The following is a 41,642-nucleotide window of genomic DNA, read 5'->3' as shown; positions in this document are numbered from 1 at the left end:
GGCGGGTGGTCTTGTCCCTTTTCGCGCGTGGCCCCCGCCGCCGCGGTCTCGAAGGCCAGCGCCGAGGAGTCGCGCTCGTGATGGCTGCCGTCGAGCAGCACCGCCCTGAAGTCCACCAGCGGATGGCCGGCCACCACGCCCTGCGCGGCGGCGCGGCGGATGCCGGCTTCCACCGCGGGCACGTACTCGCGCGGCACCGCGCCGCCGGCGATGCGGCTCTCGAAGCGGATGCCCTCGCCGCGCGGCAGCGGCTCCACGCGCAGCAGCACCTCGGCGTACTGGCCGGGGCCGCCGCTTTGCTTGCGGTGCAGGTAGCGCGCTTCGGCCGCGCGCGTCAGCGTTTCGCGATAAGCCACCTGCGGCCGGCCTACCGTCACCTCCACGTTGAAGCGCGCGCGCAGCTTTTCCAGCGTGACTTCGAGCTGCAGCTCGCCCATGCCGGACAGCAGCGTCTGCCCGCTTTCCGGGTCCTGCCGCAGGCGCAGGCTGGGGTCTTCCTGCACCAGCGCCTGCAGGCCGCGCGACAGGCCGGCCTGGTCGGCGTGGGTGCGCGGCTCGATGGCGACGTCGATCACGGGCTCGGGCGCGTCGATGCTTTCCAGCACCACGGGATGCGCCGGATCGGTCAGCGTGTCGCCGGTCACGGTGGCCTTGAGGCCGGCGATGGCCACGATGTCGCCGGCCACGGCCGCGCCGCGCTCCTGCTTGCTGTCGGCATGCATCTCGTACAGGCGCGCCACGCGCTCGCGCTTGCCGCTGCCGGCGTTGAGCACGGTGTCGCCGGCGGCCACGCGGCCGCGGTAGATGCGCACGAACGTAAGCGTGCCGTGCGCGTCGTGCACGACCTTGAAGGCGAGCGCCGCCAGCGGCTGGGCCGGGTCCGCGTCCAGTTCGGGGCGCGCCACGTCGGCCGGCGCCGGCAGGTAGCCGGTGACGGCGTCGAGCAGCGGCTCCACGCCCTTGTTCTTGAACGCGGAGCCGGCCAGCACCGGCACCGCGGCGCCGGCCACGGTCACGCGGCGGATGGCCGCGCGCAGCGCCGCCGCATCCGGCTCGCGGCCAGCGAGGTAGCCTTCCAGCATGGCGTCGTCGTGCTCGGCCAGCGTCTCCAGCAGGCGCTGGCGCCAGGCCGCGGCCTGCTCCGCCATCGCGTGCGGCACGGGCTGCGTGGCGTAGGCCTGCCTGCCGGCGCCGTCCGGCCACAGCAGCGCCCGCATGGCGACGAGATCGACCACGCCGGCGAAAGCGGCTTCGCTACCGATCGGCAGTTGCAGCACCAGCGGCACCGCGCCCAGGCGCTGCTCGATCATGCCCACCACGCGCAGGAAATCCGCGCCGGTGCGGTCAAGCTTGTTGACGAAGGCGATGCGCGGCACGCGGTAGCGGTCGGCCAGGCGCCAGTTGGTCTCGGTCTGCGGCTCCACGCCGGCCACGCCGTCGAACACCACCACGGCGCCGTCGAGCACGCGCAGCGAGCGGTTCACCTCGATGTTGAAATCGATGTGGCCGGGCGTGTCGATCAGGTTGATGCGGTGGCCGCGCCAGGCCACGGTGGTGGCGGCGCTGTTGATGGTGATGCCGCGCGCCTGCTCCTGCGGGTCGAAGTCCAGGGCGGCGGCGCCGTCGTGCACTTCGCCGAGCCGGTGGCTGGCGCCGGTGTAGAACAGGATGCGTTCGGAGGTGGTGGTCTTGCCCGCGTCCACGTGGGCGATGATGCCGATGTTCCTGACGACGCCGTTGTCGTTGTCGTTGTTGTTGAGTGCCTTGCGTTCCATGATGGGCTGCCTTTGCGAAAACACCCTGGCGGGTGCGTGCCGGCCAGGGTGTTGTCGGTGTCCCCGGCGGGCGGTCTGTGCGATGCCCCGGGACTGCGGATGGCAGCCAGGGGGCTATGGAATCGCTTGCGGGGCGGCGCCGGCATGCCGCATGCGGCACGCAGTGACATCGATGGCGGCGACAGCCGATGCCGTTACCACGCCAAGGGACGAGCGCAAGCTCCCGTTCCCTTGGCCGGTTTGAATCGTGGCGATCAGCTTGTCGTAGGTACGCATGGCGTGTGAGATGGTGGCGAAGTGCAAAAACAAAACCCCGGCGGGCCTGCGGGGCCGTCCGGGGTTTGTGCATGCTTCGCGTTCCCCGGAGCGGCCTGCCAGCCTTCCGGGCGCGAGGCTCGGAAGACTAGACGTGAATGGCCAGCAGCACGCGATCACCGTGCGGTGCCGCGGCAAACGCGGCAAACCCTGCGAAGGGCGCGGCGGTGCGTCGGGCTGCTTGTTTCATGTTGTCCGGACTCCAGAGATTGGCGCGCAGTCTAGCACCGTTGCATGAAACGTGCAGGGCGCGTGGCATGCGTGCAGCGCCCGGCAAAGTGCACTAGGCTGGAAGCCGAGGACACCCCGCAGGAGATCCCCATGCCAAGCCATCCCGTCCTGGAACGGGTCACCGCCCGCATCGTCGCGCGCAGCGCCGCCACCCGCCAGGCCTACCTGGCGCGCACGCGCGCGCTGGCCGGACAGAAGGTGGAACGCGCGCACCTGTCCTGTACCAACCTCGCGCACGGCGTGGCGGCCATGCCCGAGCAGGCCAGGATCCGGCTCAAGGCGCAGGAGCGGCCCAACCTCGCCATCGTCTCGTCCTACAACGACATGCTGTCCGCGCACCAGCCGCTGGCGGCATATCCGCAATGGCTCAAGGAGGCCGCGCTCGAAGCGGGCGGCACCGCGCAGTTCGCCGGCGGCACGCCGGCCATGTGCGATGGCGTGACGCAGGGGCAGGACGGCATGGACCTGTCGCTGTTCTCGCGCGACGTGATCGCGCTGTCGGCGGCGGTGGCGCTGTCGCACCAAATGTTCGACGGCGCGCTGTACCTGGGCGTGTGCGACAAGATCGTGCCGGGGCTGGTGATGGGCGCGCTGTCGTTCGGGCACCTGCCCGCGGTGTTCGTGCCGGCCGGGCCCATGACCACCGGCATCGGCAACGAGGAAAAGGCGCGCATCCGCCAGCAATACGCCGAGGGCAAGATCGGCCGCGCGGAGCTGCTCGAGGCCGAGAGCAAGTCGTATCACGGCCCCGGCACCTGCACCTTCTACGGCACCGCGAACTCCAACCAGATGCTGATGGAGATGATGGGCCTGCATCTGCCCGGCACCGCCTTCGTCAATCCCGGCACGCCGCTGCGCGAGGCGCTCACGCGCGAAGCCGCGCGCCAGGCGCTGCGCCTCGTGCACGGCGGCGAGCGCTACACGCCGGTGGCCGACGTGCTCGACGAGCGCGCCTTCGTCAACGGCATCGTGGGGCTGCTGGCCACCGGCGGCTCCACCAACCACACGCTGCACCTGGTGGCGATGGCGCGCGTGGCGGGCATCGTGCTGGGCTGGGACGATTTCGCCGAGCTCTCGGAAGTGGTGCCGCTGCTGGCGCGCGTGTACCCGAACGGCAGCGCCGACGTGAACCAGTTCCAGGCCGCCGGCGGCCTGCCGGTGGTGATCCGCGGGCTGCTGTCGCTGGGCCTGCTGCACGACGACGTGACCACGGTGGCGGGCAAGGGGCTGGCCGACTACACGCGCGAGCCGGTCCTGCGCGACGGCAGACTGGTGTGGATCGACGGGCCCGCCGCGCCGCTGGACGACAGCATCGTGCGCGCCGCCGCGCGGCCGTTCGCGCCCGAAGGCGGCATCAAGCTGCTCGACGGCAATATCGGCCGCGCCGTGCTCAAGATCTCCGCGGTCAAGCCCGAGCACCACGTGGTGGAGGCGCCGGCGCTGGTGTTCCACACGCAGGACGCGCTGATCGATGCGTTCAAGCGCGGCGAGCTGGAGCGCGATTTCGTCGCGGTGCTGCCGTGGCAGGGGCCGGCCGCCTGCGGCATGCCCGAGCTGCACAAGCTCACGCCCACGCTGACCGTGCTGCAGGGGCGCGGCTTTCGCGTGGCGCTGGTGACGGACGGCCGCATGTCGGGCGCCTCGGGCAAGGTGCCGGCGGCCATCCACGTCTGCCCCGAGGCGCTGAACGGCGGCGGCATCGCGCGCGTGCGCGACGGCGACCCGATGCGCGTGGACGCGCACGCGGGCGTGCTGGCGGTGATGGTGCCGCAGGCCGAATGGGACGCGCGCGACATCACGCCGCCGGACCTGTCGGCCAACCGGCACGGCGTGGGGCGCGACCTGTTCGGCGGCTTCCGCAAGCACGTCGGCTCGGCGGAAGAAGGCGCGTGCGCGCTGTTTGCCGACGAGGGCTGACGGCGGCGGGCGTGGCGCGCCGCGTTGCCGTGTGGCGGAGCCTGCGTCAGCTCAGGCGCTGGGCCGCGGGCTCGGGCCGGGCGCCGTCCGGCACGCGCACTTCCTGCACCGGCACGGCGAGCGGGCAGCCGGCCGCTTCGAGCGCCGGCTTGATGCGCTGGTAGAAGGCGAAGCGCACGTTCCAGTAGTCGCCGGCAGCGGTCCAGCAGCGCACGTTGAGCGTGACGCCCTGCGCGGCATAGTTGACCACCATGACTTCGGCCGCGGGTTCGGGCAGCACGCGCTTGTCCGCCGCGAGCATGGCGCGCAGCGCGTCGAGCGCGGCCTGGATGTCGGCGCCGAAGGTGACGGTGACTTCGATGTCGAGCCGGCGCGTGGGGTTCTCGCTGTAGTTGGTGATGGCGCTGCCCCAGATCTTGCCGTTGGGCACGCGCAGGCAGACGCCGTCGAAGGTGGTCAGCTCGGTCATGAACAGGCCGGTCTCGCGCACGGTGCCGGCCACGCCCTGCGCGTCGATGTACTGGCCCACGCGGAACGGCCGCAGCAGCACCAGCATGATGCCGGCGGCGATGTTCTGCAGCGTGCCCTGCAGCGCCAGCCCGATGGCCAGGCCGGCCGCGCCGAGCATGGCGACGATGCTCGCGGTCTGCACGCCGAACTGCGACAGCACCAGCACCACGGTCAGCACGCGCACGATCCATTGCGTGACGCTGGCCAGCATCGGGCGCAGCGTGGCGTCCACGCTCGGCCGGTCGAAGGCGTGCAGGATGGCCGCGCGGGCGCGCCCGGAGATCCACCAGCCCAGGATCAGGATGACGATGGCGGCGATGCAGTTCAGGCCCTGCTGCACGGCGAGCTGCGCGAGGTAGGTGCCGGCAGCTTCCAGCTTCTGCGGGTCGATGAAGTTGAGGTTCATGGCGATCGGCTCCGGCGGAGAAAACAAGGACAAGGACAAAGATCGGGACAAGGCGAAGCGCGATGGGAACGCGCCGGGCGTACCCGTTTCTGCGTACCCCGACAGCGCGCAAACCCGGCGCCACGGCGCGCCGGTTTCGCGCGGCGCGGCACCGGGACCTGCCCGCGATAGCCCGACCGGATGTCGGACGATCACCGGCAATGGCTCGATATTGCGGATGTATTCAGGACAGAAGCGCGGCAGTGAGGTTCCCGCGCGCGGCCGCGCGAGGCGCGCGCGAAATAGCGCCAGCTAGCGCCAGCCCTTGTCGCGCAAGGGCTGGCGCCGCGTCGAAAAATTTCGCCGGAGGTCAGGCCGATGGCGTGCGGGCCGGATGCCCGCGGGCATTCGCGGCAGCGCCGCCGCATGGGACCGGCGGCACGCAGAAACGGGTACGCTTTCGCGTCTGGAAGGGATTCGGAGGGGATTCGAAAGGGATGCGCGGCACGGCGCGCGGCGCCGTGCCGGGAGCCCGCGGCGGCCGGCTCAGGCGGCCACGGGATGGTCGTGCAGGCGGTCGCGCTCGGCGAGTGAGGGGAACAGGCGCATCCATACCGCCACCACCACCAGCGTGCCCAGGCCGCCCAGCAGCACCGCGCCGACCGGCCCGAGCAGCGCCGCCGTGACGCCCGACTCGAACTCGCCCAGCTGGTTGGATGCGCCGATGAAGACCGAGTTGACCGCGCCCACGCGCCCGCGCATGTCGTCGGGCGTGTCGAGCTGGACCAGCGTGGAACGCACCACCACGCTGATCATGTCGGACGCGCCGAGCATGACCAGCGCCACCATCGACAGCGGCAGCCAGCGCGAGACGCCGAACACCATCGTGGCGACGCCGAACACCGCCACCGCGCCGAACATGATGCGGCCCACGCGCCGGTTCATCGGATGGTGCGCCAGCCACAGCGCCGTGGTCAGCGCGCCGATGGCCGGCGACGAGCGCAGCAGGCCGAGGCCCCACGGGCCGGTGTGCAGGATGTCGCGCGCGTAGATCGGCAGCAGCGCGGTGGCGCCCCCCAGCAGCACGGCGAACAGGTCCAGCGAGATGGCGCCGAGCAGCACCGGCCGGCTGCGGATGTAGGCGATGCCCGCGAACAGCGTGGCAACGCTGACCGGCGTGTTGTTGCGCTGCACGAGCTGGCGCAGCTTGAGCGCGCTCACCAGGCAGGCGGCGATGGCGAACAGCGTGGCGCTGATGGCGTAGACCACGCCGGGGCCGGCCACGTAGGCGAAGCCGCCCAGGGCCGGGCCGATGATGATGGCGGTCTGCACGGCCGAGCTCGACATGGCCACCGCGCGCGGCAACTGGCGCGCCGTGACCACGCTGGGCAGCAGCGCCTGCAGCGTGGGCGTCTCGAAGGCGCGGGTGGCGCCGATCAGGGCCACGAAGACGAAGATGTGCTCGCGCGTGATCCAGCCCTTGAGGCTGGCCACCGCCATCGAGACCGCGATCAGCGCTTCCAGCGTCTGGCACGAGCGCACGATCACGCGCCGGTCGAAGCGGTCGGCCACGTGGCCGGACATCAGCAGCAGGACCACCGAGGGCAGGAACTGCACCAGCCCCACCATGCCGAGCATGAAGGGATCGCGGGTGAGGTCGTAGATCTGCCAGCCCACCGCCACCGTGAAGATCTGGTAGCCGATCGTGGTGCACAGGCGGGCAAACCAGAACAGCCGGAACGAAGGGTCGCGAAAAACGGAATCCGGCTCGGCGGCCGGAACGGTGGCAGGGGTCGACATGGATGGCGGCAAGGACGGGAAAGTCGGCGGGGCACGCAGCAAGGCCCCACGCGGCGGAACGTAAGAAAGCGCCTGAAGCTGCCCTTTTCCCTGGAACGAGCCTGGGAGCGGGCCTCCTGTCTGGCCTGATGCTTGATTCCGCAAGCTTTGGATTCTATCCGAGCGGGCCGCCGCATGCAGCCGCATGCGGCAAGTTCTATGTATCGAATCTGACACAATAGCGCCGCAGTGACGGTATCGGCACCTGCGACGTGCCCTGCTGCGGCGACCGGACCGCCCCAGACCCGCTTCCGCCAGCGCAAGCCGCGACACCGCGGCAGCCTGCGCGCGCCGAACGTCAGACGATCTCGCGCGTCTCGCGGAACTCCACCTTCGGGAAGCGCTCCTGCGTCAGGCGCAGGTTGACCATGCTCGGCGCGAGGTAGACGTGGTCGCCGGCGCCGTCGAGCGCGACGTTGTGGCCGGCCTTCTCGATCAGCTTCTCGATCTCGGCCGGGTCGCCCTTGAGCCAGCGCGCGGTGGCGCATTCGTGCGATTCGAAGATCGCGTCGACGCCGTATTCATGCTCGAGCCGGTGCGCCACCACGTCGAACTGCAGGATGCCCACGGCGCCCAGCACGAGGTCGTTGGAGGCGATCGGGCGGAACATCTGCGTGGCGCCTTCCTCGGCCAGCTGCTGCAGGCCCTTCTGCAGCTGCTTGACCTTGAGCGGGTTGTTCAGGCGCGCGCGGCGGAAGAACTCGGGCGCGAACGAGGGGATGCCGGTGAACTTGAGCGGCTCGCCCTCGGTGAACACGTCGCCCAGGCGGATGGTGCCGTGGTTGGGCACGCCGATGATGTCGCCCGAATACGCTTCCTCGGTGGTGTTGCGGTCCTGCGCCATGAAGGTGATGGCGTTGTTGATGGCGACCGTCTTGCCGGTGGACACGTGCAGCAGCTTCATGCCGCGCTCGAAGCGGCCCGAGCACACGCGCACGAAGGCGATGCGGTCGCGGTGGCGCGGGTCCATGTTGGCCTGGATCTTGAACACGAAGCCGGTGAACCTGGGCTCGTCCGGCTCCACCACGCGGGTCTCGGTGTTGCGCGCCTGCGGCGGCGGGGCGAGCTCGCACAGCGCGTCGAGCAGCGACTGCACGCCGAAGTTGTTGATGGCCGAGCCGAAGTAGACCGGGGTCTGCTTGCCGGCGAGGAACGCGTCCTTGTCGAACGCATGCGAGGCGCCGCGCACCAGTTCGATCTCGATGCGCAGCTCCTCGGCCTGGCTGCCCAGCATGCGGTCGAGCTCGGGGTTGTCGAGCCCGTCGACCATCGCGGAGGTGCCCTTCTCGCCGTGCGGGTCGAACAGTTGCACGCGGTCGTCGATCAGGTGGTACACGCCGCGGAAGGACTTGCCCATGCCGATCGGCCACGTCATCGGCGCGCACTGCATCTGCAGCACGTCTTCGATTTCGTCGAGCAGCTCGATCGGCGAGCGGCCTTCGCGGTCGAGCTTGTTGATGAAGGTGAGGATGGGCGTGTCGCGCAGGCGGCAGACGTTGAGCAGCTTGATGGTCTGCGCTTCCACGCCGTTGACCGAGTCGATCACCATCACCGCGGAGTCCACCGCGGTCAGCGTGCGGTAGGTGTCCTCGGAGAAGTCCTCGTGGCCCGGGGTGTCGAGCAGGTTGACGATGTTCTCGCGGTACGGGAACTGCATCACCGACGAAGTCACCGAGATGCCGCGCTGCTTTTCCAGCTCCATCCAGTCGGAGGTGGCGTGGCGGTCGGCCTTGCGCGCGCGCACTTCGCCGGCGACCTGGATGGCGCCGCCGAACCACAGCAGTTTTTCGGTCAGGGTCGTCTTACCCGCGTCAGGGTGCGAAATGATGGCAAAGGTGCGACGACGCGCAATTTCGGATACGAGCGAGCTCACGGCGGTGGATTCTGCAAACGGAAGATGGAAAGGCCCGGGGCGCAGCGGGCCGGCGCCAGGGGCCGGCGGGACCATCAGCTCGAGGTCGGGGCGCCGGGCACTGCGGGCATGCACGAAGGGAATCGGGCGGTATTTTACCGGTTCGCGGGCGCGGCGGCGCGCGGCGCGGCCTGCGCGCCCGCGCCCTGGCCGCGCAGGCTGCCGAATTGCAGCGCGTACTGGCGCGTCAGCTCGGCCCCGAAGAAGAAGATTTGCGCCGAGTAATACACCCACAGCATCAGCGCGACGACCGAGCCGGCCGCGCCGTAGGAAGACGCCACCGCGCTGTTGCCGAGGTACAGGCCGATCAGCCGCTTGCCGGCGGCGAACAGCAGCGCGGTGATGACGGCGCCCATGATGACGTCGCGCCACGCGATGCGCGCATTGGGCAGCATCTTGAAGATCACCGCGAACAGCAGCGTGACCACGCCGAACGAAAACGCGGTGGAGAGCACGTCGGCCACCGGCGCGAACCAGGACTGCGTCCACATCTGGCCCCAGAAGCGGTCCACCACGGCCAGCGCGGCGTTGACGATCAGCGACACCAGTAGCATGAAGGCCAGCACCAGCACCAGGCTGAACGACAGCAGCCGCGCGCGCAGCAATTGCTGCCAGCCCGCGCCCTGCGGCGCCGGCGCGGCCCAGATCTCGTCCAGGCTGCCCTTGAGCTCGGCGAAGGCGCTGGTGGCGCCGACGAACAGGATGCCGGTGGCGATGGCGGCGGCCAGCCCGCCGCCGCCGGCGCGGTGGGTGGCGGCCAGGATCTCCTGGATGGCGGCCGCGCCCTGCGCGCCGACCAGGCCGTCGATCTGGGCGAAGATCTCGCCGCGCGCGGCCTCGGCGCCGAAGAAGATGCCGGCGATGGAGATCACCAGCACCAGGATCGGCGCGAGCGAGAACAGCATGTAGAACGACAGCGCCGCGCCCTTGCTGGCGGCGCGGTGGGCCACCCAGGCGCGAACCGAGGCCCCCACCACGCTGGCGGTGCGCGCGGCGGTGTGGCGGTCGGGCAGCCAGCGGCCCGGGCGCGGCCGGGGCGCATCGGCGTCCAGGGGGCGGCGGGGCGCATCGGCGGGATTCACGCGCGGGTCCGGCGGGGAGGTGGCCATGAGGACGGCACGGGCTACGCCGGCATGGTTAGCGCTCCTTGCGCAGGCCCCAGACGAGCGACACCGCGAACAGCACAAGGAAGACGATGAAGAGCAGCTTGGCTACCTGGGCCGCCCCGGCGGAAAGGCCGCCGAAGCCGAACAGCGCGGCAATCACGGCGACCACGAAGAAAAGCACGGCATAGCGCAACATGATGAGACTCCGGCAAGGCTTCTCCCGTTTTTGCATGTGGCCGAAAGTCCATGATACAGCCGCCCGCGCGCTTTGCCCAAGCGCGCGCGCAGCGCGCCAGCGGCTAGACTGGAACCGGAAGGCAGGCGGGCGGCGGCCATGCCGGGCGCCGTCCTTCCGGCCGTCTTTCCCGAACCCAGTCAGAAGGAGGCACCATGAACCGGACCACCGCGCACTGCCTCGGCATTGCCGTCTTCCTGGCGCTCGGCGTGCTTGCCGCCACCGGCTGCGAGCGCAGCCAGCCGGGCCCGAAGCCGATCTCCGGCGGCATGGCCGAGCAGGCCAGCGCCGCGCCGGCACGCTAGGCGCGCCGCGCATCCACGCCGCGACACGGCATGCGCGGGGCGCGATGGCGGCGCGGACATCGCCGTTGCCCCGCGCGCCATCCCCGCGCCCGCGCCACTTCACGCACCCTCCGCAAGCGTCCGGCGTACCCGTTTCTGCGTGAATGAAACGGTCGGCCACCGTGCGCGCCGGCCGCCGGCGCGCCTGTTACAGCCCTGCAACCAACGCCGGGCCGCCAGCGCGGCCCCGCGCGGGCGGACTCCCTGCCGGACACGGCAAGCCGCGCAGGCGATCGGCCGCCGAAAGCCGCCGCCGGCGCGGCCGGCGGCGTGTTTCAGTACCGCAACCAAAGCGTCCCCCCGTTCGGGGGGAACCTCCCCGCGTGCTCCCGCGCCGCCCGCAAACCGGCCCCGGTGCTGGCTTCGCGCGGATTGGCATGCTTGTCGCTCTGTGCCCGGCAGGGAGACATAAAAAAATGACGCGACGAGTCCTACAACGCGGGAGTGAGTTCTGCCATGCGTCAGCCGCCTGCGCGTATGACGGCACGAAGGCGATCGCATCGGCTGGCGCGGCCCGCGCCGTCGGTGTTGCAGCTTTTGTCGCCGCCCTTGCTCCCCTCTGCGCGATTGCCGGCACAGGCGACATCGTCGTTCTGCGCAGCGTCGAGCCGCGTATTGCCTATCGCGGCATTCCGCAGGGGGACATGCCGATAGCCGCCGCTGTCGAGCCGTTTCCGTCCCAGCGCTTCCAGCAATCCGCCGCCGCCGTGGCGAGCGACCTGACCGACAGCGACCTCGCCGCCGCGGTGGGCCGCAGCGCCGCGGGCGGCGCCGCGCCCGCTGCCGGCCAGGCGGTGCCTGCGCGCCGCGCCGGCCTGCCGGCCCAGGCCGAAGGGCTGGCCGCGGGCGTCACCACCGCCGGCGTCGCGGGCGGCATTGCCGGGCAGGTAACGCAGGCCACCGGCAGCGCGAGCGGCGCCTTGCTGCGCGGGCTCGCGCCGCTGGCCACGGGACTGCGGCCATGACACCGGCGCGCGCCATCGCCTGCGCCGTGCTCGCGCTGGGCGGCATGCCGGCGCACGCGCAGGTGGCGGGCGCGCAGGTGGCGAGCGCGGACAACGCCGGCATCGGTCCGGGCGCGCTGGCCGGCGTGGCCGGGCGCGCCGCCGTCAACGTGGCCGCGGGCAGCGGCAACGCGCAGAGCAACCAGGCCGCGATCTCCACAGCCGCCGCCGCGGTGCAATCGATGCAACGTGCCGGCGCCACCGCGCCCGCGGCCGGCGCCGCCAGCCAGATCGGCGGCGGCGCGTTTGCCGGCGCCAGCGGGCTGATCGCGGCCAACGTGGCCAGCGGCAACGGCAACCTGCAGAGCAACGCGGCGGTGCTGGCGCCGTCCGCCGCGGTGAGGATCGAGGCGATCTCGGACGGCCTGCTGGCCGCCGCATCGGCAGGCGGGAGCCGCCCGGGTTCAGCGGGCCGCGCACCGGGACCGCGCGAGGCAGTCATCCAGCCGGATGCCTACCGCAACGCCAGCGGCCTGGTGCAGCTGAACCAGACGGCGGGATCGGGGAACGTCTCGTCCAACGTTTTTGTGCTCCGTCCCCCGGCGGGCACTTTTTTCTAGCAAGGGAAGGAGAAGATCATGAAAACGAGAATGCTCGCCATCGCAGCGATGGCCGCGCTTTCCACCAGTGCGTTCGCCGGCGGGTTCAGCTACTTCGATCGTCCCGACGAGGCCGACATCTTCAACCAGACCGCCATCAGCAACGACATCTACGTGCGCGGCTTCGGCTTCGCCTGGGGCGACATCCGCTTCAAGTCCGAATCGGGCGCGGTGGTCGACAGCCAGCAGAGCGCGCGCGGCAACGGCGTGCGCATCGGCCCGTCGAACAATGCCGCGTCCGGCGGCGGCAGCGCGCTGGTCAACGCGCAGGGCAATATCGGCGTGAACGTCTCCGCCGGCGCCGGCAACGGCCAGTCCAACCAGGCCGCGCTGGCGAGCATCGACGCCGCCGACGTGTTCGCCTCCGCGCAGGTGTTCTCCAGCCAGAAGACCGGCGGCAACGGCGTGCGCATGGCCGGCGCCGCCAACAGCGCCACCCTGGGCGACGGCATGCTCGCCGGCGCCAGGGGCAACGTCGGCGTGAACATCGCCGCCGGCGCCGGCAACCTGCAGAGCAATGCGCTGGCGGCCTCGGTCAACACCGGCGGCGGCACCGGCCGCGGCGGGCAGCCGGTCGGCGTGCTGGCCAAGGCGAGCGCGTCCAACGACCAGTCCACCTACGGCAACGACCTGTCGATGTGCGGCTGCCGGCCGAGCAACACGGCCTCGCTGGCCGGCGGCGCGCTGGCCAACGCGGTGGGCAACATCGGCGTGAACATCTCCGCCGGCGCCGGCAACGCGCAGAGCAACGGCCTCGCCATTTCCACGGCGACGCACTGAGCGCGGCGCCGCGGCATGGCCGCATTGCGGCCGCGGTACGGAAAGACGCGGCGGCGGAGCCGGGCACCGGGGGGTACCGGCTCATCCCGCCCGAGGGAGGAAACGAGATGCGCGCGCTATTTCGCGTGACCGGGGCATGCCTGCTGCTGGCCGCCGCCTGCGGCGCCAGCGGGCAGGGCACGATGACCATCAACCTCGATGGCCAGGCCATGCTCAGGAAGCCGGTCAGGAGCATGCTGGAGATGCGCTACCAGAACGTGATGCGCCAGCAGCTCGACTTCAGTTGCGGCGCGGCGGCGGTGGGCACGCTGTTGCGCTACGGTTACGGCTTCGACCTCGCCGAACCGAAGATCGTGGAGGACATGCTGCGCATCTCGGATGCCGACACCGTGCTCAAGAACGGCTTCTCCATGCTCGACATGCGCAACTACGTGGAGACGCTGGGGCTGCGCGGACGGGGCTTCCGCGTGGACTACGGCGCGCTGCGCCAGCTCCGGATCCCGGTCATCACGCTGCTCGACGTCAACGGCTACCTGCACTTCGTGGTGGTGCGCAGGGCCATCGACGGGCGCGTGTTCGTGGCCGACCCGGCGCTGGGCAACCGCATCATCAGGGAAGAGGATTTCGCCGCCAACTGGAACGGGCTGGTGTTCGCCATCGTGGGCCGCCCGTTCGATGCGAACTCGCCGCTGCTGGACTTCACCGCGCCGGCCCTGCGCGAGCGGACCAACGCCGCGCTGGCCGGCGGCATGGTGCCGGCCGCGCTCGATTTCGGCCTGATCCGCATGGACTATTTCTGACATGGCCACCGCGCTGCGCCTGTTCTGCCTGACCTGCGCCGCCGGCGCGGCGATGGCGGCCGCGCCGGCGGCGCGGGCGGTTTCGGCCGCCGACGACGCGGCCGCCATCGTCGGCGCGGCGGCGCGGGCGGAGCCGGTTGCCGACGACGAACTGGCGGGCGCGCGCGGCAAGTACCTCGGGGCCAGCCTGGTCAGCGGCTTCATGGTGGAGATGGTGTCGCGCTGGCAGAACGACAGCGCGGTCGCCACCGCCACCGCGCGCGTGGCGGCGGCCAACCTGGCCGCGGGCGCGGCGGCGGCGCAGGCCAGCGCGAGCCTGTCGGCGCGCGTGCAGAGCCTGGGCGGCGGCACGGTGCAGGGCAACGGCGGCGTGGCCAGCGCCGCGGTGCAGGCCGCGGGCGTGGGACAGGTGACGCAGATCGCGGGCGATGGCAACTCGGTGCGCAACGTCAGCACCATCACCACGCAGACCGCGCCGCTCGCGGCGCCGGCGGCTGGCGGCAACGGCACCGCGCCGCAGGTGGCGCAAGCCAACGGCATGACGGCCAGCGCGGCGGTGAGCCCCGGCGGCGGGGTCTCGGTGGCGATCCGGTCGGCGGCCGGCAGCGCGACGCAGAACGCGCAGGGTGGCGGCCTGATGCAGGCCGCGCGCGTCACCGGCGACGCGCAGCAGGTGCTCAATCTCACCAACATCACGCTGCAAGTGCAGCAACTGACGAACCGGCAACTGACGCAAACGAGCATGCGGGACGCACTAGCGGCGATCGCATCGATGCGACGATAATCGCTGCATGCGGGGGTGGCGCACCTGCTTGACGCGTGTTCAGATTTCCGGGGGGAAAGATGAAGACCGAATTCGCTGTGCTGGGAACCCTGGCGGGAACCCTGCTCTCCACTGGCGCGTGCGGGCAGGTCGGTGCCCAGGCGCCGGGCGCGGACGAGCGGATCGAACGATTGACAAGACTGGTCGAGCAGCAGGAGCAGACCATCAGGACTCTCGAGCGGCGCCTGGACGAGCTGGAAATGGCCGGGGCGCGCGGCCGGGGGGTCGTGGAGGGAACGGGGAGAACCGGGGAAACGGGGAGCAGTGCCGAGGGGAACGCCGGCGGCGGCATGGCCGCTGCGGGCGTTCCCTCCCTGGCACAGGACGCCGCGCCGGCCACGCCCGGCAACCTCGCCGGCGGCGCCGGCACGCCGGTGGTGGGTTCCGACGCGCGCGCGACGCAGCAGCAGGCGCGCGTGCAGAGCAAGGACCTGGTCTACCAGACCGAGCACGCGCCGCTGTTCGAGCGGCGCCTGACCATCGACAGCGGTTTCGTCTACAGCTACTACGACCGGCGCGCGCTGTCGCTCTCGGGCTTTCTCGCGCTCGACGCGATCTTTCTCGGCACCATCAACCTGAACCAGACCAAGTCGCACACGCTCACCTACGACACCATCTTCCGCTATGGCCTGACCGACCGCATGTCGATGGACTTCGACCTGCCGGTGACGTACCGCAACACCAACTTCATCTCGGGCGGCGCGGGCGGCTCCGCTGCCAGCCTGTCCGACGCCACGCTCAGCACCACGGCGCTGGGCGACATCAGCATGGGCGTGTACTACCAGTTCCTGCGCGAGAGCGGCGCGGCGCCGGACGTGGTGGGCAGCGTGCGCGTGCGCGCGCCCACCGGGCGCTCGCCGTTCGGCATCAAGCTGGTGTCGGCCGACCCGAACAACAACAACCTCAACGTCGCCGCGCAACTGCCGACCGGCAACGGCGTGTGGGCGGTCACGGCGGGCCTGTCGGTGCTCAAGACCTACGACCCGGTGGTGCTGTTCGCCAATGCCAGCTACACCTACAACATCAGGCGCTCCGTGAGCGACATCTCGTCCGTGCAGGGCGAGGCCGCGCCGGCCGACGTGAAGCTCGGCGACACCATCGGCTTCGGCGGTGGCCTGGCGCTTGCGCTCAACGACCGCACCTCGATGTCGCTGGCCTTCAACGCGGCGCTGTCGGGCAGCACGCAGGTCACGACCGCGGGCGTGACGCAGACGGTGGTCGGCAGCCGCGCCAACGTGGCGACCATGACGTTCGGCTTCAACCACGTCATCACCAAGGGGCTGTCGGTGAGCACCGCGTTCGGCATCGGGCTGACGCCGGACGCGCCGAACTATACGGTGTCGCTGCGGTTTCCTTATACGTTCTGAGGGGATGGGGCGGGAGAGAAAAAACGGGGCCCCGGCGCGGCGGGATTGCAGACGGCAGGCGGCGCCAGTCGCCGAGGGTTTGCTCCCCTCTCCCATGAAATGGGAGAGGGGAGACCACAAGCGGCAAGCAAATGTTGTCGGCGACCTGTACGCGCACCGCAGCCCGCCTGATCCCCGTCGCCCGCAGCCCGCTATTCCCCCGCCCCCGGCCTCGCCTCGATGCGGATGTTGTGCTTGTGCATCAGCCGGTAGAGCGTGACCCGCGAGACGTTGAGCTCGCGCGCGGCGGGCACCACGTGGAAGCCGTGGCTCGCCATCACGGTGCGGATCGCCTCGCGCTCGGCTTCCTCGCGGATGGCGTCGAGCGTCTTGCGCGGGGTATCGGTGCCGCCGTGCAGCTGCAGGTCTTCCGCGGTGATCTTGCGGTTGTCCGTCATCACGATGGCGCGCCGCACCCGGTTGATCAGCTCGCGCACGTTGCCGGGCCATTCGTACTGCATCATCGCCTGCGTGGAGCACGGCGAGAAGCCGCGGATGCGCCGGTGCGCCTCGTGCCCGTGCTCGGCGAGCACCGCGTTGGCCAGCAGCAGGATGTCCTCGCCGCGCTCGCGCAGCGGCGGGATCGACAGGGTCAGCACGCACAGCCGGTGGAACAGGTCGGAACGGAAGCGCCCGTCGGCCTGCGCCGCCACCAGGTCCACGTGCGTGGCCGAGATGATGCGCAGGTCCAGCGGAATCGACTGGTGCCCGCCGAGCCGGGTGATGGTGCCTTGCTGCAGGAAGCGCAGCAGCGCGACCTGGCTCTCCAGCGGCAGGTCGCCGATTTCGTCGAGGAACAGCGTGCCGCCCTGCGCCTGCTCGATCCAGCCGATCTTGCGCTGGTTGGCGCCGGTGAACGCGCCCTTCTCGTAGCCGAACAGCTCGGACTGCACCAGGTGCGGCGGAATCGCGCCGCAGTTGATGGCCACGAACGGTCCCTTGCGCCGGCTCGACGCCTCGTGCACGGCCTGCGCCGCCAGCTCCTTGCCGGTGCCTGATTCGCCGGAGATGAAGACCGGCGCCTCGTTGTGCGCCACCTTGGCCAGCGAGCGGAACATCGCGCGCATGGCCGCGCATTCGCCGATCATCGGGCCATGCCCGATCAGCTCGTGGCTGCGCGCGCCGTGCAGGCACGCCATGCCGTGCGCGTGCTTGAGCGTGTAGAGCAGCTCGCTGAACGAGAACGGCGTGCGCACGTAGTCCACGCAGTAGTCGCGGATCAGCCGGCGCACGCGCTCGTCCTCGAGCATGCGCGAGGAGGTGATCGCCACCCACATCACGTGCAGGTATTGCAGGCTCTGCTCGAGCTGCGCGAGCTCGGCGTCGCTGTACTCGCTTTCGAGATCGAGCACGCCGGCCATCGGCGCGCTGCCCCGCACCACGCGGCTCAGGTCGCGGATCTGCTGGATGTGGCGAATCTCCCAGCCAGACCCGAACTGGGCCGGATCGAATCCATAGGGTTCATGGCGCGACACGACCAGCACCTGTGCGGTGCGTGTCGCCACCTTGCACAGTCGGTCCATAGCGTTCTCCCTGCCGTTGGGCATCTTGGCTACCCGGGCTTGCGCGGCGGCCTCGCTGAGGTGCGGGCTTTGCGCGTGGCCAAGCCGGGGCGGTTGGGGGAGGTCCCCCATTCGCAACGTGGGCATTACGGCCTGGACAGACTGCGGGACTGCTCGCCGAGGATGGCGTCGTGCTCGCCACCGGCCTGGAGCTGCTCGCGGATGCGCCGGCGCACCTGGTCTTTCTCGCGCAGCAGTTCGCCGCGCGGCGCTTCGGGGGACTGGCCGGAGTACCGGTAGTAGAGCGTCTTGTAGGTAAGCTGGCTGAGGATCCATTCCTGGAGCAGCGAGCGCTGGCGCGAAAGCTCGCCCTCGAGCGAACGCTGGCGCTGCAGCAGCTGTTCGATGGCGGCGCGCACGTGGGACGGCAGCGCGCCATCCTGGCTGAGGAAGGCTTCGACGGCGCTGGCGGCCGGATCGGTGCGCTCGGCAATGCGATGTCGGCGCGGCGTTTCGGCGGCAGCCTCTCCGAGGGCTGCCCAGGCGCGATGAATGGAAAGACTGGCGGACTCGCTGATGGGCCCCATAGCGGGTCGCCGGATTTCTCCTGCATTCATGATGTGATCCCCGTTGAACAACACCCCCGGCACTACACGTTCGCGATTACCACTTATCTTTCATCTTGTTATTTGCTTTCTTGTCGAGGCATGCGTGTATCCGCATGCTCCCTTCGTGGTGGCGAAGCCATCTGGACGATGGTCTGGTCGGTCATTCAGTCCTTGCCCGTTCTGCCGACGGCGGACTCTTCTTTCTGTGGTTATTCCAGATAATGCGTTGCGCCAGACGGCGCCACTCCGGAACGCCGGAGTCAAGAAGGGGCGCCTTGAAGCGCCCCGCTATTTGCCACGACTCTAGTTCAGTGCATTTGCGGCGGTTTGTCCAGCCCTCAGTATGGGGACTCACGCCAATATCATCCTTTAGTATGAGCCCGCTCCCATACACTGCCTGGGCTGACAGGTAATTAGCCACTTACATTGTGCGCAGAAACGGGTACGGGCCGGCGTTGCGCGCATGCACGCCGGCGGCGGCTCAGGCACGCAGAAACGGGTACGGCATCGCGCCGGGCGGCGCGGAGCACGCGCGTCGGGATCACGCAGAAACGGGTACGCCCGGCTCGCCGGCCTCTCGTTCGCGGCCTGCCGGACGAGGCCGGCCGGATCAGTGGCCGGGCAGGTAATAGAACTTGAAGACGAACACCGCGGCGATGATCCACACCATGACCGGAACGGTCCGGGCGCGGCCGGTCAGCAGCTTGAGCCCGGCGTAGGTGATGAAGCCGAACGCGACGCCGTTGGCCACCGAGTAGGTGAACGGCATGCCCAGCGCCGTCAGCACGGCCGGCACGACTTCGGTCGCGTCGGACCAGTCCAAGTCCACCAGTTCGCGCAGCATGAGGCAGGAGACGTAGAGCAAGGCGGGCGCCGTGGCATAACCGGGCACCGTGCCGGCCAGCGGCGAGATGAACAGGCAGGCAAGGAAGAGCACCGCCACGGTCACTGCCGTCAGCCCCGTGCGCCCGCCGGCCTGGACGCCCGAGGCGCTCTCGATGTAGGCCGTGGTGGACGAGGTGCCGAGCAACGAGCCGGCCATGATGGCCGTGCTGTCCGCCATCAGCGCCTTGTTCAGCCGGTCCATCTTGCCGGCCTTGAGCAGGCCCGCGCGGTTGGCCACGCCCATCAGCGTGCCGGTCGCGTCGAACAGTTCCACCAGGAAGAACACCAGCACCACGTTGATGATGCCGATGGAAAGCGCGGCCGAGATATCGAGCTTGAGCAGCGTGGGCGCGATGGACGGCGGCGCGGAAAACACGCCGTGGAAGGCGTTGTCGCCCACCACGAAGCTGAGCGCGGTGGTCAGCAGGATGCCGATCAGGATCGCGCCTTTGACCTTGAGGTGGTCGAGCGCGACGATGGCGAAGAAACCGACGATGGCGAGGATGGCCGGCGTCCGGTGGAGATCGCCGATCGTCACCAGCGTGGCCGGGCTGGCCGCCACGATGCCCGCGTTCTTCAGCGCCACGATGGCGAGGAACAGCCCGATGCCCGCGGTGATGGCGATGCGGATCGAGTGCGGGATGCCGTTGACGATCGCCTCGCGCACGCGCAACAGCGTCACCAGCAGGAACAGGCAGCCGGAGATGAACACCGCGCCGAGCGCGGCCTCCCACGGAAAGCCCATGCCCTTGACCACGGTGTAGGCGAAGTAGGCATTCAGGCCCATGCCCGGCGCCATCGCGATCGGGTAGTTGGCGTAGAAGCCCATGATCAGGGTGCCGATCGCGGCCGCCACGCAGGTGGCCACGAACACCGCGTCCTTGGGCATGCCGGCGTCGCCCAGGATGCTCGGGTTGACGAAGATGATGTAGGCCATCGTCAGGAAGGTGGTCAGCCCGGCCAGCAGCTCGGTGCGGACGTCGGTCTGGTGCTCGCTCAGCCTGAACAGCCGCTCGGCGAGCGACGGGCTGGCGGGCACCGCTGAACGGCTGCCAATGGGTTCCGGTGTCGGCATGAAGGTTCCTCTTGTCCTGTTGCGTGGCGATGCTTTGTTTCGGGCTGACGCCGGCGGCGGGCGGGGCGTGGCCGGACGGTCTTACTGGTCTGACTGTCCGGCATATTCTCCCCGGCGGTCGCCGCCGGGGAGAATAGCTGGCATACAAAATATGTGATGGCCTTGCCGGCACCGGCGGTGAATCCGAGCCGGCATCCAGAATCACCCTACCTTGACGCTGGCGCTAATCCACCGTATAAACCCCGCTAGATTCAAGCGACGAGGCAACAGCACATTCGTTAGCCACCGTCATGGTACTTCCGTTGTCCATGGTGTCCTTTCCTTGAGTTGCTTTGCTGGATATGCGTGAGCTATCCGTTTCTTTTTAAATTTTTGTCAGGAAAAGCAATACCATGCAAACCGGTATCGTTAAATGGTTCAACGACGCCAAGGGCTTCGGTTTCATCAAGCCGGACGCTGGCGGTGACGATCTCTTCGCACACTTCTCTGAAATCCGCGCGGACGGTTTCAAGTCGCTGCAGGAAAACCAACGCGTGTCGTTCGAAGTCAAGAACGGCCCGAAGGGTCTGCAAGCTGCGAACATCACGCCGCTGTAAGCAGTAGACTGGCACTCCGCCTGGAGTGCGACCCAGTCGAGAAACCCCGCCTTCCGAGGCGGGGTTTTTTTTGCCCTGCGCGGGCGGGCGAGGCTGATTCTCGCCATCGGTAGCAGGGCACGGCTCGCGCTTCCTGCCGCGTTCCGAAAGCCACCAGCGCGGCAAAGGGCAGCCCGCCTTTTCCTCCGCCCCCATCCCGCCGGACCCACCCGAAGATGTGCTGACTGCTCCGCAGAAACAGGTACGCTTCCGTGCGAGCGGGAGTGTCGTCCCCCTGTCTCGAGCCACGCCTCGGTGTTCGCAGAATTGGGTACGCGTCGGCTTCGCCCAGCGCGGCCGCCTGTGCCGGACCGCGAAATCCGGGGCCCCCGCATGCGCAGAAACGGGTACGCAAAGCCCCTCTTAAGCCATCACAGGCCGGCTTTTCACATCGCTCCCGTGCCGGATATGCCCGCAGAAACGGGTACGCTTCCGGCCAGTGCAGCGGCCTTTCGTGACTAACCAGCTCCCTGGCTCGAGCAACCGCACGTCCCGCTGACGTATTGGTGCAACGCAGAAACGGGTACGCAATGCGAATTCGCAGCACCCCACCCGTTTCCGCCTGCACGCAGAAACGGGTACGCCAGGCGTGCGTTTCGGGGCGATTTCGACCGTCCAGCGCTCCCTCGCCTGGTTTCCCCCGCCCTCCTCCCGGACCTTCGTCGTCCCATTTTCTTGGCATGGCAATGAAACGGGCGACAGCCCGCAGAAATAGGTACGCCCCGATGCTTGCCATCGCATGGCAAACGTTCGCAGAAACGGGTACGGCACATCGTGAACCCATCCCGGCATCCGACACCGACATTCCAGGCCACCCTCCATTACCCCGCAGAAATGGGTACGGAGACGTATACCCTTTTGCAGCCTGTGAAATATCGAGTGCAAGCACTCGCTTTTTGGCTAAAGCTTATGTATAATGGCAATGGGAAATTCCACATCACCCGGCCCTTGGGAAAGCATTCGCAGAAACGGGTACGGAAGCGACCGAAATGCATGGTGGAATGTCTCGCAGAATTGGGTACGCTTCGATCCTGGTCCCGAGTAATTGATGCTTTCGCAGATTTGGGTACGCCGCAGAAACGGGTACGCATGGCCGGGACTATCAGGGTCGATGGCACGTCGCTTCAGGGCGCCCGCAGAATTGGGTACGCAAATGGAACGCCGGGCGCCCGAATGACGCAGAAACGGGTACGCTGCACCGCAACGGCGGCGTGGAAAAGCCGGTTCCGAACCCATTTCTGCGGGGATAACTTCGTGCGCCAGGCGTGTTTACCCCGGCGCGAGACGTAAACGGCACCCCGCCCGCAGAAACAGGTACGCTTTTGGCCTCTGTCGCTGTGGAAAAGCCTGTGGGAACAGTGAGTTATCCCCGCAGAATCCGGTTCGCGCTTTGCGCTGAAACGGGTTCGGTATACCGCAGAATCTGGTACAGCACTTCGCAGAATCGAGTACGGTTCCACGCAGAATCGGGTTCGCGGAGGGTGTTTTTCCGTATACGGATCAATGACTTGAGAGCCACGTATACGGTTTACGAGTAGTTAACCCATACGCTTATCGTTTACTGGTAGCTGAGGTCCGGGCATCCGTGGACAACCCTGCCGGGTTGCCCACCGCTGTCCGCCCCGCAACCAGTCATGAGACCCACCTACCCCAAAACAAGCGGGCTAACAGGAAATTCGCCTACCGTACCTGTTTCTGCGTGACAAGGCTGTTTGCTTCGCGTAAAAAGTCGTGTATTCCGAAGCACGCCAATATGCCCATCAAACGCACCCAGACCATCCTGGGATCTCATGGCCCGGCCGACATGGACCATGAACCATCCCGCATCATCGTTCCCGGCGACGAGAACAGTCTGGTTCCGTCCGAGAAATTCCAGCGCCTGTTCGATGAGGCGCAGGCTATGGAGCGGGAAGATGCCTGGCAGAGCGGCGAGGTCGGCTTCCTGAGCCGGGCCAGCGTGCAGGTCACGCTTCCGTACCGCGCGCCGAAGGGCGCGCCTCCGGTCTGGACCCGGACCAGCGGCAATATTTCGCTGATGATCCAGCCCGGCTACTTCACGCAGCAACGATCCGAGAAAGCGAGCAATGGACGCCAGAAACTGGTGTCCGAGACCGTTTCGCTGGGCTATCCCTACGGTTCCTACCCGCGCCTGATGCTGGCCTGGATCGGCAAGGAAATCATGGCCAAGAAGAAGCGCGGCGAGTTTACCGGGACGGTCGAGGACCGGCGCATCTCGCTGGGCAATTCATTGTCGGAGTTCATGTACAACCTGGGCATTCCGATGGCCACGGGCGGCAAGCGCGGGACCATGACGCTGGTGCGCCAGCAGATGATCCGGCTGTTCTCCGCCACCATCGCCATCGTCCAGAACAAGTCCACGCCGGCGCAGAACCAGAATCCCAATCACGAACCGCTCTCGATCGACCGGGTCGGTTATCTGTTGGCCGACCAGTTGTCGACCTGGTGGGACCCTATGCAGCCCGGGCAGGGATCGATGTTCGAGAGTTTCGTGGTGCTGTCCGAGCCGTTCTTCAACGAGCTGGTCAACCGGCCGGTGCCCGTCGACATGCGCGCGCTGAAGGCGCTCAAGCAATCGCCGTTCGCGCTCGACGTCTACTCCTGGCTGACCTATCGTTTCTTCACCATCCAGCGCCGCACCGAGATTCCGTGGGAAGCGCTGCAAATGCAGTTCGGCACCGAAACCGAAAGCGAGCGCAAGTTCCGCGCGCTGTTCCGCAAGGCGCTCAAGGATGTGCTGGTGGTCTACCCCGGCGCAAAGGTGGATGCCGACTCATCCAAGGCACTGATCCTGCAGCCGTCGCGCACCAGCGTCCGCAAGCTGGCCTGAGCGACGGCTGGCGAATTGCCGAACCCGCCCGCCATCGGCCGGCGGGTTTTTGTTTTCCGGCACCGCCGGTTTCCGCTGCGACGCGTTGCCGCATGGGGTTCGGTGGCAACTGTGGGGCAATTGCATCACCCGCGGCAAGACCGGCCGCGAAAAGAGAAAGGGCAAGCGCGGAACGCTTGCCCTTTGTCTGCTGGCCGTACCGGAATGATGGTTCCGGTGCAGCCGGCTATTTCGGCTGATTCGTGAGATCAGGCCGGCTTGATGGCGGATGCCTGCAAGCCCTTCGGACCTTGCTTCACTTCAAACGTGACGCGCTGACCATCCTTGAGCGTCTTGAAGCCCGAACCCTGGATTTCCGAGAAGTGCGCAAACAGATCCGCACCGCCATCGTCCGGGGTAATGAAGCCAAAGCCCTTGGTCTCATTGAACCATTTGACCGTACCGGTTGCCATGTGAATTTCCTTTCGAAGCAAGTTCTTGTACACAACGCAAACAACGCTAACAACCGCTCAAGCACGCTAAGTTCTCGTAGTTACCGAACGGATGCCGACGAGGTTGACACGACTTGACTCGACTGTAGCGGGCATCATAACCAGTTTGTCTAGTTGTGTCATGTGCGGCGAAAGACGCACTATGCCTAATGTAGGCGGATTCCATGCCGCATTTCAAGCGGAAATCTTTCATTTCCATAACGCGGAATGTTTCAGCTAATTTTATATTAAAAATATAAAATAAAAAAACAGTTGAGCCGGCACGTCACTTTGTCTACAGTTGCGCCTAGGGTTAATCGCGCGCTTTCAGCGCTGAAAGAGAGGTCGCAAGTGCCAGCTAAAATCATCACGGTCTTCAACCAAAAGGGCGGATGCGGCAAGACGACGGTCAGCATGCACCTCGCGGGCACGCTGGGCCTGCGCGGCGCGCGTGCCATGCTCGTGGACATGGACGAGCAGGGCACGGCAACCCGCTGGGCGGCGCAGGCCAGCGACGAACGTCCTTTCCCTGCTTCGGTGATCGGCCTGGCGCCCTCGGGCGGGGCCATGCACCGGGAAGTCCGCAAGTTTGTCCAGGATTACGACTACATCGTGGTGGATTGTCCTCCCGCCGTGCATTCGGCCGCGCCGTCGAGCGCACTGCTGATTTCCGATCTGGCGATCATTCCCGTCGTGCCCTCGCCGCCCGACCTGTGGGCAGCGGTGGCCGCCAAGACGCTGGCCCAGCATGCCCAGGTCCAGAATGAAACGCTGCGGATCCGCGTGATGGCCAACATGGTGCAGCGGCGCGTATCGATCGCGCGCCAGGCCATCGAGATCCTTGGCGACGATGCGGATGTGCCGTTGATGAATGCGATGATCGGCTCGCGCTCGGCGTTTCGGGAATGCCAGGCGATCGGTTGTACCGTGCACGGTGTGGCCGGTGCGCGCGAGTCGGTGCAGGAAGTCGACCTGATGGTCGACGAAGTATTGTCTTTGATTGAGCAATAGGTATGGCGACAAAACTGAAGAGCCTCAAGGCCGGCATGTTGGCCGGCATGGCGGCGGAGAAGACGCGGGGCGATTCCCTCGACCGCTTCGCGCGCGCCGAGGCCGCGATTTCCCAGCATCCGAACGGATTGTTGCAGGCGCGCTCGCGCGAGGTCAGCCCGATTTTCAGCGCTGAAAGTGACCCGGCGAAGGAAGGCGGCCGCGTCCTGATGAAGGTGCCGCTGGCACAGCTTCACGACAATCCGTTCAATGCGCGGCGCATCTACGACCCGGTCGTGGTGCAGGAGCGGGCCGCCTCGATCGCCACGCATGGCCAGAAAACGCCTGGCCTGGCCACGCCCGACCCGGCGCGCCCGGGGCATTACATCCTGATCGACGGGCACTATCGCAAGCGCGCGCTGGCCTCGGCCGGCAAGCTCGAGATGGAATGCTTTATCGAGAGCGACGTCAGCGATCTCGATTTCTACCGCCTCTCCTTCCTGCTCAACGAGCAGCGCTCCGACCAGTCCGCGCTCGACAACGCCATTGCCTGGCGGCAATTGCTGGACGAAGGCAAAGTCCAGAAAGAGGAAGATATATGCGAATTGACGGGCATGTCCGCCGGCACCGTCAACAAGACGCTGGCGCTGCTGCGCCTGCCGGAATCGGTGCTGGGCGTGATGCGCGAGCGGCCGGCGGCGATCGGCATCGCCACCGGCTATGAACTGACGCTCTATTGCAAGATCGTCGGCGAGGACCGCACCCGCGATCTCGCCACTCGCATCATGGTGGAGGGGCTGTCGAGCCGGGAAGTGGAGGCCATCCGCAAGCAGGCCCAGGATGGCAAGTCGCGCAAGATCAAGGAAATCAGCCGCCAGTACAAGATCCGCAGCGATGCCGGCCAGTTGCTCGGCACCATCAAGGAGTGGGATTCCGGCCGCGTGATGCTCGACGTGCAGGTCGGCGACCGCGCCGCGCGCGAAGCCCTCGTCGAAGTCCTCAAGGCGCGTTTTGGCTTGGACAAGACGGCAAGCTGAGAGGCCGGCGGGGGAGGCTGCGGATGCGGGCTCCCCCGCCAGAACACCCCGCCCAGATTAAGCAACTCCGCCAGCAGCGGCACCATCCCCGACATCCGACGTCACCGAAGCACCACCCCCACGCGAAACCACGGGCTTCATCCGCGTCCGCCGCCCGGCCAGATCGCGAGGCGAGCGGGCCGCAAATTCTCCATCCGCTTCCGCCCGATAGCGCTCTATCGCCTGGCTGAGCAGCGCATGCAGGCCCCGGACCGAATATCCCGCGCCGGGTGAACTGTCGGCCTTGCGCCGGGCCCGCCCGGTCGGCGGCAGGCGCGGCGGTCCGACCAGGACGATGGGCTGCCCAGCGAGTGTGTCCCAGTCCAGCCCCCGGTCGTGCCAGTGGCGCACCAGCGCCGCGCGCGCCGCTTCGTCCAGATCATTTTCCGGGAAATACTTGTCCGCATCGCCCGCCGCGCCAAGCTGGTCGCGCCGGAATTCCGCGAGCTCGGCAAAGCCGATCGGCAGCGCCTGCAGCACGCGCACGGCGGCTTCGGCCGCGCGGTAGCGCAGGCCGTCGTCCGCCCGCGCCTGGGCGGATAGCCAGCCCAGGAAGCGTTCCAGCGAATCGGTCTCCAGCGCCGTGCCCGGCCGCAGCGGGGCCCCGCGCCGGGCACGCGCGCGCGGTTCCGTACGCGCCCGCGGCTCCGGTTGCCAGACATGGGATGCCACATGGCTGCGAAGCTGCAGCCATTCGAACAGGGCGCCCAGGATGCGCGACGCATGCAGGACGCTGCTCTCCGAAAGCGGCCCGGTGAACGGCCGCCACGCCACCGAATCGCGCGGCGCGCGCGGGCCGACCCAAAGGCGCTCGGGGGCCGGCTGGCGCAGGAAGGCGAGGTAGTCCTGCCGGTCCTGCGCGTCGAGCGCCGCCAGCGGCTTGCGGCGCGCCGTGGCGGCCCACAGCAGAAGGCGCTCGGCTTCCTTGCGATAGGCCAGCCAGGTACTTTGCTGTGATTCATTTGCAGCCAGCCACGCGCCGACGGCAGCAAGATCGCTTGTAAAAGTGCTTTTTATTCCACTCGAAGGCTCGCCATCGGCTCCGTGAATCGGCTCCCGCATCAGCTCGAACGGCACCAGTTGCCGCAGACCCGGCGCCAGCACGGCTTCGCCGAGCTTTCCCCGCGCCCCCACATGATCACGCAGCAGCGGCGCGCCATGCTCGTCCCTGACGATATCCCGATGCTCGGCAAGCCAGCGGTTGATGGCTCCGCCGGCAAGCGCGCCGATGCGCGGCACCGAGCGCCACCAGGCATTGCCGTGACGGTTGGCAAGCTCGACCAGAATATGTAGATTCGATATCTTCTGCGCGCGCAGGCGCCGCGCCAGGGCAGGGGAGAACCACAGCTCGATGCCGTGATCGGCCCGCGGCCGCGCCGTGCCCAGCCGCTCCAGCTCCGCCAGCGCCTCGACGCGGCGGTCCATGCCGCGGTTGGAGCGCCCGGGGCCCATTTCCAGCAATTCCGCCAGATCGGGGCGGCTGTGGAGGTGGGCAAGCTGCACCATGCGGTCGCGCAGGCCCAGCAGCACGCGCAGCGCGGACTCCCCGCCGGGGTCGTCGTCGCCGTCGTCGGACAGGTAGCGATCGGCCACCATCGTGGCCGGCATGCCCTGGACATAGGCCCGGACCGCGGCGAACTCACTGCGCGTGAGTGTCAGGCTGGGCACTTTGGCGGATTGCATGGCGTGAGCCCCGATTTGGGGCTAAGGTATTGATTCATAAGGCACTTGAACAGTCACCAAATGCATCCGGGTAGAAATGCATAGTGAAATCTAATGCCGATAATTATAGCCCGGATTATCCCGAAACCCGCAACGCCGGCGGGAACCCGCTGCCGAAACCGGCGCCCGCCTCTCCTGTTTGCGCCCCGTTGACCGGCCCGCGCCGGGTGTAACCCTGACTTGCAATCATGTGTTGCAGTGCATATGCTCTGACCAGAGTTAGATTTTTTTAACTCTGACTTAAGAAGTATCGAAGAAGCAACGAAAGCGTAATAACAACGCAAACGGGGCGATCCGTAGACGGCACCAAGGGAAGTCAGGCACGCAGCGAACCTGGACGGGCACGCAGCGGCAGTCGGGAGTCGGGCCGGATCGTAGGGAAGCGCATCCACAGGATAGTGGGGCGTTTCCGACAGCATGTGCGGGTTGTCGCGGGGCTCGCCATGCAGCAACAAGAAAGAGAGCGGCCATGGCCACCATCCTCTTGATCGAGCCTCATCCACTCCTGCGCCTGGGTCTGCGCCATCTGCTGACGCAAGCGGGCCTGCATGGCGATCTGGTCGACATCGACCCGGGTTCCCTGCCCTATCCTGCCGAATGGCTGTGCCACGCCGATTTGATGATCTACGGCCTGTCGCCCGACCCCGCCACGCACTGGCAGGAAATGGAACAGGCCTGCCGGTCGCTGATGCCGCGCCGCGTGCTGGTGCTGGCCGATGAAGTCTGCACGCCGCCCGGCGCCGGCGAACTGCCCGGCAATGTGCGCGGCCTGTTGTCCAAGGCCTGCAGCGCGGACATGCTCGACGCGGCCATCCGGCTCGTGCTGGCCGACGGCGAATGCTTTCCCGCGCGGGCCCAGGCGGCGCGCGCCGGCGAGCAGCAGGCCTTCTCGCGGCCCGCGGCGCAGGCCGCGCCCGCGCCGGACAATCTGCACCGGTTCGGCGGTGGCATGTCGCCGGATGGCGAACGCGAGCACCCGGCGCGCGCGGTGCCGCCCGGCGGCCCCGCCGCGTCCGACCCCGAGACGCCCTCGGCCGGCTCGCACCTGCTCAACATTACCGAGCGGCAGTATGAAGTGCTGGCGCTGCTGGCGCGCGGTTATCCCATCAAGACCGTAAGCCGGCTGCTCAATATCTCGGTGGCGACGGCCAAGACCCACGCCTGCACCCTGTACCAGCGGCTGCAGGTGCGCAACAAGGGCGAGGCGGTCTACGTCGCGCTCCAGCGCGGGGCCAAGCTGAGCTGGCCGGGGCCGGCACCGGCCCTGGCCACGCGCGGCGCCGGCCAGCCGCCGGTGGAACTGGTCAGCGTGTCCCAGGCTGCCTGACGGCACGGCACGGCACGGCACGGCGCGTCCGCCCGCGCGCATGCGCGGCGGCGCCGGCCGCCGGCGCCTCTCCATCCTCTGCGGTACGCCGCCTCATCCGAAAGCATGAGGCGGCGCCCGGTCGCGCTTGCTACGCTGGTTCCCAACTGAAGTCTCTGCGCGCGGCCGGCGCCGTGCCGGCGCGCGACCCTCCCAACCCGCTGTCACCTCTCCCGATGACAACGCTCCTGCTTGCCCACAACATGATGCTGCGCCGGGGAGTGCTGCGTCAGCTGCGCGAATTGTCGGCGCTCGCCCCGGTCCTGTCGCAGACGCCCGAATGGCTGCTCGAGGCCGCGCCCGCGGACCTGCCGCGCGGTCCCATCGATTTCGCGCTGCTCGACTGCAGCGGCACCGACGCCGATCCCTTCCGGTTGCTGCATGCGCTGAGCACGCGGCTGGCGCCGCGGCGCTGGCTGGTCATGAGCGAAACCGTCGACCCCGTCTTCACCGGCCACGCGGCCTATCTCGGCGCCAGCGGCTGCCTGGCCGTGCCGGCCTCGCCCGAGCAGACACGCGCCGCGGTGGCGCTGGTGCGCGCCGGCGGCCAGTGTTTCCCGCGCCGGGGCTTCGTTATGCCGCTGTCTTCCCCCATCGGTTCAGGTGGGTCTACGGCAAGGGGATGAGGCGCCGGCTGGCACGGCCTCCTATGCTGAAAGCGCGCGGATAACGAAGCCGGGACAGCCAATGTCGATCCGGCCGGCGCGCGTTGCAGAGGGGGTCGTATGGAAAACGGGCTGGACATCCTGGTCGTGCGCGGCTTCGCCGTGCCCGAAGGCCGGGGCAAATGGGCGTGCTGCTATGAGATCAGGCTGACCACCGGGCGCGACGGGCCGCTGCTGTACCGCGGCGAGCTGCACGGCCGGCGCTACGCCTGCGAGGCCGCGGCGATTGCCGCGGCCACCTTCGCCGGCGAGCAGGAAGCGCGCCGCCGGGTGGCGGCGGTGCGCGACGGGTTGCTCGCGCGCCATGAATACTGTGTGGTGGTGGCCGGCGAGCAACCGCGCGAGCCGGCGGCCGGCTGAGCCGCCGGGCGGCTGCCGGCACGACGCGCGCGCCACCGCGGCAGTCGCGGCAGTCGCGGCCGACATGGCGGGATAACGGGAGGGCGACGACGAGCGCGTGCTCGGGGGACCGGAGCGATCCGGTGCGCAGGCCAGGCAGGCTTGCGCGCACGCGCGGTTCGGCCGCAGCGCAAGCTGCGCCGGAACTTGATGGCCACGGTCGAGCCGTCCGGCAGATACGGCACGCCGTGGCCTGTTCTTTTTCTGGCGCGGGCGAAGGCCGCCGCCGGCGGGATCGGCCTGGCGCCGCGCAAAAAAAAGAGTCCGCCGACCGGGGGACCATGCGGACTCCAAGCGGCCTGCCCGATTCCGCTCGGACAGGCCACTCTCCGACGATAGACAAAGCATGCCGGCAACTGTATCGGCCAGAAGCAGCATTCGCCGCCCGGTGCCGGCGCGCGCCGGCGAAACCCGCCGGCCCGGCGCATGCGCCGCCGCGCCGTGCTGCGCGCGGCGGCGCGGGCCGCGCCACCCTGGCCGCTTCATGCTTCCGGCTGGGTTGAGACAAGGCGGGATCAAGCCCGGACGAGCGCGGCGCGAGGTAAAACGGGCGCCGCCGGGCGCAGGGCGGCGGCCTGACCGGCACGGCGCGGATCGCGGGAGGCGGCCGCGGCAATCGTGGCACCCGTAGCACCCGTAGCAACCATGAAAGGCAACTGTGATACTTTGCCCGCGTACCGAAACCAAACCTCACCACGGCCATCCCGATGCACTGGCATTTCATCTCGCGCTTCGGCGAAACCTCCCTGCTGCTGCCCTGCGCGGTGCTGATCGCCATCTGGCTGCTGTATGCGGGCGCCTACGCCGGCGCGCGCCGCTGGCTGCTGTCGTTCGGCTCCGCCGCGGCGCTGGTGCTGGCGTCGAAGCTGGCCTTCATGGGCTGGGGCATCGGCTGCGAGGCGCTCAACTTCACGGGCTTTTCCGGGCACAGCACGATGGCCGCCTCGGTGCTGCCGGTGATGCTGTACCTGGTGGTGCCCGCGCGCCATCCGCGCCTGGCGCTGGCCGCGTCCGGCGCCGGCATCCTGCTGGCGCTGCTGGTGGGCGTCTCCCGCCTGAAGCTGCAGGCGCATTCCGATTCCGAAGTCATCAGCGGGCTCGCGCTCGGCTTTGCCGCGAGCTTGTCCTTCATCGCCTGGAGCGCGCGCCCGCGCCGCTCGGCGCCCGCGCTGGCGGCGGTGATCCTGATGGCCGTGATGCTGGGCGTGCCGGTCGCCGGCGTGGCCGCGCCCACGCACCGCTGGCTGGAGATCCTGGCCACGCGCCTGGCCGGGCGCGACAAGCCGTTCCAGCGCGGCCAGTGGCGCGAATGGGCGGCCCGGCACGAGGGCGCCGCGGTGTTCGCCTGCGCGCCGCCGGCCCAGGCCGCGCGCTGAGCGCTTAGGGCGGCAGGGCGGCAGGGCGGGAGAGGGCGGAGCGCGCGAAGGGGATGCCACGGCGCCCCTGTGTGTGCCAGCAAACAGACCGCCGGGCCCGCGCGGCGCAACCATGATCTGCATCACTGGTCCGGCCTGCCGGATGGAGGCAAATCATGTCCGCGATCCGCGCCTTCGTGGGCGAGCGCCAGGCTGCGCTGCAGATGCTCTACCGCTTTGCCGATGCCGCCATCGTCGCCGCGTGCGGCGTGGCCGTGGGCGAGCTGCTGTTCCCGCACGGCCTGCGCAGCGCCGCCCCGGTGCACGGCTTCATCACCGTGCTGTGCTCGGTGAGCACGCTGCTGGTGTTCCCGGCCTGCGGCCTGTACAACTCCTGGCGCGGCCGCAGCCGCATGGCGCTGGCGCTGCGCACGCTGGCCGCGTGGGGCGCGGTCTGCATGCTCGGGCTGATCGCCGCCTACCTGATGCACCAGTCGGCCGCGCTGTCGCGGCTGTGGTCGATGAGCTGGCTGCTGAGCGTGGCGGCCATGCTGCTGGCCTCGCGCGTGGCGCTCTACGGCATGCTCGGCAGCGTGCGCGAGCTCGGCATCAACGCCAAGCGCGTGGTGATCCTCGGCTACGGCTCGCTCGGCCACGAGATGTACCAGCGCGTGGGCAGCAACCGCGGCGCCGGCTACAACGTCGCCGGCATCTACGACGAAGGCATGCAGCCGGTGCCCGCCGGCGTGACGCGGCTGGAGTCGCTCGAGCAGGTCTGCGCCTTCGTGCGCAACAACGGCGTGCGCGAAATCTGGCTGACGCTGCCGATGGCCGCGTGCCGCGACCTGTACGACGTGGTCTCCCATTTCCGCAACGACCTGGTGGACATCCGCTGGGTGCCCGACATCATGTCGGTCGAGCTGCTCGGCCACCGCTTCAGCGACTTCCTCGGCCTGCCGGTGATCGACCTCAACAGCCCGCCGCAGTCGGGCATCACCGGCCTGCTCAAGGCCAGCTTCGACCGCGCCTTCGCGCTGGCCGCGCTGGCCGGGCTGTCGCCGCTGCTGCTGGCGATCGCCGCGGCGGTCAAGCTGTCGTCGCCGGGGCCGGTGCTGTTCCGGCAGGCGCGCCTCGGCATGGACGGCAAGCCGTTCCACGTCTACAAGTTCCGCACGATGGTGCAGCACCGGGAGCACGGCGTGACCCAGGCCGTGCGCGGCGACGCGCGCATCACGCGCGTGGGCGCCTTCCTGCGCCGCACCAGCCTCGACGAACTGCCGCAGTTCTTCAACGTGCTGCGCGGCGAGATGTCGGTGGTGGGCCCGCGCCCGCACGCCATCGAGCACAACGAGATCTACAAGGAAGTGATCGACCGCTACATGCTGCGCCACCGCGTCAAGCCCGGCATTACCGGCTGGGCGCAGATCAACGGCCTGCGCGGCCAGACCGACACCGTGGACAAGATGCGCCGGCGCATCGAGTTCGACATCTTCTACATCCGCAACTGGTCGTTCCGCCTGGACCTGCACATCATCCTGCGCACCGCCCTGCACGGCTGGACCGGCAAGGCCGCCTACTGAGCACCGCCGGGCACCCGCCCGGCAAGCACCGCGCGCGCCGGGTGCTCGCGTTCGCCGTCCGGCGACATGCCGCCGCCGCGGCGGCGCGAAGTTGGTGGGCCAGCGCACCGAAGCCCGATGGCGGCTGCGGCCCAATGATGAAACCCGATCATCCTCACCGAGGAGTAACAGAGATGAAGGCAACCATTCGACAAATCCTCGCCGAGGTGGCGCGGCTCGACGTATCGGTCGAGGCGCTCGACGACCAGGCCGATCTCTACGAAGCCGGCCTGTCGTCGCTGGCCACCGTGCACGTGATGCTGGCCATCGAGAATGCGTTCAACATCGAGATCCCGGATGCGATGCTGACCCGCCAGCTCTTTCGCAGCGTGAATTCGCTGGCCGCCGCGGCCGAGCAGCTCAGGCAGCAGCAGGAGGCAGCATGAGCCCCCCGCTGGCCAGCGTGGAGCTGGCGCGCCCGGCCGCGGTCCATGCCGGCACCGCCGGGCTGATGGCGGCGGCGGCCCTGGCCGCCGCCGAGGCCGCGCTGCACGCCGACCGCGTCGACCGCGACGCCGCCTTCCCGCACGAGGCCTTCGCGGTGCTGCGCCAGCATGGCCTGCTCGGCGCGATGGTGCCGGCCGCGCACGGCGGCGCGGGCGCCTCGCTCGACACCATCGCGGCGATCTGCCGCGTGCTCGCCGCGGGCTGCGCGTCGGCCGGCATGATCTACGCGATGCACCAGATCCAGGTCGCCTGCCTGATCGAGCACGGCGGCGGCAGCCCCTGGCACGAGCAGCTGCTCGGGCGCATCGCCGGCGAGCAGTTGCTGCTGGCCTCGGCCACCTCGGAAGAGGCCATCGGCGGCGCGCTGCGCAACAGCGGCTGCGCGGTCAACGTCGACAACGGCCGCTTCCACCTGCTCAAGATGGCGCCGACGATCTCCTACGGCGCGCACGCCGACGCGATCCTGGCCACCGCGCGCCGCCATGCCGACGCCTCGCCCTCCGACCAGGTCATGGTGTGCCTGCTCAAGCCCGACTTCACGCTGGAAAGCCTCAGCACCTGGGACACCCTGGGCATGCGCGGCACCTGCAGCAACGGCTTTCGCCTGGAGGCGCGCGGCGCCTGCGAGCAGATCCTGCCGGTGGCGTTCGGCGAGATCGCCGACGGCACCATGACGCCGGTCTCGCACATTCTCTGGGCGTCGCTGTGGACCGGCATCGCCGGCGACGCCGTGCAGCGCGCCAAGGCCTTCTTCCAGGGCCAGGCGCGCGCGCGTCCCGGCTCGCTGCCGCCGTCGGCCACGCGCGTGGCCGACGCGGTGGCGATGGTGCAGATGATGGAAGGCCGGCTCGAACTCGCGCTGGCCCACCAGCGCCAGCGCCACGCCGGGCTGTCGGTGTCCGCGCTGTTCTCGCTCGCCGCCGAGATGAACGGGCTCAAGACCAGCGTCTCCGCGCTGGCCATCGAGGCGGTGCAGCAGGCCATGATGATCTGCGGCATGGCCGGCTACAAGCACGGCACGCCCTACAGCCTCGGGCGCCATCTGCGCGATCTCTGGTCGGCGCCGCTGATGATCAACAACGACCGGATCCTGACCAACACCGCCAGCCTGCTGCTGGCCGAGCGTTCGAGCTGAGGAGCACCACATGGATGCCAACGTTAGCGTGGACAATGCCGGCGCCGCGCCCGCCACGTCCGCCGGACTCGCCGAACCCGCCGGGGATGCCGCCGCGGCAACGCCCTACGGCGACCCGCAGGCCGGCCAGCGGCGCTACCAGCAGGCGCTGATCGCGGCCGGCCTGCTGATCCCCAGCGGCGTCGACGGCGTGTACGGCCGCAGCGCGGTGTTCGAGGCGATTGCCGACGGTCTCAACGTGGCCGTCAGCGCGCTCGGCACGGACCAGCGCGCGGAAGTGATGCGCTTCCCGCCGGCCATGTCGCGCAAGGACTTCGAGGCCAGCGGCTATCTCAAGAGCTTCCCGCAGCTGGCCGGCACCGTGCACAGCTTCTGCGGCAGCGACCGCGACCACCACCGCCTGCTGGCGCGGCTCGAGGACGGCGAGGAATGGGCCGACGAACAGCGCCCCACGCGCGTGGTGCTCACGCCCGCGGCCTGCTATCCGATCTACCCGGCGGTGGCGCGGCGCGGGCCGATGCCGCCGCAGGGGCTGGTGGTGGACGTGCTGTCGTACTGCTTCCGCCACGAGCCGTCGATCGACCCGGCCCGCATGCAGATGTTCCGCCAGCGCGAGTACGTGCGCCTGGGCAACGCGGAGCAGATCATCGCGTTCCGCCAGCTGTGGATGGAGCGCGGCCAGCAGCTCGCCGGCCTGCTCGAGCTGCCGCACGAGGTCGACGTCGCCAACGACCCGTTCTTCGGCCGCGGCGGCAAGATCGTGGCCGACAGCCAGCGCGAGCTGAAGCTCAAGTTCGAGCTGCTGGTCCCCATCAACGAGGGCGCGCCGCCCACCGCCTGCATGAGCTTCAACTACCACATGGACCACTTCGGCCAGGTGTGGGAGCTGCGCACCGCCGACGGCGAGCCGGCCCACACCGGCTGCGTCGGCTTCGGCATCGAGCGCCTGACGCTGGCGCTGCTGCGCCACCACGGCTTCGACCTCTCGCAGTGGCCCCGCGGCGTGCGCGCCATGCTGGGAGGGCTGTGATGCTCGTCGCCCCCCGTACCCTGGAGCGCGTCGCCCACGTGTCGCACGCCCTGCACAGCGGCAATCCGGTCTGGCCGCAGACCAACTGCTATGTCGACCTGTGGATCGAGCTGCTGCACGGCTGGGCGCTCGATCCGGTGGCGGCGCTCGGCTTCACCGTGGCGCAGGATTTCGAGGGCGACCAGTTCACCTTCTTCAAATACCCGCACGACGACCTCGAGCGCCTGTACGGCGTGGTGGTGCAGGAACTCTCGCTGTACGAGTCGATGGAGGCGCGCGTGGCCGCGCAGACCTGCCGCGGCCACGTGGTGCTGCTCGAGGTGGACAGCTTCTACCTGCCCGACAACCGCGCCACCACCTACCGCCGCGAGCACAGCAAGACCACCATCGGCATCGACGTGATGGTGCCGGACGCGCAGTCGGTCGGCTACTACCACAACGAGGGCTACCACGTAGCCAGCGGCGAGGACTACGACGGCCTGTTCCGCCGCCTGCCGGGCCTGGCCGGCGACGTGAACCTGCTGTTTCCCTACGCCGAGGTGGTGCGCCGCCGCTTCCCGGCGCTGGAAGGGGCGATGCTGGTGCGCGCCGCGCTCGCGCTGCTGCGCAGGCACCTCGCGCGGCGCCCGCGCCAGAACCCCATCGCCGCGTTCCGCACCGCGTTCCCGGCGCACCAGGAAGCGCTGATGGCCGGCGGCGAGCAGGTCTTCCATCCCTATGCGTTCTGCGTGCTGCGCCAGCTCGGCGCCAACTTCGAGCTGCTCGGGCAGTACCTGCGCTGGCTGGCCCAGCACGGCCAGCCGATGCCGGACAGCATCGCCGGCGCGTGCCAGAAGATGGCCTCCGAGGCGATGGTGATGCAGTTCCGCCTGGTGCGCTCCGTCATCAGCCGCCGCGTGGACCGCTGCCTGGACTGCCTGGACCAGCTCGAAGCCTCCTACGAGGCGGCGGTGCCCGCGCTGGCCGGCTACGTGGGCGAAGCCGAATACTGACGCGCCCGCCGGCCATGCACGCGCCGCTCGCACTCGCGCCGGTCCCCGGGCGGCCCGCCTGCCGGCAGCCGCTCGCGCACGGCTGGACCCTGCTGGAGACGCCCGCCGGCGCCGCCGCCTCGCCGGCCGCGCTGGCCAGCCACGCGCCGTGGCTGCCGGCCAGCGTGCCCGGCACCGTGGCGCAGGCGCTGCAGGCCGCGGGCCGGTGGCAGGCCGCCGCGCCGCGCGCGCTGCACGACCACGACTACTGGTATCGCGTGCCGCTGTCCGGCAGCGGCGCGCATCGCCTGCGCCTGCATGGCCTGGCCACCATCGCCGAGGTCTGGCTCGACGAGACGCGCGTGCTCGACGCGCACAACATGTTCACCGCGCACGAGGCCGAGCTGCATCTCGACGGCAGCCACGTGCTGTACCTGTGCTTCCGCGCGCTGCACCGCTGGCTGCGCGGCCAGCGCGGGCCGGCGCGGTGGAAGCCGCGCCTGGTCACGCCGCCCTCGCTGCGGCTGGTGCGCACCACGCTGCTGGGCCACATGCCGGGCTGGTGCCCGCCGGTCCATGCCGTGGGCCCGTGGCGCGGCGTCGACCTGCTGCCGCTCGACGCCGCCAGTCCGCTGCTGACCGCGCGCTACGACCTGCACGCCGCGCTCGACGCCGATCTCGCGCGCGGCACGATCCGCCTGTGCCTGCGCGACGTGGCGCCGCTGCCGCCGGGCGTGCTGCCGATGCTGTGCGCGGACGGGCGCGAGGCGCCGCTGGCCGCGGTGGACGCAGGCCCGGGCGGCATCGCCTACGAAGGCGAGCTCGCTATCCCCGCGCCGCGCCTGTGGTGGCCGCACACGCATGGCACGCCCGAACGCTACGCCGTGCAACTGCGGCTGGGAGAACTGCGCATCGACTGCGCGCAGGTCGGCTTTCGCCGCATCGAAGCCGAGCGCGAGACACCGCAGGGCGACGAAGGCTTCGCGCTGCGCGTGAACGGCGAGCGCATCTTCTGCCGCGGCGCCTGCTGGACCAGCCACGATCTGACCGGCCACGCCGATGCGCCCGCGGCCGTGGAAAAATGGCTCGCGCTGGCGCACGGCGCCGGCATGAACATGGTGCGCGTGAGCGGCGTCACCTGCTACCAGGGCGAGGCCTTCTTCGATGCGTGCGACGCGCTCGGCCTGCTGGTCTGGCAGGACTTCATGTTCGCCAACTTCGACTATTCGGCCGATGCCGAAGCGGCGCGCCCGCTGATGGCGCAGGCCGCGCGCGAGGTCGGCGAATGGCTGGCCGCGCACCGCCACCACCCGAGCGTGGCGGTACTGTGCGGCGGCAGCGAGGTCGAGCAGCAGGCCGCCATGATGGGCGTTGCCGCCGCGGCATGGCGCCAGCCGCTGTTCGACGAGATCATCCCGGCCTGCCTGGCGCGCTGGCATCCCGAGGCGGTCTACGTGCGCAATTCGCCCAGCGGCGGCGCGTGGCCGTTCCAGCCCGACAGCGGCGTGACGCACTACTACGGCGTGGGCGCCTACCAGCGCCCGCTCGACGACGCGCGCCGCGCCAGCGTGCGCTTCACCTCCGAATGCCTGGCCTTCGCCAACGTGCCGTGCGCGCGCACGCTGGCCGAGGCGCTGCCGGTGCCGCCCGCGCACGACCCGCGCTGGAAGGCGCGCGTGCCGCGCGACGCGGGCAGCGGCTGGGATTTCGAGGACGTGCGCGACTTTTACCTGCGCGAGCTGTTCAAGGTGGACCCGCCGCGCCTGCGCTACGAAGACAGCGCGCGCTACCTGCAACTGTCGCGCGCGGTGGTGGCCGAGGTCATGACCGACGTGTTCAGCGAATGGCGCCGCGCCGGCTCCACCTGCGCCGGCGCGCTGGTGTGGCAGTTGCAGGACCTGCTGCCGGGCGCGGGCTGGGGCATCGTCGACGCGCTGGCGCGGCCCAAGTCCGCGTGGCACGCGCTGCGCCAGGTGTGGCAGCCGCTGCAGGTGCTGCTCACCGACGAAGGCCTCAACGGCATCCACCTGCACCTCATCAACGAGAGCGCCGCGCCGCGCGCGGTGCGCCTGCAACTGCAATGCTGGCGCGACGGCGAGACCGCGCTGCTCGACGTCACGCGCGAGCTGTGCCTGGCGCCGCGCGCCACGCGGCGCGTGAGCGGCGCCGAGCTGGCCGGCGCGTTCTTCGATTTCACCTATGCCTACCGCTTCGGCCCGCGCCAGCACGACGTGGTGCGCGCCGCGCTGTTCGATCCCGCCGACGGCGCCTTGCTGAGCCAGGCCTGCTACCTGCCCGACCGCAGCGCGGCCGCGCTCGAGCCGCCCGAGCTGGCGGTGGCGGTGACGCGCGAGCACGGCGACTGGTGGCTCACGATATCGGCGCGGCGCTTCGCGCGCTGGGTCCACATCGAGGATGCCACCATGCGCGCCGAGCAGGACTGGTTCCACCTCGCGCCCGGCAGCCGCCGGCGCGTGCGGCTGCTGCCCGAGGCCGGCCCCGATGGCGGAGTGCGCGGTGCGGGCCCGCCCGGCGCCGCGTTCATCCCGATGGGGGAGATCCATGCGCTCAATGCGAGACGCGCGCTTGCCTACAGTGCGCCGGGCGCCTGATGCGCCGCGCTCGCACCATACTGCCCGCCGCGCCGGGGCGGCGTCCGCGCGGCATTGGCCCTGCCCCGGCAATTGCTCTCAAACCTACCGAAGGATGACCGGGTTTCAACCGTGCGGCTACTGTTGGCAGGCCCACATATAGCCCTTAATGAAGACACAGATGCCGCACGAGCCAGGGTCACGGAATAGGCGGCCGGCGCGGGTCCCGCGAAGTGCGCGGACCGGCTCCGGTGTTAAGTGTTCGTGCGGCTGGTCACGGGGAGAGGGAAATGATCAGTCAGCGTTCGGATCTGCACGTCAATCATGTGCTGGGTGCCTTGCCGCGCAAGGATTGGGAGCTGTTGTCGGCGCATCTCGAGCTGGTGCGCATGCGCGCCGGGCAACTGCTGACCGACTCCGGCCAGCGCATCCATCACGTCTACTTCCCCACCACGGCCATCGTCTCGATGCTGTCGCTGCTGGAAGACGGCGCCACGGTGGAGATCGCCGCCATCGGCAAGGAGGGGCTGGTCGGCATTCCGGTGCTCACCGGCGGCGACACCATGCCGTGCCGCGTGGAAGTGCGCACGCCGGGCTTCGCCTACCGCCTGTCCGCGGCCACGCTCAAGCAGGAGTTCCTGCATTCGCCGGCGATCCAGCGCGTCACGCTGCTGTACGTGCAGGCCGTGCTCACGCAGATCGCGCAGACCGCGGTGTGCAACCGCCACCACTCGCTCAACAAGCAACTGTGCCGCTGGCTGCTGCTGGCGCTCGACCGCATGGCTTCCAACGAGCTGGTCATCACGCAGCAGGTCATCGCCAACATGCTCGGCGTGCGCCGCGAGGGCGTGACCGAGGCCGCCGGCAAGCTCGAGGACCTTGGCCTGATCCAGCACAGCCGCGGGCACATCACCGTGCTCGACCGGCATGGCCTGGAAGCGCATTCGTGCGAGTGCTACAAGCTCGTCAAGCGCGAATTCGATCGACTGCTGCCGGCGCTGGCAACCGTCTGAAGCCGGCGCGGCCGATGGCCGACGGGCAATGGGGCGAGCGTGGCCGACGGGTCGGCCGCCCAGGGAGAATGCCGTGAACAGGTTGTTCTTTGCCGGCGCGACGCCGGCTGCGAATGCGCCGGCGCAGCCGCGCGCGCGCGGGCGGCGCGCGCTGCTCGACCACCTCGGCTGGATCGTCGGGCTCGCGGTTGCCGGCGGGGTGGCCGGCGCGCTGGTGGCGCTGTCCACGCCGCCGCGCTACCGGGTCGAGGCGCTGGTGCAGATGGCGCCGCGCAATGCCGCGCAGGGCAATGTGTCCGCGGCTCAGTTCGATGCCGGCATGCTGACCAGCCGCGCGGTGGTCGGGCCGGTGGTGGAGCGCCTGCGCCTGGACGTGTCGGCCGCGCCGGTGCGCGCGCCGCTGCTGGGGGCGCTCGCCGAGCGCCTGGCCGAGCCCGGCCGCGTGCTCGCGCCGTGGCCCGAGGGCCTCGGTTACGCCTGGGGCGGCGAGCGCGCGCGGGTGGACAGCCTGTCGGTGCCCGAGCGCCTGCTCAACGTGCCGCTCACGCTGGTGGCCCAGCCCGAAGGCCGCTACCGGCTCTACGCGGGCGAGGCCATGCTGCTCGACGGCGCGGTCGGCGAGCCCGCCGCGGGCAACGACGTGGAGCTGCAGGTCGGGCAGCTCGACGCGCGGCCCGGCACGCGCTTCGAACTGATGCGGCGCGATCCGCTGTCGGTGATCGACGCCATCACCGGCGAGCTGGTGGTGGACGAGCACACGCGCGACGCCGGCACCGTGCGCATCGCGTGGCGCTACCCGGACCGCAAGCTCGCCGCCGCGCTGGTCAACGGCGTGGCGCAGTCCTACATCGACAGCCAGACCAGCCAGCGCCGCGACGACGCCGCCGGCAGCCTGGCCTTCGTCACCAGCGAGCTGCCGCGCGTGCAGCGCGAGCTCGAGCGCGCGGAAGCGGCGCTCACGCGCTACCGCGCGCGCAGCGGCACGATGGCGCCCACGCAGGAGGCGCAGTCCTACCTCAACGGCAGCATGGACTACCAGCGCCAGATCGCCGCGCTGCGCCTGGAGCGCACCCGCCTGCTGCAGCGCTTCACCACCGACAGCAACGAAGTGCGCACCGTCGACACGCAGATCCAGGAACTGGGCAAGGTGCGGCGCGACATGGATTCGCGCATGCAGAACCTGTCCGAGACCGAGCGCGAATCGGTGGCGCTCACGCGCGACGTCAAGGTCGCCGAGGACATGTACATGACGCTGCGCA

The 41,642-nt window shown here is 69.3% G+C and carries 36 protein-coding genes (1 of these 36 only partly in view); 25 read left to right on the top strand and 11 right to left on the bottom strand.

The features are described 5' to 3' along the window. On the bottom strand, nucleotides 1-1,775 hold a 1,775-nt coding region (gene fusA, locus AC3WXD_RS24170; RefSeq protein ID WP_492324863.1), incomplete at its 3' end, for an elongation factor G. A 636-nt stretch (nucleotides 1,776-2,411) separates the two neighbouring features. Here fusA and edd point away from each other — a divergent pair. Continuing rightward, nucleotides 2,412-4,238, top strand: coding sequence for a phosphogluconate dehydratase (gene edd / locus AC3WXD_RS24165; RefSeq protein WP_020204787.1), 1,827 nt, complete (start codon nucleotides 2,412-2,414; stop codon nucleotides 4,236-4,238). A gap of 46 nt (nucleotides 4,239-4,284) precedes the next feature. On the opposite strand, the gene AC3WXD_RS24160 is transcribed toward edd, so the two are convergent. Further along, complete coding sequence (locus AC3WXD_RS24160; protein WP_492324862.1) at nucleotides 4,285-5,154, bottom strand: mechanosensitive ion channel family protein; 870 nt, start codon at nucleotides 5,152-5,154, stop codon at nucleotides 4,285-4,287. On the opposite strand from AC3WXD_RS24160, the gene AC3WXD_RS24155 reads away from it, so the two are divergent. Beyond that, a complete protein-coding gene (locus AC3WXD_RS24155) occupies nucleotides 5,153-5,449 on the top strand; it encodes a hypothetical protein (RefSeq protein ID WP_454733975.1) in 297 nt (98 codons plus the stop codon). The genes AC3WXD_RS24160 and AC3WXD_RS24155 overlap by 2 nt on opposite strands. A 230-nt stretch (nucleotides 5,450-5,679) precedes the next feature. Here AC3WXD_RS24155 and AC3WXD_RS24150 read toward each other — a convergent pair whose 3' ends face one another. From AC3WXD_RS24150 to AC3WXD_RS24135, 4 genes are all read right to left on the bottom strand, one after another. Next, nucleotides 5,680-6,933 carry an MFS transporter gene (locus tag AC3WXD_RS24150; RefSeq protein WP_059411988.1) on the bottom strand — a complete coding sequence of 418 codons (1,254 nt, stop codon included), beginning with the start codon at nucleotides 6,931-6,933 and terminating at the stop codon, nucleotides 5,680-5,682. 337 nt (nucleotides 6,934-7,270) lie between these two features. Continuing rightward, the gene (locus tag AC3WXD_RS24145; RefSeq protein ID WP_059411989.1) at nucleotides 7,271-8,845 is read right to left on the bottom strand and encodes a peptide chain release factor 3; all 1,575 of its coding nucleotides are present in this window, start codon (nucleotides 8,843-8,845) and stop codon (nucleotides 7,271-7,273) included. A gap of 134 nt (nucleotides 8,846-8,979) precedes the next feature. Then, on the bottom strand, nucleotides 8,980-9,993 hold the full coding sequence (locus AC3WXD_RS24140; protein WP_020204783.1) for a YihY/virulence factor BrkB family protein: 1,014 nt from the start codon (nucleotides 9,991-9,993) through the stop codon (nucleotides 8,980-8,982). A 28-nt stretch (nucleotides 9,994-10,021) separates the two neighbouring features. Then, complete coding sequence (locus tag AC3WXD_RS24135) at nucleotides 10,022-10,186, bottom strand: DUF1328 domain-containing protein (RefSeq protein ID WP_020204782.1); 165 nt, start codon at nucleotides 10,184-10,186, stop codon at nucleotides 10,022-10,024. 194 nt (nucleotides 10,187-10,380) lie between these two features. On the opposite strand from AC3WXD_RS24135, the gene AC3WXD_RS24130 reads away from it, so the two are divergent. From AC3WXD_RS24130 to AC3WXD_RS24100, 7 genes are all read left to right on the top strand, one after another. Next, nucleotides 10,381-10,530: a hypothetical protein gene (locus AC3WXD_RS24130; protein ID WP_020204781.1), complete on the top strand. Its 150-nt coding sequence runs from the start codon at nucleotides 10,381-10,383 to the stop codon at nucleotides 10,528-10,530. A gap of 455 nt (nucleotides 10,531-10,985) precedes the next feature. Continuing rightward, nucleotides 10,986-11,534 carry a FapA family amyloid fibril periplasmic chaperone gene (locus AC3WXD_RS24125; RefSeq protein WP_492324861.1) on the top strand — a complete coding sequence of 183 codons (549 nt, stop codon included), beginning with the start codon at nucleotides 10,986-10,988 and terminating at the stop codon, nucleotides 11,532-11,534. Next, nucleotides 11,531-12,133 (top strand): FapB/FapC family functional amyloid domain-containing protein, encoded by a 603-nt coding sequence (locus tag AC3WXD_RS24120; protein ID WP_492324860.1) that lies wholly within the window; start codon nucleotides 11,531-11,533, stop codon nucleotides 12,131-12,133. Before AC3WXD_RS24125 ends, AC3WXD_RS24120 begins: the two co-directional genes overlap by 4 nt. A gap of 18 nt (nucleotides 12,134-12,151) precedes the next feature. Then, complete coding sequence (locus tag AC3WXD_RS24115; RefSeq protein WP_059411992.1) at nucleotides 12,152-12,952, top strand: FapB/FapC family functional amyloid domain-containing protein; 801 nt, start codon at nucleotides 12,152-12,154, stop codon at nucleotides 12,950-12,952. A gap of 107 nt (nucleotides 12,953-13,059) precedes the next feature. Beyond that, nucleotides 13,060-13,752: a C39 family peptidase gene (locus AC3WXD_RS24110; protein ID WP_020204777.1), complete on the top strand. Its 693-nt coding sequence runs from the start codon at nucleotides 13,060-13,062 to the stop codon at nucleotides 13,750-13,752. A gap of 1 nt (nucleotide 13,753) precedes the next feature. Continuing rightward, nucleotides 13,754-14,536: a hypothetical protein gene (locus AC3WXD_RS24105; protein ID WP_059411994.1), complete on the top strand. Its 783-nt coding sequence runs from the start codon at nucleotides 13,754-13,756 to the stop codon at nucleotides 14,534-14,536. Between the two features lie 59 nt (nucleotides 14,537-14,595). Beyond that, nucleotides 14,596-15,942, top strand: a complete 1,347-nt coding sequence (locus AC3WXD_RS24100; protein WP_492324859.1) for a transporter family protein — start codon at nucleotides 14,596-14,598, stop codon at nucleotides 15,940-15,942. A 191-nt stretch (nucleotides 15,943-16,133) separates the two neighbouring features. Here AC3WXD_RS24100 and AC3WXD_RS24095 read toward each other — a convergent pair whose 3' ends face one another. From AC3WXD_RS24095 to AC3WXD_RS24085, 3 genes are all read right to left on the bottom strand, one after another. Continuing rightward, complete coding sequence (locus tag AC3WXD_RS24095) at nucleotides 16,134-17,504, bottom strand: sigma-54-dependent transcriptional regulator (protein WP_020204774.1); 1,371 nt, start codon at nucleotides 17,502-17,504, stop codon at nucleotides 16,134-16,136. Between the two features lie 125 nt (nucleotides 17,505-17,629). Continuing rightward, nucleotides 17,630-18,100: a hypothetical protein gene (locus tag AC3WXD_RS24090; RefSeq protein ID WP_029043976.1), complete on the bottom strand. Its 471-nt coding sequence runs from the start codon at nucleotides 18,098-18,100 to the stop codon at nucleotides 17,630-17,632. Between the two features lie 601 nt (nucleotides 18,101-18,701). Then, nucleotides 18,702-20,051, bottom strand: a complete 1,350-nt coding sequence (locus AC3WXD_RS24085) for an NCS2 family permease (RefSeq protein WP_059411995.1) — start codon at nucleotides 20,049-20,051, stop codon at nucleotides 18,702-18,704. 392 nt (nucleotides 20,052-20,443) lie between these two features. Between AC3WXD_RS24085 and AC3WXD_RS24080 the strand changes: the two genes are divergently transcribed. Both AC3WXD_RS24080 and AC3WXD_RS24075 read left to right on the top strand, forming a co-directional pair. Further along, nucleotides 20,444-20,647 carry a cold-shock protein gene (locus AC3WXD_RS24080; RefSeq protein WP_017228340.1) on the top strand — a complete coding sequence of 68 codons (204 nt, stop codon included), beginning with the start codon at nucleotides 20,444-20,446 and terminating at the stop codon, nucleotides 20,645-20,647. A 1,843-nt stretch (nucleotides 20,648-22,490) separates the two neighbouring features. After that, the gene (locus tag AC3WXD_RS24075) at nucleotides 22,491-23,534 is read left to right on the top strand and encodes a replication protein RepA (RefSeq protein ID WP_231401657.1); all 1,044 of its coding nucleotides are present in this window, start codon (nucleotides 22,491-22,493) and stop codon (nucleotides 23,532-23,534) included. Nucleotides 23,535-23,782: 248 nt separating this feature from the next. Here AC3WXD_RS24075 and AC3WXD_RS24070 read toward each other — a convergent pair whose 3' ends face one another. Further along, nucleotides 23,783-23,986, bottom strand: a complete 204-nt coding sequence (locus tag AC3WXD_RS24070) for a cold-shock protein (protein ID WP_006159056.1) — start codon at nucleotides 23,984-23,986, stop codon at nucleotides 23,783-23,785. Between the two features lie 369 nt (nucleotides 23,987-24,355). Here AC3WXD_RS24070 and AC3WXD_RS24065 point away from each other — a divergent pair, with 369 nt between their 5' ends. Next, the gene (locus AC3WXD_RS24065) at nucleotides 24,356-25,015 is read left to right on the top strand and encodes an AAA family ATPase (RefSeq protein ID WP_020204770.1); all 660 of its coding nucleotides are present in this window, start codon (nucleotides 24,356-24,358) and stop codon (nucleotides 25,013-25,015) included. Between the two features lie 2 nt (nucleotides 25,016-25,017). Beyond that, nucleotides 25,018-26,031, top strand: coding sequence for a ParB/RepB/Spo0J family partition protein (locus tag AC3WXD_RS24060; RefSeq protein WP_492324858.1), 1,014 nt, complete (start codon nucleotides 25,018-25,020; stop codon nucleotides 26,029-26,031). 57 nt (nucleotides 26,032-26,088) lie between these two features. On the opposite strand, the gene AC3WXD_RS24055 is transcribed toward AC3WXD_RS24060, so the two are convergent. Beyond that, entirely contained in the window at nucleotides 26,089-27,753 is a 1,665-nt protein-coding gene (locus AC3WXD_RS24055) for a phage integrase family protein (RefSeq protein ID WP_492324857.1), read from the bottom strand. 508 nt (nucleotides 27,754-28,261) lie between these two features. Between AC3WXD_RS24055 and AC3WXD_RS24050 the strand changes: the two genes are divergently transcribed. The 12 genes from AC3WXD_RS24050 to AC3WXD_RS23995 form a co-directional block, all read left to right on the top strand. Next, nucleotides 28,262-29,119, top strand: coding sequence for a helix-turn-helix transcriptional regulator (locus AC3WXD_RS24050; RefSeq protein ID WP_059411998.1), 858 nt, complete (start codon nucleotides 28,262-28,264; stop codon nucleotides 29,117-29,119). A gap of 215 nt (nucleotides 29,120-29,334) precedes the next feature. Next, entirely contained in the window at nucleotides 29,335-29,784 is a 450-nt protein-coding gene (locus tag AC3WXD_RS24045; RefSeq protein WP_492324856.1) for a DNA-binding response regulator, read from the top strand. A gap of 99 nt (nucleotides 29,785-29,883) precedes the next feature. Beyond that, nucleotides 29,884-30,183, top strand: a complete 300-nt coding sequence (locus AC3WXD_RS24040; protein ID WP_020203278.1) for a hypothetical protein — start codon at nucleotides 29,884-29,886, stop codon at nucleotides 30,181-30,183. A 746-nt stretch (nucleotides 30,184-30,929) separates the two neighbouring features. After that, on the top strand, nucleotides 30,930-31,598 hold the full coding sequence (locus AC3WXD_RS24035) for a phosphatase PAP2 family protein (RefSeq protein ID WP_492324855.1): 669 nt from the start codon (nucleotides 30,930-30,932) through the stop codon (nucleotides 31,596-31,598). Between the two features lie 155 nt (nucleotides 31,599-31,753). Continuing rightward, complete coding sequence (locus AC3WXD_RS24030; RefSeq protein WP_454732511.1) at nucleotides 31,754-33,157, top strand: undecaprenyl-phosphate glucose phosphotransferase; 1,404 nt, start codon at nucleotides 31,754-31,756, stop codon at nucleotides 33,155-33,157. 173 nt (nucleotides 33,158-33,330) lie between these two features. Continuing rightward, complete coding sequence (locus tag AC3WXD_RS24025) at nucleotides 33,331-33,582, top strand: acyl carrier protein (RefSeq protein WP_020203280.1); 252 nt, start codon at nucleotides 33,331-33,333, stop codon at nucleotides 33,580-33,582. Beyond that, on the top strand, nucleotides 33,579-34,778 hold the full coding sequence (locus tag AC3WXD_RS24020; RefSeq protein ID WP_492324854.1) for an acyl-CoA dehydrogenase family protein: 1,200 nt from the start codon (nucleotides 33,579-33,581) through the stop codon (nucleotides 34,776-34,778). The genes AC3WXD_RS24025 and AC3WXD_RS24020 overlap by 4 nt, the downstream gene beginning before the upstream one ends. Nucleotides 34,779-34,788: 10 nt before the next feature. Next, nucleotides 34,789-35,808, top strand: a complete 1,020-nt coding sequence (locus AC3WXD_RS24015; RefSeq protein ID WP_492324853.1) for an amino acid--[acyl-carrier-protein] ligase — start codon at nucleotides 34,789-34,791, stop codon at nucleotides 35,806-35,808. Beyond that, a complete protein-coding gene (locus AC3WXD_RS24010; protein ID WP_029043676.1) occupies nucleotides 35,808-36,800 on the top strand; it encodes a DUF1839 family protein in 993 nt (330 codons plus the stop codon). Before AC3WXD_RS24015 ends, AC3WXD_RS24010 begins: the two co-directional genes overlap by 1 nt. 14 nt (nucleotides 36,801-36,814) lie before the next feature. Then, entirely contained in the window at nucleotides 36,815-39,391 is a 2,577-nt protein-coding gene (locus tag AC3WXD_RS24005; RefSeq protein ID WP_492324852.1) for a glycosyl hydrolase 2 galactose-binding domain-containing protein, read from the top strand. Nucleotides 39,392-39,660: 269 nt separating this feature from the next. Beyond that, complete coding sequence (locus tag AC3WXD_RS24000; protein ID WP_020423794.1) at nucleotides 39,661-40,383, top strand: Crp/Fnr family transcriptional regulator; 723 nt, start codon at nucleotides 39,661-39,663, stop codon at nucleotides 40,381-40,383. Between the two features lie 82 nt (nucleotides 40,384-40,465). After that, nucleotides 40,466-41,642 carry the 5' end (the start) of a polysaccharide biosynthesis tyrosine autokinase gene (locus tag AC3WXD_RS23995; RefSeq protein WP_492324866.1) on the top strand. It continues 1,199 nt past the right edge of the window, so only the first 1,177 of its 2,376 coding nucleotides appear in the window; the start codon lies at nucleotides 40,466-40,468; its stop codon lies beyond the right edge, outside the window.

This window comes from Cupriavidus sp. FW216-B1 (assembly GCF_058789195.1).
The sequence above is the reverse complement of the archived record's forward strand: the minus strand, read 5'-3'. Positions and strand labels throughout refer to the sequence as shown.

Excerpts from the sequence above, each read along its gene's own strand:
- AC3WXD_RS24125 (WP_492324861.1), top strand. The coding sequence starts at position 10,986 with ATGACGCGACGAGTCCTACAACGCGGGAGTGAGTTCTGCCATGCGTCA.
- AC3WXD_RS24140 (WP_020204783.1), bottom strand. The coding sequence starts at position 9,993 with ATGGCCACCTCCCCGCCGGACCCGCGCGTGAATCCCGCCGATGCGCCC.
- AC3WXD_RS24070 (WP_006159056.1), bottom strand. The coding sequence starts at position 23,986 with ATGGCAACCGGTACGGTCAAATGGTTCAATGAGACCAAGGGCTTTGGC.
- AC3WXD_RS24060 (WP_492324858.1), top strand. The coding sequence starts at position 25,018 with ATGGCGACAAAACTGAAGAGCCTCAAGGCCGGCATGTTGGCCGGCATG.
- AC3WXD_RS24155 (WP_454733975.1), top strand. The coding sequence starts at position 5,153 with ATGGCGATCGGCTCCGGCGGAGAAAACAAGGACAAGGACAAAGATCGG.
- AC3WXD_RS24115 (WP_059411992.1), top strand. The coding sequence starts at position 12,152 with ATGAAAACGAGAATGCTCGCCATCGCAGCGATGGCCGCGCTTTCCACC.
- AC3WXD_RS24020 (WP_492324854.1), top strand. The coding sequence starts at position 33,579 with ATGAGCCCCCCGCTGGCCAGCGTGGAGCTGGCGCGCCCGGCCGCGGTC.
- AC3WXD_RS24055 (WP_492324857.1), bottom strand. The coding sequence starts at position 27,753 with ATGCAATCCGCCAAAGTGCCCAGCCTGACACTCACGCGCAGTGAGTTC.
- AC3WXD_RS24040 (WP_020203278.1), top strand. The coding sequence starts at position 29,884 with ATGGAAAACGGGCTGGACATCCTGGTCGTGCGCGGCTTCGCCGTGCCC.
- AC3WXD_RS24120 (WP_492324860.1), top strand. The coding sequence starts at position 11,531 with ATGACACCGGCGCGCGCCATCGCCTGCGCCGTGCTCGCGCTGGGCGGC.
- AC3WXD_RS24105 (WP_059411994.1), top strand. The coding sequence starts at position 13,754 with ATGGCCACCGCGCTGCGCCTGTTCTGCCTGACCTGCGCCGCCGGCGCG.
- AC3WXD_RS24045 (WP_492324856.1), top strand. The coding sequence starts at position 29,335 with ATGACAACGCTCCTGCTTGCCCACAACATGATGCTGCGCCGGGGAGTG.
- AC3WXD_RS24110 (WP_020204777.1), top strand. The coding sequence starts at position 13,060 with ATGCGCGCGCTATTTCGCGTGACCGGGGCATGCCTGCTGCTGGCCGCC.
- AC3WXD_RS24100 (WP_492324859.1), top strand. The coding sequence starts at position 14,596 with ATGAAGACCGAATTCGCTGTGCTGGGAACCCTGGCGGGAACCCTGCTC.
- AC3WXD_RS24035 (WP_492324855.1), top strand. The coding sequence starts at position 30,930 with ATGCACTGGCATTTCATCTCGCGCTTCGGCGAAACCTCCCTGCTGCTG.
- AC3WXD_RS24095 (WP_020204774.1), bottom strand. The coding sequence starts at position 17,504 with ATGGACCGACTGTGCAAGGTGGCGACACGCACCGCACAGGTGCTGGTC.
- AC3WXD_RS24015 (WP_492324853.1), top strand. The coding sequence starts at position 34,789 with ATGGATGCCAACGTTAGCGTGGACAATGCCGGCGCCGCGCCCGCCACG.
- AC3WXD_RS24050 (WP_059411998.1), top strand. The coding sequence starts at position 28,262 with ATGGCCACCATCCTCTTGATCGAGCCTCATCCACTCCTGCGCCTGGGT.
- AC3WXD_RS24150 (WP_059411988.1), bottom strand. The coding sequence starts at position 6,933 with ATGTCGACCCCTGCCACCGTTCCGGCCGCCGAGCCGGATTCCGTTTTT.
- AC3WXD_RS24085 (WP_059411995.1), bottom strand. The coding sequence starts at position 20,051 with ATGCCGACACCGGAACCCATTGGCAGCCGTTCAGCGGTGCCCGCCAGC.
- AC3WXD_RS24090 (WP_029043976.1), bottom strand. The coding sequence starts at position 18,100 with ATGAATGCAGGAGAAATCCGGCGACCCGCTATGGGGCCCATCAGCGAG.
- AC3WXD_RS24025 (WP_020203280.1), top strand. The coding sequence starts at position 33,331 with ATGAAGGCAACCATTCGACAAATCCTCGCCGAGGTGGCGCGGCTCGAC.
- AC3WXD_RS24030 (WP_454732511.1), top strand. The coding sequence starts at position 31,754 with ATGTCCGCGATCCGCGCCTTCGTGGGCGAGCGCCAGGCTGCGCTGCAG.
- AC3WXD_RS24010 (WP_029043676.1), top strand. The coding sequence starts at position 35,808 with ATGCTCGTCGCCCCCCGTACCCTGGAGCGCGTCGCCCACGTGTCGCAC.
- AC3WXD_RS24130 (WP_020204781.1), top strand. The coding sequence starts at position 10,381 with ATGAACCGGACCACCGCGCACTGCCTCGGCATTGCCGTCTTCCTGGCG.
- AC3WXD_RS24080 (WP_017228340.1), top strand. The coding sequence starts at position 20,444 with ATGCAAACCGGTATCGTTAAATGGTTCAACGACGCCAAGGGCTTCGGT.
- AC3WXD_RS24160 (WP_492324862.1), bottom strand. The coding sequence starts at position 5,154 with ATGAACCTCAACTTCATCGACCCGCAGAAGCTGGAAGCTGCCGGCACC.
- AC3WXD_RS24135 (WP_020204782.1), bottom strand. The coding sequence starts at position 10,186 with ATGTTGCGCTATGCCGTGCTTTTCTTCGTGGTCGCCGTGATTGCCGCG.
- edd (WP_020204787.1), top strand. The coding sequence starts at position 2,412 with ATGCCAAGCCATCCCGTCCTGGAACGGGTCACCGCCCGCATCGTCGCG.
- AC3WXD_RS24075 (WP_231401657.1), top strand. The coding sequence starts at position 22,491 with ATGGACCATGAACCATCCCGCATCATCGTTCCCGGCGACGAGAACAGT.
- AC3WXD_RS24005 (WP_492324852.1), top strand. The coding sequence starts at position 36,815 with ATGCACGCGCCGCTCGCACTCGCGCCGGTCCCCGGGCGGCCCGCCTGC.
- AC3WXD_RS24000 (WP_020423794.1), top strand. The coding sequence starts at position 39,661 with ATGATCAGTCAGCGTTCGGATCTGCACGTCAATCATGTGCTGGGTGCC.